General features: G+C 41.3%; 59 protein-coding genes, 1 tRNA gene and 1 other RNA gene (2 of these 61 running past the window's edge). 50 read left to right on the plus strand and 11 right to left on the minus strand.

Annotated features, from left to right (window positions below):
* The 8 genes from N4597_RS02515 to N4597_RS02550 all read left to right on the plus strand — a co-directional run.
* Positions 1-172 carry the 3' portion of a response regulator transcription factor gene (locus tag N4597_RS02515; protein ID WP_094127798.1) on the plus strand. The gene continues 542 nt to the left of window position 1, outside the view, so the window shows 172 of its 714 coding nt (coding positions 543-714); its start codon lies off the left edge, out of view; it ends in the stop codon at positions 170-172.
* On the plus strand, positions 162-1541 hold the full coding sequence (locus N4597_RS02520; protein WP_101811983.1) for a sensor histidine kinase: 1380 nt from the start codon (positions 162-164) through the stop codon (positions 1539-1541). The genes N4597_RS02515 and N4597_RS02520 overlap by 11 nt, the downstream gene beginning before the upstream one ends.
* 89 nt (positions 1542-1630) lie before the next feature.
* Positions 1631-1969 carry a PspC domain-containing protein gene (locus N4597_RS02525; protein WP_056977141.1) on the plus strand — a complete coding sequence of 113 codons (339 nt, stop codon included), beginning with the start codon at positions 1631-1633 and terminating at the stop codon, positions 1967-1969.
* Positions 1970-1986: 17 nt separating this feature from the next.
* Entirely contained in the window at positions 1987-2331 is a 345-nt protein-coding gene (locus N4597_RS02530) for a phage holin family protein (RefSeq protein WP_050611697.1), read from the plus strand.
* 141 nt (positions 2332-2472) lie between these two features.
* Positions 2473-3405: an HPr(Ser) kinase/phosphatase gene (gene hprK, locus N4597_RS02535; RefSeq protein WP_167589213.1), complete on the plus strand. Its 933-nt coding sequence runs from the start codon at positions 2473-2475 to the stop codon at positions 3403-3405.
* 23 nt (positions 3406-3428) lie between these two features.
* Complete coding sequence (gene lgt / locus N4597_RS02540; protein WP_172576229.1) at positions 3429-4265, plus strand: prolipoprotein diacylglyceryl transferase; 837 nt, start codon at positions 3429-3431, stop codon at positions 4263-4265.
* 46 nt (positions 4266-4311) lie between these two features.
* Positions 4312-5238 (plus strand): thioredoxin-disulfide reductase, encoded by a 927-nt coding sequence (gene trxB, locus N4597_RS02545; protein ID WP_050611694.1) that lies wholly within the window; start codon positions 4312-4314, stop codon positions 5236-5238.
* 323 nt (positions 5239-5561) lie between these two features.
* A complete protein-coding gene (locus N4597_RS02550) occupies positions 5562-7289 on the plus strand; it encodes a phospho-sugar mutase (protein ID WP_089144381.1) in 1728 nt (575 codons plus the stop codon).
* 58 nt (positions 7290-7347) lie between these two features.
* Here the strand turns inward: N4597_RS02550 and N4597_RS02555 are convergent, their stop codons facing one another.
* The 3 genes from N4597_RS02555 to N4597_RS02565 are packed head-to-tail and all read right to left on the minus strand — an operon-like array spanning position 7348 to position 9614.
* Positions 7348-8022: an ABC transporter ATP-binding protein gene (locus N4597_RS02555; protein WP_260904482.1), complete on the minus strand. Its 675-nt coding sequence runs from the start codon at positions 8020-8022 to the stop codon at positions 7348-7350.
* A 20-nt stretch (positions 8023-8042) separates the two neighbouring features.
* Positions 8043-9101 (minus strand): ABC transporter permease, encoded by a 1059-nt coding sequence (locus N4597_RS02560; RefSeq protein ID WP_056977153.1) that lies wholly within the window; start codon positions 9099-9101, stop codon positions 8043-8045.
* Positions 9102-9104: 3 nt separating this feature from the next.
* Positions 9105-9614, minus strand: a complete 510-nt coding sequence (locus N4597_RS02565; protein ID WP_056977155.1) for a TetR/AcrR family transcriptional regulator — start codon at positions 9612-9614, stop codon at positions 9105-9107.
* Between the two features lie 156 nt (positions 9615-9770).
* Between N4597_RS02565 and uvrB the strand changes: the two genes are divergently transcribed.
* From uvrB to clpP, 7 genes are all read left to right on the plus strand, one after another.
* Positions 9771-11771, plus strand: coding sequence for an excinuclease ABC subunit UvrB (gene uvrB, locus N4597_RS02570; RefSeq protein WP_089144385.1), 2001 nt, complete (start codon positions 9771-9773; stop codon positions 11769-11771).
* Between the two features lie 20 nt (positions 11772-11791).
* Positions 11792-14644, plus strand: coding sequence for an excinuclease ABC subunit UvrA (gene uvrA / locus N4597_RS02575; protein ID WP_260904483.1), 2853 nt, complete (start codon positions 11792-11794; stop codon positions 14642-14644).
* A gap of 61 nt (positions 14645-14705) precedes the next feature.
* Complete coding sequence (locus tag N4597_RS02580; RefSeq protein WP_050611687.1) at positions 14706-15176, plus strand: S-ribosylhomocysteine lyase; 471 nt, start codon at positions 14706-14708, stop codon at positions 15174-15176.
* Positions 15177-15318: 142 nt separating this feature from the next.
* On the plus strand, positions 15319-16203 hold the full coding sequence (gene rapZ, locus N4597_RS02585) for an RNase adapter RapZ (RefSeq protein WP_056977161.1): 885 nt from the start codon (positions 15319-15321) through the stop codon (positions 16201-16203).
* Positions 16200-17198 (plus strand): gluconeogenesis factor YvcK family protein, encoded by a 999-nt coding sequence (locus N4597_RS02590; protein WP_167589201.1) that lies wholly within the window; start codon positions 16200-16202, stop codon positions 17196-17198. The genes rapZ and N4597_RS02590 overlap by 4 nt, the downstream gene beginning before the upstream one ends.
* A 21-nt stretch (positions 17199-17219) precedes the next feature.
* On the plus strand, positions 17220-18149 hold the full coding sequence (whiA, locus tag N4597_RS02595; RefSeq protein WP_056977165.1) for a DNA-binding protein WhiA: 930 nt from the start codon (positions 17220-17222) through the stop codon (positions 18147-18149).
* Between the two features lie 114 nt (positions 18150-18263).
* Positions 18264-18854, plus strand: a complete 591-nt coding sequence (gene clpP / locus N4597_RS02600) for an ATP-dependent Clp endopeptidase proteolytic subunit ClpP (protein ID WP_050611683.1) — start codon at positions 18264-18266, stop codon at positions 18852-18854.
* Positions 18855-18985: 131 nt separating this feature from the next.
* On the opposite strand, the gene N4597_RS02605 is transcribed toward clpP, so the two are convergent.
* Positions 18986-19057, minus strand: a tRNA-Arg gene (locus N4597_RS02605).
* 73 nt (positions 19058-19130) lie between these two features.
* On the opposite strand from N4597_RS02605, the gene rpoN reads away from it, so the two are divergent.
* The 15 genes from rpoN (at position 19131) to N4597_RS02680 (ending at position 36241) form a co-directional block, all read left to right on the plus strand.
* On the plus strand, positions 19131-20444 hold the full coding sequence (rpoN, locus tag N4597_RS02610) for an RNA polymerase factor sigma-54 (RefSeq protein WP_170091325.1): 1314 nt from the start codon (positions 19131-19133) through the stop codon (positions 20442-20444).
* Between the two features lie 352 nt (positions 20445-20796).
* A complete protein-coding gene (locus N4597_RS02615) occupies positions 20797-21825 on the plus strand; it encodes a sugar-binding transcriptional regulator (RefSeq protein WP_167589197.1) in 1029 nt (342 codons plus the stop codon).
* A 61-nt stretch (positions 21826-21886) separates the two neighbouring features.
* Positions 21887-22900, plus strand: coding sequence for a type I glyceraldehyde-3-phosphate dehydrogenase (gene gap / locus N4597_RS02620; protein ID WP_050611680.1), 1014 nt, complete (start codon positions 21887-21889; stop codon positions 22898-22900).
* 106 nt (positions 22901-23006) lie between these two features.
* A complete protein-coding gene (locus N4597_RS02625; protein WP_050611679.1) occupies positions 23007-24197 on the plus strand; it encodes a phosphoglycerate kinase in 1191 nt (396 codons plus the stop codon).
* Between the two features lie 32 nt (positions 24198-24229).
* Positions 24230-24988, plus strand: coding sequence for a triose-phosphate isomerase (gene tpiA / locus N4597_RS02630; protein WP_277922868.1), 759 nt, complete (start codon positions 24230-24232; stop codon positions 24986-24988).
* 99 nt (positions 24989-25087) lie between these two features.
* Complete coding sequence (gene eno, locus N4597_RS02635) at positions 25088-26413, plus strand: phosphopyruvate hydratase (protein WP_089144389.1); 1326 nt, start codon at positions 25088-25090, stop codon at positions 26411-26413.
* A 92-nt stretch (positions 26414-26505) separates the two neighbouring features.
* Positions 26506-28062, plus strand: coding sequence for a ClC family H(+)/Cl(-) exchange transporter (locus tag N4597_RS02640; protein ID WP_371864115.1), 1557 nt, complete (start codon positions 26506-26508; stop codon positions 28060-28062).
* 77 nt (positions 28063-28139) lie between these two features.
* Positions 28140-28376 carry a preprotein translocase subunit SecG gene (secG, locus tag N4597_RS02645; RefSeq protein ID WP_050611675.1) on the plus strand — a complete coding sequence of 79 codons (237 nt, stop codon included), beginning with the start codon at positions 28140-28142 and terminating at the stop codon, positions 28374-28376.
* A gap of 77 nt (positions 28377-28453) precedes the next feature.
* A complete protein-coding gene (gene rnr / locus N4597_RS02650; protein ID WP_094127850.1) occupies positions 28454-30835 on the plus strand; it encodes a ribonuclease R in 2382 nt (793 codons plus the stop codon).
* A gap of 11 nt (positions 30836-30846) precedes the next feature.
* Complete coding sequence (gene smpB, locus N4597_RS02655; RefSeq protein WP_056977173.1) at positions 30847-31317, plus strand: SsrA-binding protein SmpB; 471 nt, start codon at positions 30847-30849, stop codon at positions 31315-31317.
* Positions 31318-31611: 294 nt separating this feature from the next.
* Positions 31612-32286, plus strand: a complete 675-nt coding sequence (locus tag N4597_RS02660; protein ID WP_172577846.1) for a response regulator transcription factor — start codon at positions 31612-31614, stop codon at positions 32284-32286.
* A complete protein-coding gene (locus N4597_RS02665) occupies positions 32276-33262 on the plus strand; it encodes a sensor histidine kinase (protein ID WP_260904492.1) in 987 nt (328 codons plus the stop codon). The genes N4597_RS02660 and N4597_RS02665 overlap by 11 nt, the downstream gene beginning before the upstream one ends.
* A 296-nt stretch (positions 33263-33558) precedes the next feature.
* Positions 33559-34299, plus strand: a complete 741-nt coding sequence (locus N4597_RS02670; RefSeq protein ID WP_260904495.1) for an ABC transporter ATP-binding protein — start codon at positions 33559-33561, stop codon at positions 34297-34299.
* 12 nt (positions 34300-34311) lie between these two features.
* Entirely contained in the window at positions 34312-35667 is a 1356-nt protein-coding gene (locus N4597_RS02675) for an FtsX-like permease family protein (RefSeq protein ID WP_260904497.1), read from the plus strand.
* Positions 35615-36241, plus strand: a complete 627-nt coding sequence (locus N4597_RS02680; protein WP_260904499.1) for a hypothetical protein — start codon at positions 35615-35617, stop codon at positions 36239-36241. The genes N4597_RS02675 and N4597_RS02680 overlap by 53 nt, the downstream gene beginning before the upstream one ends.
* 625 nt (positions 36242-36866) lie before the next feature.
* Here the strand turns inward: N4597_RS02680 and N4597_RS02685 are convergent.
* Genes N4597_RS02685 through N4597_RS02695 form a run of 3 tightly spaced genes read right to left on the minus strand, consistent with a single transcriptional unit; the run spans position 36867 to position 38887 of the window.
* A complete protein-coding gene (locus N4597_RS02685; RefSeq protein WP_260904501.1) occupies positions 36867-37439 on the minus strand; it encodes a GNAT family N-acetyltransferase in 573 nt (190 codons plus the stop codon).
* Between the two features lie 38 nt (positions 37440-37477).
* Positions 37478-38002: an LURP-one-related/scramblase family protein gene (locus N4597_RS02690; protein ID WP_094127856.1), complete on the minus strand. Its 525-nt coding sequence runs from the start codon at positions 38000-38002 to the stop codon at positions 37478-37480.
* An 18-nt stretch (positions 38003-38020) separates the two neighbouring features.
* Positions 38021-38887 carry a Cof-type HAD-IIB family hydrolase gene (locus N4597_RS02695; RefSeq protein WP_056977179.1) on the minus strand — a complete coding sequence of 289 codons (867 nt, stop codon included), beginning with the start codon at positions 38885-38887 and terminating at the stop codon, positions 38021-38023.
* A gap of 139 nt (positions 38888-39026) precedes the next feature.
* Between N4597_RS02695 and N4597_RS02700 the strand changes: the two genes are divergently transcribed.
* From N4597_RS02700 to N4597_RS02745, 10 genes are all read left to right on the plus strand, one after another.
* Positions 39027-39716, plus strand: coding sequence for a uracil-DNA glycosylase (locus N4597_RS02700; protein ID WP_167589189.1), 690 nt, complete (start codon positions 39027-39029; stop codon positions 39714-39716).
* A gap of 23 nt (positions 39717-39739) precedes the next feature.
* A complete protein-coding gene (gene pta / locus N4597_RS02705; protein WP_056977182.1) occupies positions 39740-40726 on the plus strand; it encodes a phosphate acetyltransferase in 987 nt (328 codons plus the stop codon).
* A 16-nt stretch (positions 40727-40742) separates the two neighbouring features.
* Positions 40743-41201: a tRNA (adenosine(37)-N6)-threonylcarbamoyltransferase complex ATPase subunit type 1 TsaE gene (gene tsaE, locus N4597_RS02710; RefSeq protein ID WP_167589187.1), complete on the plus strand. Its 459-nt coding sequence runs from the start codon at positions 40743-40745 to the stop codon at positions 41199-41201.
* A gap of 141 nt (positions 41202-41342) precedes the next feature.
* On the plus strand, positions 41343-43946 hold the full coding sequence (gene mprF, locus N4597_RS02715) for a bifunctional lysylphosphatidylglycerol flippase/synthetase MprF (RefSeq protein ID WP_172577853.1): 2604 nt from the start codon (positions 41343-41345) through the stop codon (positions 43944-43946).
* Positions 43947-43957: 11 nt separating this feature from the next.
* Positions 43958-44221, plus strand: coding sequence for a hypothetical protein (locus N4597_RS02720; RefSeq protein ID WP_172576219.1), 264 nt, complete (start codon positions 43958-43960; stop codon positions 44219-44221).
* A gap of 105 nt (positions 44222-44326) precedes the next feature.
* On the plus strand, positions 44327-44755 hold the full coding sequence (locus N4597_RS02725; RefSeq protein ID WP_167589180.1) for a MerR family transcriptional regulator: 429 nt from the start codon (positions 44327-44329) through the stop codon (positions 44753-44755).
* Between the two features lie 218 nt (positions 44756-44973).
* Complete coding sequence (locus N4597_RS02730) at positions 44974-45855, plus strand: ABC transporter ATP-binding protein (RefSeq protein ID WP_260904512.1); 882 nt, start codon at positions 44974-44976, stop codon at positions 45853-45855.
* Positions 45842-46579 (plus strand): ABC transporter permease, encoded by a 738-nt coding sequence (locus N4597_RS02735; RefSeq protein ID WP_172577856.1) that lies wholly within the window; start codon positions 45842-45844, stop codon positions 46577-46579. Before N4597_RS02730 ends, N4597_RS02735 begins: the two co-directional genes overlap by 14 nt.
* Before the next feature lie 6 nt (positions 46580-46585).
* Positions 46586-47674, plus strand: coding sequence for a sensor histidine kinase (locus N4597_RS02740; RefSeq protein ID WP_260904513.1), 1089 nt, complete (start codon positions 46586-46588; stop codon positions 47672-47674).
* A gap of 1 nt (position 47675) precedes the next feature.
* Positions 47676-48281, plus strand: a complete 606-nt coding sequence (locus tag N4597_RS02745) for a response regulator transcription factor (protein ID WP_167589172.1) — start codon at positions 47676-47678, stop codon at positions 48279-48281.
* 59 nt (positions 48282-48340) lie between these two features.
* Here N4597_RS02745 and nrdF read toward each other — a convergent pair whose 3' ends face one another.
* Genes nrdF through nrdH form a run of 4 tightly spaced genes read right to left on the minus strand, consistent with a single transcriptional unit; the run spans position 48341 to position 52124 of the window.
* Positions 48341-49321 (minus strand): class 1b ribonucleoside-diphosphate reductase subunit beta, encoded by a 981-nt coding sequence (nrdF, locus tag N4597_RS02750; RefSeq protein ID WP_260904514.1) that lies wholly within the window; start codon positions 49319-49321, stop codon positions 48341-48343.
* A gap of 12 nt (positions 49322-49333) precedes the next feature.
* Positions 49334-51505: a class 1b ribonucleoside-diphosphate reductase subunit alpha gene (gene nrdE / locus N4597_RS02755; RefSeq protein WP_172584517.1), complete on the minus strand. Its 2172-nt coding sequence runs from the start codon at positions 51503-51505 to the stop codon at positions 49334-49336.
* On the minus strand, positions 51486-51872 hold the full coding sequence (nrdI, locus tag N4597_RS02760) for a class Ib ribonucleoside-diphosphate reductase assembly flavoprotein NrdI (protein WP_260904515.1): 387 nt from the start codon (positions 51870-51872) through the stop codon (positions 51486-51488). Before nrdI ends, nrdE begins: the two co-directional genes overlap by 20 nt.
* 21 nt (positions 51873-51893) lie before the next feature.
* Positions 51894-52124, minus strand: a complete 231-nt coding sequence (gene nrdH / locus N4597_RS02765; protein WP_101812382.1) for a glutaredoxin-like protein NrdH — start codon at positions 52122-52124, stop codon at positions 51894-51896.
* Between the two features lie 221 nt (positions 52125-52345).
* Between nrdH and N4597_RS02770 the strand changes: the two genes are divergently transcribed.
* The 10 genes from N4597_RS02770 to holB all read left to right on the plus strand — a co-directional run.
* On the plus strand, positions 52346-52954 hold the full coding sequence (locus N4597_RS02770) for a class I SAM-dependent methyltransferase (RefSeq protein ID WP_050611659.1): 609 nt from the start codon (positions 52346-52348) through the stop codon (positions 52952-52954).
* Between the two features lies 1 nt (position 52955).
* Positions 52956-53420, plus strand: a complete 465-nt coding sequence (tadA, locus tag N4597_RS02775) for a tRNA adenosine(34) deaminase TadA (RefSeq protein WP_260904517.1) — start codon at positions 52956-52958, stop codon at positions 53418-53420.
* A gap of 65 nt (positions 53421-53485) precedes the next feature.
* Positions 53486-53572, plus strand: an RNA gene (gene ffs / locus N4597_RS02780) — signal recognition particle sRNA small type.
* Between the two features lie 84 nt (positions 53573-53656).
* Complete coding sequence (gene dnaX, locus N4597_RS02785) at positions 53657-55366, plus strand: DNA polymerase III subunit gamma/tau (protein WP_260904518.1); 1710 nt, start codon at positions 53657-53659, stop codon at positions 55364-55366.
* Between the two features lie 18 nt (positions 55367-55384).
* The gene (locus N4597_RS02790; RefSeq protein WP_089144933.1) at positions 55385-55702 is read left to right on the plus strand and encodes a YbaB/EbfC family nucleoid-associated protein; all 318 of its coding nucleotides are present in this window, start codon (positions 55385-55387) and stop codon (positions 55700-55702) included.
* A 28-nt stretch (positions 55703-55730) separates the two neighbouring features.
* Entirely contained in the window at positions 55731-56330 is a 600-nt protein-coding gene (gene recR / locus N4597_RS02795; protein ID WP_056977199.1) for a recombination mediator RecR, read from the plus strand.
* Between the two features lies 1 nt (position 56331).
* Complete coding sequence (locus tag N4597_RS02800; protein ID WP_050611655.1) at positions 56332-56586, plus strand: YaaL family protein; 255 nt, start codon at positions 56332-56334, stop codon at positions 56584-56586.
* An 81-nt stretch (positions 56587-56667) separates the two neighbouring features.
* The gene (gene tmk / locus N4597_RS02805) at positions 56668-57312 is read left to right on the plus strand and encodes a dTMP kinase (RefSeq protein WP_260904520.1); all 645 of its coding nucleotides are present in this window, start codon (positions 56668-56670) and stop codon (positions 57310-57312) included.
* 13 nt (positions 57313-57325) lie between these two features.
* Positions 57326-57655, plus strand: coding sequence for a cyclic-di-AMP receptor (locus N4597_RS02810; protein WP_050611653.1), 330 nt, complete (start codon positions 57326-57328; stop codon positions 57653-57655).
* Between the two features lie 9 nt (positions 57656-57664).
* A protein-coding gene (holB, locus tag N4597_RS02815; RefSeq protein WP_202021785.1) for a DNA polymerase III subunit delta' crosses the window boundary here: on the plus strand, positions 57665-57671 show its beginning. 989 nt of this gene lie beyond the right edge of the window; the window shows 7 of its 996 coding nt (coding positions 1-7); its start codon is at positions 57665-57667; its stop codon lies off the right edge, out of view.

The following is a 57671-nucleotide window of genomic DNA, read 5'->3' on the forward strand; positions in this document are numbered from 1 at the left end:
TAAGCTATTAAGTGGGGTTTGGGGTTATGATTACGCAGGCCAAACCCGGTTAGTCGATATGCACGTCAGCCACCTGCGTGAAAAAATTGAGCCCAACCCTAAGCAGCCTCAATACATTCAAACCATTAGGGGCTTTGGCTATCGTTTTACGGGAGAAGTAAATGAAACTTAAAAATTATGTTTTACTGTATTGCTTAACCTGTTTGGGCTTAGTTGTTAGTGTGATTGGCTACGACTGGTATGAGGGGAGCAATTTTGACAGTCAGTGGCACAGTTTAGGCCTCTATAGTTTAGTAGTCAGTTTTGTTTTAACCAGCCTTTATTTTGGCTATGATTTATGGCAGCAAAAAAGGCAGGCGGCTGAAATCAAGTTACTAAATGATAAATTAGTCGACTTGTTAAAAGAGGGCGCCTATCATCATGTTATTTTAAAGCCGAGTGATCCTTATTATCAGTTAGCTCAGTCAATTAATGCTATTCAAAGCAAACAAAAACGGTTTGTAAAAAATTTTGTCCGCCAACAAAGGGGTTACTTCAGCTTGTTAGAGTATCTAACCAGTGGGGTAATGTTAATTGACCAAGATAATTTGATTTATACGGCCAATCACGCCTTAAATGAAATTTTTGCAAAGGATTTGAATCAAAAACAATCCCCTTACTACTATGTCTTAGACAACTTTGAATTAATTCAGTTAATCGAGCAGGCCATCCGGACAAAAAGTGACCAGGCTAAAGAAATCAAGCACCACCAAGATGGAGAAAAACTGTTAGCGGTGCAAGTTCGCTATATTCCGTTAAGCAAACATCACTTTTTGATAATGTGCTTGGTGGATGATGTTACCCAAAAACGCAAGTTAGAGCAGCAACAAAAGGACTTTTTAGCTAACTTAAGTCATGAATTAAAAACCCCGATTACTTCAATTAGTGGCTTTAGCGAGACCTTGTTAGCAGGGGCGCTAAGCGATCAAACGGTTAGCCGGCAGTTTGTGGAGATTATCCACCGTGAAAGTAAGGAGTTAGCCGAACTAATCGAGGATGGCCTATCTCTAGCCAGAATTGAAGACGACCGGGCCTTAAATCTAACCAGCTTTAACCTCTATGCTTTTTGTAACGCCAGTTTAGATTCTTTCACTAAGCTAATTTTTGAAAAGCAGATTAAGGTTAAGTTAGAGGTGGAACCTGACTTAGAAATTGTCTGTGATCAGCGTAAGTTACGACACATTCTAAATAACTTACTCCAAAATGGCTTACGGTATAACCGGCCTGAGGGAAAATTAACCATTAAGGCGAACTTGTTAGCCAATGAGTGGCAATTAATTGTTAGTGACACGGGAATCGGGATTGAAAAAGCCGAACAGAAGCGGATTTTTGAACGGTTTTATCGGGTTGACCAGTCACGGACAAAGGCGATAGCAGGAACTGGCCTAGGGTTAGCGGTTGTCAAGGAGTATGTCGAGCTACTTTCGGGAGATATTAGTTTGGTAAGTAAGCCTAATGAGGGGAGTACCTTTACCGTAACCCTCCCGCGTTTTGAACTTTAAAAAACTCTAAACTTGAGTCAAAATCTTGGTAACAAGGGCTCAAAGTAGGTAGAATTAAGTTAAGAATAGTAAATGTGGGAGGAAGTTTAATGGCTAAGAAATTGTATCGGTCTCATAACCGCTTGATTGCCGGTGTTTGTGCCGGGCTAGCCGAGTATTTTAACATAAAAGTTAAGACGGTCCGGTTAAGTTTTGTAGCAGCTACGTTAATTTGTGGGATATTACCCCACCTTTCAGTAGTGCCGGTGGGAATTTATATCATCTTGGCGTTGGTGATGCCATTGAATCCGCAGCAAGAGCAGTTTTCATATTTTGATTTATTCAAATTATTTACTGGTCAGACTGCTAAACCAAACCAGACAAACTCTGAGTACACTAAGTCTGGGCGAAAAATTATTAAAGATGCACGGGAACGTGACATCCATTAACTAGAGGAGGAATTATTTTGGGATTTTGGCAAAGGGCAGCCGTTAATGCGTTAACTTTCATTGCCTTAGCAGGCTTTTTTCCGGAAATTTTTCATGTTGGGTCAATTTGGATGGCCTTTGTAGCTGCAGTAGTTTTAGGGGTTTTAAATATGTTTGTGAAGCCATTTTTGGTATTAATCTCGCTTCCAATTACCTTTCTAACCTTAGGCTTCTTTTACTGGGTAATTAATGCCTTGATGTTAGAAATGACATCGACTTTTGTTGGGAATGCCTTTGAGTTTGCCAACTTTAGTTCGGCCTTAATCGTCGCTTTGATTTTAAGCGTGGTAAACTTGATTATTACCAACTATTTGGCTCGGTAAGAACTTAGCGTTTAGATAGTTTTTCACGACTGAGGTTGCGAGAAACTATTTTTTTTATAGCGAAATCCTTTTAGTTGGTGGTAAACCGGTTACAAAATGGTAAAATAAGATTATCGTAGTTAAATACGGGGAGTGATTAATGTGAATAAAGTAAGTGTAGCTGAATTGGTAGATGCTAATGGTTTAATTGTTTATTCGGGAGGAACGTATCTAAAAGAACGGTTTATCACCACCAGTGATATTTCACGTCCGGGCCTGGAATTAACCGGCTATTTCGATTATTATCCTGAAGAACGGGTGCAATTAATGGGAATGACCGAGATTTCTTACGCCCATAAGATGGAGCCGGACGCCAGAAAGAAAATTATGGAGCGGATGTGTGGCGAAAATACCCCTTGTTTTGTGATTTCCCGCTACCTATCGGTTCCTGAAGAAATGGAACAAGCGGCTAAAGAGCACCAGATTCCGATTTTGCGGTCAAAATTGCCAACCACTAGGTTGTCATCCAAATTAACCGACTACTTAGAAAGTAAGTTGGCTGAAAGAAAATCCTTGCACGGGGTTTTAGTCGATATTTATGGACTAGGGGTCTTAATCACTGGTGACTCAGGAGTTGGTAAGTCAGAAACAGCCCTGGACTTAATTAAGCGGGGCCACCGGTTAATTGCCGATGACCGGGTAGAAGTCTATCAACAAGATGAGCAAACTATTATTGGGGAAGCACCTAAGATTTTACAGCACCTCTTAGAAATTAGGGGGGTTGGCATTATTGATGTCATGAACCTCTTTGGGGCGGGGGCTGTGCGGACTTCTACCGATATTTCTTTGATTGTTCACCTTGAAAACTGGAGCAAGGATAAGCAATTCGATCGTTTAGGTAGTGGCGAACAATCAGTCCAAATTTTTGACGTGGCAATTCCTAAGATTACCATTCCAGTTAAGGTAGGGCGGAATATGGCCATTATTATTGAGGCAGCTGCGATGAATTACCGGGCTAAGACAATGGGGTATGACGCTACCAAGGCCTTTGAACGCAACCTTAATAGTTTGATTCAAGAAAATTCACAAGACTAACAAGAAAAGAGAGAAGAGCAGCGATGTTAAGTGCTATTAATCCAATCGCACTGAAATTAGGTCCCCTGTCAGTTCACTGGTATGGGGTGATTATTGCAAGTGCGGTGATCATAGCGGTTACCTTAGCGGTGATTGAAGGTAAAAAACGGGGTTTAGTAGAAGATGATTTTTATGATTTCTTGCTTTGGGCGCTACCGGTAGCTTTGATAACCGCTAGAAGTTACTATGTTATTTTTCAGTGGCCTTATTATGCCAGCCATCCCAGTGAAATTTATCGTATTTGGGATGGAGGAATTGCCATCTACGGGGCTTTAATCGGAGCCTTAATTGTCCTAATCATTTTTTGCCGGCAAAAGCAGATTTCCGCCTGGTTATTTTTGGATGTGATTGCCCCCACGGTAATTTTGGCTCAAGGTATCGGCCGCTGGGGTAACTTTATTAACCAAGAAGCCCACGGTGGGGTAACTAGCTTAAGTTTTTTACACCAGTTACATTTGCCAGCCTTTATTATTAACCAAATGTATATTAACGGAAATTACTACCAACCAACCTTTTTATATGAGTCACTGTGGGATGTGTTAGGCTTTTTAATTTTAATTAGTCTCCGCCATCGGCAAGGACTCTTTAAGCAAGGAGAAGTGTTTTTAAGCTACGTTTTATGGTATTCCTTTGGCCGCTTCTTTATTGAAGGAATGCGGACGGATAGTTTAATGCTGGGAGGATTACGTGTTTCGCAGTGGTTATCAGTGGTTCTCTTTATAGTTGCTTTAGGAATTTGGGCTTACCGGCGCTACTATAATCCACTTAATGCGTGGTATGTAGACGGTAGTAAGCAAGATACTTTACAAAAAAATAAATAATGTTATACTAACAAAAAGTAAGTAATTAGATTTGAAAGGTGATAACATGGCAAAAGAATATGATGTAATCGTAATTGGTGCAGGCCCTGGGGGAATGACGGCTGCCCTATACGCTTCCCGAGCTAACCTTAAGGTTTTAATGCTAGATCGGGGAATTTATGGTGGGCAGATGAACAATACCGCGGAAGTTGAAAACTATCCTGGTTACAAGTCAATTCTTGGTCCTGATTTGGCGGAAAAAATGTATGAAAGTACCATTCAATTTGGGGCTGAATACGCTTATGGTAACGTTGAAAGCGTCGAATTAGTAGCTGATAATTTGAAGCTGGTTAAGACTGATAGTGATGAATACCAGGCACCGGTTGTAATTATTGCAACTGGTTCGCAGCACAGAAAATTAGGTGTTCCCGGCGAAGAAGAGTATGGTGGCCGGGGGGTATCATACTGCGCCGTTTGTGACGGGGCCTTCTTTAGGGATAAGAAAGTAGCAGTCGTTGGCGGTGGTGATTCAGCAATTGAAGAAGGAATTTACCTTACTCAATTAGCCCAAAACGTGAATGTTATCCACAGACGTGACCAACTCCGGGCGCAAGCAATCATCCAACAACGGGCTTTTGCCAACGATAAGATGACCTTTACTTGGGATACCGTTGTCAAAGAAATTAAGGGTGACGGTCAAAAGGTAACCGGCTTATTAGTTCACAACAAAAAAACTGGTGAAGATAGCGAAATCGAAGCTAGTGGGGTCTTTATTTACGTTGGGATTGAACCAATGACAGAGGCTTTCCAAAATCTAGGGATTACCGATGAAGCGGGTTGGATTGAAACCAACGACCGGATGGAAACGAAGATTCCTGGAATTTACGCTTTAGGTGACGTTAGAAAGAAAAACTTACGCCAAATTACAACTGCCGTTGGTGATGGCGGAATTGCCGGGCAAGAAGCCTTTAACTACCTGCAAACAATTAAATAATTACCAAGCCCCCAGCAAAAAAGTTTTGATTGGCCTTTTGCTGGGGGCTAATTATTTGACTGGCTGGTAACTGATGTAAGCCTAGGCTGACAATTAAGTTCGTAAGAAAAGAATGAAAACTTTAACTAATTTCATTTCCAATTTTGTTTTCAAAGCCCGCAACTAAATAAATATGCTATAATGTAAACGGATATATGATGGTTACGTTTTAGTATTTAGCTTAATCAAGCGCGGTTAGTTGATGGAGTTAAATATTGAACTGATTAGTTGTATCCAGTAGACGGATATTACTTTAGGTAATAGTTAAATTAGGGAGTGATTTCATGAGTTGGAAAGAAACTTATAACACTTGGAAAGATTATGCAGATTTAGATGCTGAGTTAAAGGATGAACTAGCTAATTTAGCTGGTAATGACGCAGCGTTAGAAGATGCCTTTTACACCCCAATGGAATTTGGGACTGCTGGAATGCGTGGCCTTCTAGGTGCCGGAATTAACCGCATGAATATTTACACTGTTCGCCAAGCAACTGCTGGGTTAGCAGCCTTCATGTTGACTTTAGATGAAGCTACTAGAAATCGTGGGGTCGCAATCAGCTATGATTCACGGCACCATTCACAAGACTTTGCCTTTGAAGCTGCTAGGGTTTTAGGGGCACAAGGGATTCCAACCTTTGTATTTGAAAGCTTACGTCCTACCCCAGAACTTTCCTTTACGGTTAGACATTTGCATACATACGCCGGGATTATGATTACTGCTAGTCATAACCCAAAGGAATATAATGGTTACAAGATTTATGGGGAAGATGGCGCCCAAATGCCACCAAAAGAATCAGACTTGATTACAAAGTACATCCGGGAAGTGGACGACTTATTTGCAATTAAGGTTGCTTCCAAGGAAGAATTAATTGACGCCGGTGTCTTGAAGGTTATCGGGGCCGAAGTTGACCAAGACTACTTAGACCAAGTCAAGACTGTAACGATTAACAAGGAATTAGTGGCTGAAGAAGGCAAGACGATGAAGTTAATCTTTAGCCCATTACACGGAACTGGGGCAATGCTAGGGGAAAAGGCTTTGCGTCAAGCAGGTTTTGAAAACTTCACGATGGTGCCTGAACAATCCAAGCCAGATCCAGACTTCACCACCGTTAAGAAACCTAACCCAGAAGACCCAGCCGCCTTTAATTTGGCAATTGAATTGGGTAAGAAAGAAGGGGCTGATCTCCTAGTAGCAGTTGACCCTGATGCCGACCGGTTAGGGGCAGCTGTTCGGCAACCAAATGGTGACTACCAACTCTTGACCGGTAACCAAATTGCAGCCGTAATGTTAAACTACATTTTAACTGCACACAAGGAAGCCGGTAGTTTACCAGCTAACGCAGCCGCTGTTAAGTCAATCGTTTCTAGTGAATTTGCAACCAAGGTGGCTGCTAGCTACGGAGTAGAAATGATTAACGTGTTAACAGGCTTCAAGTTTATCGCCGAACAAATCAAGCACTTTGAAGATACCAATGAACATACTTTCATGATGGGCTTTGAAGAAAGTTACGGTTACTTAGTACGGCCATTCGTTCGCGATAAGGATGCAATTCAATCACTAGTAATGTTGGCTGAAGTGGCTGCTTACTACAAGAAACAAGGCAAGAACCTCTACGATGGTTTGCAAGAACTATTTGAAAAGCATGGTTACTATGCTGAAAAGACCATTTCTCTAACATTTGATGGGGTTGAAGGGGCTAAAGAAATTGCTGATTTGATGACTAAGTTCAGAAACGATGCTCCTAGTGAATTTGCCGGCTACGAAGTGGCTGCCTTGGAAGACTTTGCTAAGTCAGAAAAACGTTTGGCAGACGGAACGGTTACAAAGATTGACCTGCCAACTTCAAACGTATTGAAATACATCTTAGCAGATGGAACTTGGATTGCAGTACGCCCATCAGGGACAGAACCAAAGATTAAGTTCTATATTGGGACCCAAGCAGATAGCTTGGCTAAGGCGGAAGAAAAACGAGCTGCCTTTGAAGATGCAATCACTGCCTTTGTTAAAGGTTAAGAACTGAACTAAATTAAAAGGATGCACAGATGAATCGTTCATTTGTGCATCCTTTTTGCTAGGCTTCTTTAGTTAAAATCCCATCAGTGATTTGGTAGATGGAGTCGGCATGCTTACGCAACCTAAGGTCATGTGTAACCACGATTACAGCCTTATTTTCTTTTTGAGCTAAGTCATGAAGCATTAAGCCAACTTCCTCAACCCGGTGACTATCCAAAGCGGCGGTAGGCTCATCAGCCAGGATAATTTCAGGGTTAGTGTAGAGGGCCCGGGCGATAGCCACCCGTTGGGTTTGCCCCCCTGATAGGTTAGCAGGATACTTATCCACTAAGTCGGCAATTTCTAGTTTGGCTAGCAAGGCATTGAGTTTAGCGGAAGAGAGGTTATTATTTTTCTTAATCCGGCTAACGAAGTTAAATTGATCTTTGACCTTTAAGTAAGGAACTAAGTTGTAAGCTTGAAGTACAAAACCAATTTTTTCAAGTCTAATCTTTTCTTTTTGACGTGAGGAGAGTTGGGCTAAATCAAGTCCATTCAGTTTGACTTGGCCACTGCTAGGAGTTTGCAAATTGCCAAGAATCGTCAAAAAGGTACTTTTACCAGAACCGGATGGACCCAAAATTAAAATAAGTTGCCCTTTATCTGCTTTGAAATTGACGTTTTTTAAAGCAGTGACTTGACCTAAACCAGTCCCAAAAGTTTTACTGATATTTATTAGTTCAATAGTTGCCATAACTTTTTCCTTTCTATTGTTTAACTGTTAATAACTGTGACGGGGTCGACTTTTAAGATGGTTCTAACGGGCAGTAAACTTCCAAGTAGGCTAGCAAATAAGAGGCCTGCCGCCACTAAGCCAAGCGCGACTGGGTCAAAGAAAATCGGGGCCGCCTTGGGGATGAATAGTGCACTTAACCAGGTTAAGAGTCCGCCTAAAATGGTCCCGCTTAAAGCCAGTAGCATAGCCTGGATGATGGTAGTTGCTACTAAGGTTTTAGCCGGAATTCCTTGCGCTCGTAAAACAGCGTAGTTAGGTAGCTTTTGAATGGTAATAATGTATAAGAATACTGCAATTATAATTAAAGAAATTACCAGCAAAAAGCCAATCATTAAGGCGAAGGTGAGGTTTTGGGCGCTATAACCAGGCAATTTATTGATTAGCTGGGTGACCGAGTAGGTCTTGAGATTGGTTGCCTTAAAATGCAACTTTTCTTTGCTTAAAAGGGCGCTAGCTGTGAAGTTGGGGCCAACGTTTTTAAGGTTTTGCCAAGCCGTTAACTGGCCATAAGCGACTGGGGCGACATTGTATTGATGATTTTTAACGAAACCAACAATTTTAAATTTATCCTTGAGAGAATTGAGGGTGACCGTATCGTTTAAGTGGTAGCCACTATTTTTGAAGTTTTCATCGACTACTAACTGGTGTGAGTTAGTGGGCATTTTACCGGCGGTTAATTTAAGGTTGCGGTAGATGAACTGCTGGGGCTTTAAGCCGATAAAACTAGCACCAACGTTGGCGTGGTGAGGCTTTTTTACAACAATGGAAGCCTGCCCGATTAAAGCGGTGTGGGCATTTTGCGGGAGGGTGGCAACCATTTCCTTGGTCAATAAGGATTGGTTTAAGTTAACATTGGCATCTTGATTGAGGACAATTTGCTTGAAGTGCCAGTTATTGATGGCATTAGTGTTTTGATTAGCTAAGCCAAAGGCCAGGCCAGTCAAAATGAAAATCAGGTAGCTGATGAGTAAAAACATAACGACAATCAAGCTATACCGTAGTTTTTCGTATCGAAACTCTTTGAGGGCTAAAAACATAAGCTAGACTCCTTTCAAAAAAGTGGTTAATGCTTCCTCTAGCCGCGCAAGGTATAACTCCTGGTGCTCTGGCTCAAGTAAGCAGGCAAAAATAGCTTCGTGACAGAGGGTAGCAACCGCCCAGTCCTTTGAAGCTAACTGCTTCATTGGAGAATGCAGTCTAAGAAAATAATCGTTTTGGGTAACGCTTAGACGGATGAAGTCGTAGTAAGGACTATTTTTCGTTCCGCTTAAGAAGTTTGTGATTAGTAAGATGTAGTCCTTAGCGGTCAGTGCCTTACTGAAATTAAGGTCTTGGTGAATATCTGCTAGCGCTAACTGATATAGATATTGGTAGGCATCAGTTAGGTCAGTAAAATATTTATAAAAGGCTCCGCGGGCAATTTGCGCTTGCTTAATGATTGGGGCGACTTGGGCAGTTGCCAAGGGAACGCGCGAAAATTCGTGCAATAGCGCCTGGGTGATGCGGGCCTGTTTTTCGGCGGGTAGGTTAAGAAAGGTGCTTTTTACCATGAACATAACTCCTTTGGTGACATCGTGTCACTTGATAGTTACAAGTATAACTTCAAAGTGACACGCTGTCAACTTAGAAAAGACAAATTAGCTGTGAAAATACGTTCGGTGTGGTATGATTATAAGGGATTTTAAGCTAGAAATGAGGGGTAAAGAGTGATTGAAAGACAAGCAGACCGAAAATTTGAATTAGTCTCGGATTACCAGCCAACAGGTGATCAGCCAGAAGCCATTGAAGAATTGACCGCCGGGCTTAAGGCTGGTAAAAAAGCCCAAATTTTGCTAGGGGCAACGGGAACGGGAAAAACCTTTACCATTTCAAATGTAATTAAAAATGTTAACAAACCAACCTTGGTATTAGCACATAACAAGACCTTAGCAGGGCAGTTATACGGAGAATTTAAGGAATTCTTCCCCAATAATGCGGTGGAATACTTTGTTTCCTACTACGATTACTATCAACCCGAAGCCTACGTACCTTCTAGTGATACTTACATTGAAAAGGATTCAAGTATTAATGATGAGATTGATAAGTTACGACACTCGGCTACTAGTTCCCTCTTAGAGCGAAATGACGTCATCGTGGTGGCGTCCGTTTCGTCAATTTTTGGGTTAGGGGATCCGACCGAATACCGGGAACACACCCTTTCCCTGCGAGTGGGGCAAGAATTGAGTCGGGACAAGTTGTTGCGCTCCTTGGTTGACATTCAGTTTGAGCGTAATGACATTGACTTTCAACGGGGTCGCTTTCGGGTAAGAGGCGATGTAGTGGAAATCTTCCCGGCCTCACGTGATGATAAGGCTTTGCGGGTCGAATTTTTTGGAGATGAAATTGACCGGATTCGTGAAGTCGATCCCTTAACGGGGGAAGTTTATGGTCAAAGAGAACACGTAGCTATTTTCCCTGCCACCCACTTTATGACTAATGAAGACCGGTTGAAGGTGGCAATTGATGGAATTGAAAGTGAATTAACTGAGCGAGTAGCAGAGCTAACTGCAGAAGAAAAACTTTTAGAAGCTCAGCGCTTAAAGCAAAGAACTACTTACGACATTGAAATGCTCCGGGAAATGGGATATTGCTCGGGAATTGAGAACTACTCACGGCACATGGATGGCAGACGGCCAGGTCAGCCACCCTATACCTTGTTAGACTTCTTTCCCAAAGATTTCTTAATCGTAGTAGACGAATCCCACGTGACTATGCCCCAAGTGCGTGGAATGTATAATGGGGACCGCTCACGTAAGCAAATGTTAGTCGATTATGGCTTTAGACTACCATCGGCCTTAGATAATCGGCCCTTACAGTTAAGTGAGTTTGAAAAGCACGTTAACCAAATTATTTATATGTCGGCTACTCCTGGTCCTTATGAGATGGAACAAACCGCTACGGTGGTTCAACAGATTATTCGGCCAACTGGCTTGCTTGATCCTACTATTGATGTTAGACCAAGTATGGGGCAGATGGATGATTTGGTAGCCGAAATTCAAAAGCGCATCGAAGCCGATGAGCGGGTCTTTGTAACGACCTTAACTAAAAAGATGGCAGAAGATTTAACCGACTACTTCAAGGAGTTAAGCATCAAGGTCCGCTACCTTCACTCAGACATTAAAACCTTAGAAAGAACCCGCTTAATCAGGGATTTACGCCTAGGAAAATTTGATGTCTTAGTGGGAATTAACCTTTTACGGGAAGGAATTGATGTGCCGGAGGTCTCCTTAATTGCGATTTTAGATGCGGATAAGGAAGGCTTCTTACGCAATGAACGTTCCTTAATTCAAACAATCGGGCGGGCTGCCCGCAATGCGCATGGACACGTGATTATGTACGCAGACAATATCACTGAGTCGATGCAAAAAGCGATTGCTGAAACCAAACGGCGGCGGTCAATTCAAGAGGCTTACAACGAAGCCCACCATATTGTTCCTAAGACAATTAAAAAGGAAATTCGGGCTAATATTTCTGCTTCGGAAAAGGTGGCAGCTAAGTCTAAGGAAGCTGAACTTGACCTAGACTTTGTTGATATGAACAAGAAGGATCAACAGGCATTAATCGCCAGCTTAGAGGCCCAAATGAAGCAAGCTGCCAAGCAGTTAGACTTTGAAGAGGCTGCTACTTTACGTGATACAATTTTAGAGTTAAAAGCACAACTTGATTAAGCGAAGAGAGGGAAAAGATTTTGGCGCAAAATAAAATTATTGTGCACGGTGCACGAGCTCATAACTTAAAAAACATTGACGTAGAAATTCCTAAAGATAAGTTAGTGGTTGTGACTGGTTTATCCGGTTCGGGTAAAAGTTCGCTAGCATTTGATACCCTATACGCCGAGGGGCAAAGACGGTATGTAGAGAGCTTATCGGCTTATGCCCGCCAGTTTTTAGGTCAGATGGATAAGCCGGACGTTGATTCGATTGACGGCTTATCTCCAGCTATTTCCATTGACCAAAAAACCACCTCCAAAAACCCCCGCTCAACGGTAGGAACGGTTACGGAGATTAATGACTACTTGCGTTTATTATGGGCCCGGGTTGGAAAACCGGTTTGTCCTAATGATGGGCATGAGATTACCAGTCAGTCGCCAGAACAAATGGTAAATAAGGTGTTGGCCTTGCCAGAACGGACTAAGTTAATGATTTTGGCACCGATTATTCGGGCTAAGAAGGGGCAACACAAAAAGGTCTTAGAAAAGATTAAGGCCCAAGGGTTTGTCCGGGTAATTATTGATGGGCAAATGCATGATATTGAAGAGCAGCTTGAATTAGATAAAAACCAGCAACATACGATTGACGTAGTGGTTGACCGCATTGTCATCAAAGAGGGGATTCGCTCGCGCTTATTTGATTCCTTTGAAGCGGCTCTTCATCTCTCGGATGGATATGCTAGCGTGCAAATTATTGACGGGGAGTTACTGCAATTTTCTGAAAACTTTGCCTGTGCTTACTGTGGGTTTACTATCGGTGAGCTAGAACCACGCCTTTTTTCTTTTAATGCACCGTTTGGGGCCTGCCCTGACTGTGATGGCTTGGGAATGAAGTTGGAAGTTGACGAAGATTTGGTGGTTCCGGATCGAACTAAGACTTTACGTGAGGGGGCCATGGCACCTTGGAACCCCATTTCATCTAAATACTACCCGAGCTTGTTAGAGCAGGCTTGTCAGGCGTTTGGAATTGATATGGATACGCCCTTTGAGAAGTTAGCTAAAAAAGATCAGCAGTTAGTTTTGTATGGCGACGACAGCCGGGTCTTTCATTTCACTTTTGAAAGTGACTTCGGCGGCTTGCGCGACTTAGATACTAAGTTTGAAGGCGTGATTCCTAACGTTGAGCGACGTTACCGGGAAACTAATAGTGACTTTACCAGGGACGTAATGCGTCAATATATGACCAGTTTAACTTGCCAGACCTGTCATGGTTACCGCTTAAATAAACAGGCCTTGGCAGTTAAAATTGCGGGCCAACACATTGGGCAAGTTTCTGATTATGCCATCGGTGATAGCTTGAAGTTCTTTAGCAAGTTACAATTTTCTGCGCAAGATGAACAGATTGCTAAACCGATTTTAAAAGAAATTTGTGACCGGCTGACCTTCCTGGAAAACGTCGGGCTTGACTATTTGACCTTAAGCCGGGCTTCAAGAACCTTGTCAGGGGGGGAAGCGCAAAGAATTAGGCTGGCCACTCAAATTGGCTCTAACCTTTCCGGGGTGATGTACATTTTGGATGAACCTTCCATTGGGCTCCACCAACGAGATAACGACCGGTTAATTGCTTCCCTAAAGAAAATGTGTGAACTAGGTAATACCTTGATTGTGGTGGAACACGATGAAGATACCATGAGAGCGGCTGATTATCTAATTGATATTGGTCCTGGAGCGGGGGCTAACGGGGGACAAATTATGGCTGCCGGTACCCCTAAGCAGGTGGCGCGTTCTAAAAAGTCGCTAACCGGACAGTATTTAGCTGGAAAGAAGTTTATCCCCATTCCAGACCGGCGTAGGAGTGGTAACGGTAAGTTTGTTAAAATCTACGGCGCCCAGGAAAATAACTTGAAAAAGCTTGACGTAAGCTTTCCTCTAGGTGAATTTATTGCGGTGACAGGTGTGTCAGGTTCGGGTAAATCAACCTTGGTCAACATGATTTTGGAGCGGGCCTTGGCTCAAAAGCTGAACCGCTCCTCCGAAAAGCCGGGTAAATTTACCAAAATCACTGGAACTGAAGCGCTCGAAAAGGTGATTAATATTGACCAAAGTCCGATTGGGCGGACACCACGGAGTAACCCGGCAACTTATACCGGAGTTTTTGATGACATTCGAACCCTCTTTGCTCAAACCAACCAGGCCAAGTTACGGGGCTATGGGAAAGGCCGCTTTAGTTTTAATGTTAAGGGGGGCCGTTGCGAAGCCTGCAAGGGGGACGGAATCATTAAGATTGAAATGAACTTCTTGCCGGACGTTTACGTACCGTGTGAAGTTTGTCATGGTAGTCGCTATAACTCCGAAACGCTAGAGGTTGAGTATAAGGGGAAAAATATTGCCCAAATTTTAGAGATGACCGTTGAAGAGGCCTTGGAATTTTTCGAAGCCATTCCGAAGATAAGACGCAAACTGCAGACGATTGTTGACGTAGGGTTAGGTTACGTGGCCCTGGGTCAACCAGCTACCACCCTATCTGGGGGGGAAGCTCAACGGATGAAGTTGGCTTCTGAATTACACCGTAAGTCTAATGGCAAGACCTTTTATATCTTAGACGAACCAACCACTGGTTTGCATAGTGATGATATTAAGCGCCTATTAGAGGTCTTGCAGCGCCTAGTTTCAAAGGGAAATACGGTCTTAGTGATTGAGCATAACTTAGATGTAATTAAAACGGCAGATTATCTAATTGACCTTGGTCCTGAAGGTGGTGCTGGTGGTGGCACAATCGTGGCTTGCGGTAGTCCTGAGGAAATAGTCAAGGTTAGTGCTAGTTACACCGGTAAGTATCTAAAACCAATCTTAGAAAAGGGCCACTATTTTACACCAACTGACGAGCAGTAGCCTTGCAATTTTAAGGAAAGGTGCTAGAGTAAAAAGTATCAATACTAGAGGAGTGATTTTTTTGGCTGAAGTAGAAAGTTTTACATTAGATCACACGGCGGTAAAAGCCCCCTATGTTCGTTTAATTACGGTTGAGCAAGGAAAGCATGGTGATGAAATTTCCAACTTTGATTTGCGCTTGGTTCAACCTAACGAAAATGCCATTCCTACAGCAGGGTTGCATACAATTGAACACATGTTGGCTGGTTATTTGCGTGACCACATGGAGGGTGTGATTGATTGTTCACCATTTGGTTGCCGGACAGGTTTTCACCTAATTATGTGGGGGAAGCATGATACGGTAGAGGTTGCAAAAGCTCTGAAGGCTTCCTTGAACGACATTTTAAATGCTTCTTGGGAAGATGTTCAAGGCACAGACATTAAGTCTTGTGGTAATTATCGTGACCACTCGCTTTTCTCAGCCCAAGAATGGTGCAAGAAGATTTTGGCCGAAGGGATTTCTTCTGACCCATTTGAAAGAAAAGTTATCTAGGGTCAACTGCTTAATTTAAGGGGTGCTTAGCTTTTGATTAAATTCAGAAGTTAGGCACCTTTTTTAAGATAGTTATTTTTTGAAGAAACACCCGGCTTGTATGGTATAATTCTTATATTGGCTTTGATTTGGAGTGATTAAAATGACAGAAACACAAAGTTTGGTAATTGTAACGGGAATGAGTGGTGCAGGTAAGACGGTTGCCATGCAATCATTTGAAGATTTAGGGTATTTTTGCGTGGATAATATGCCCCCTAGCTTGTTACCTAAATTTTGGGATTTAGTTAAAGAGTCCGGTAAGGTTAAAAAGGTCGCCCTAGTAATCGACCTGCGTTCGCGGGCATTTTATGATGAAATTGGAGAAATGTTGTCTGAAATGGACGAAACGGACTTTGTTCACAAGAAAATCTTGTTTTTAGATTCTTCAGACGAAGAATTGGTGGCACGGTATAAGGAAACAAGGCGGGCGCATCCCCTTGCAATGGAAGGCCGGATTTTAGATGGGGTTCACCTTGAACGTGAGTTGTTAGCAACGATTAAAGCCCAAGCCCAATTGGTGATTGATACCAGTAAATTGTCACCTCGCCAATTACGTGAAGAAATTTTCCACAATTTTGAAACTAATGACGTGAAGTCATTTCACGTTGAGGTGATGTCTTTTGGTTTTAAGTATGGGCTGCCAATTGACGCTGACATTGTGATGGACGTCCGCTTCTTGCCTAACCCTTATTATGTTGCTGAATTACGTAATAAGACCGGTTTAGACCAAGCAGTAAGTGAGTATGTCATGAACTCTGATACAACGGAAGAATTTTATCAAAGTTTTATTAAGGTGTTAGAAACAGTTTTACCAGGGTATAAACGTGAAGGAAAATCTAGTGTGACGATTGCAATCGGTTGTACGGGGGGACAACACCGGTCTGTAGCATTGGCTGAAAGGATTGGCAAGGCGTTAGCGGCTAACTATCCTGTCAGAATTTCACACCGTGATATGAATAAACGAAAGGAAAGTGTTAACCGCTCATGACAAAATTTACAAGCAAACGTAAGCGGCCTAAGATTGTGGTGATTGGTGGCGGGACAGGCTTGCCTGTGATTTTAAATAGCTTGCATAAGGAAAATGCAGATATCACCGCGGTAGTAACGGTCGCAGATGATGGAGGTTCTTCTGGAATTATCCGCGATTATATTAACGTGGTTCCGCCCGGTGACATTCGTAATGTCTTGGTCTCCCTTTCAAACTTACCCCAGGTTTACAAGGATATTTTTCAGTATCGGTTTGAGTCAAAGGATCAATTCTTTTCGGGACACGCAATTGGTAACCTGGTGATTGCCGCTTTATCCGAGATGAAACAGGGGGATATTTTTAGCTCTGTCCAAGAATTGTCAGAAATGATGAAAGTTGACGGGCATGTTTATCCCGCTGCTAATATCCCCTTGGTTTTAAACGCCCGTTTTAGTGATGGGGCGGTGATTTCTGGTGAAGCTGAGATTACCGCCGCGGGTAAGACTATCACCGATGTTTGGGTAACTACGGGGGATGATTCCCTTCCTGAGGCGCGTCCAGAAGTAATTCAAGCCATCATGGAGGCGGACCAGATTGTTTTAGGACCGGGCAGTTTATTTACCAGCATTTTGCCCAACTTAATGATTAGCAACGTGGGGCAAGCGGTTTGTGAAACCCAGGCTGAAGTGGTGTATATCTGTAATATCATGACCCAAAAGGGTGAAACAGAACGGTTTAGCGATGCAGACCATGTTAGGGTCTTAAACCAGCATTTGAATAAAAAATTTATTAACACGGTATTGGTTAATACGGAACCAGTACCAACAGATTATATGGACAGGCAAAAATATGATGAGTACCTCTACCAAGTCCGCTATGATTTTAAGGGGTTACGAGACCAGGGCTGCCGGGTGATTTCCGACAATTTCCTTTTACTACGGGACCACGGGGTATTTCATGATGGCGATAAGGTAGTAGAGGAGTTAATGCGGCTGATTGGCCAATTGCCTGTTTAGGAAGGAAGGCTAGAGCAGTAAATGTCGTATGCAAGTGAAGTAAAAAAAGAATTAACGATGCTTGAGGTCCATTTTGGAAATGCCAAGGCTGAATTGATGGCCTTAATCCGGATGAATGGCTCTTTGGGAATCTATAACCATAAATTTGTGCTCAATGTTCAAACGGAAAATCCGGCAATTGCCCGGCGAATTTATAAGTTATTGAAACAGTTCTATGATATTGATAGTGAGCTATTGGTCAGACGCAAGATGAAGTTAAAAAAGAATAATCTTTATATCGTGCGCTTAAAGACGGGGTCTGACCATGTTTTAAAGGACCTGGATATCTTGGATGGATTTCAGATTAAGGAGACAGTCCCGCTGAAATTCTTAGATGATGATGCGAAGGTCCGCTCTTATTTACGGGGAGCTTTTTTGGCAGCAGGTTCGGTTAATAATCCGGAAACAAGTCGTTATCATTTAGAAATTTATTCCTTGTACGAAGACCACAATAATACTATTTGCGAAATGATGAATCGCTATGGTTTAAACGCCAGGAAAACGGAGCGGCGTAGCGGCTATATTACCTACCTAAAGGAAGCTGAAAAAATCGCTGACTTCTTATCCTTAATCGGGGCGACTAATTCCATGTTGAAGTTCGAGGATATTAGGATTGTCCGGGATATGCGCAATTCGGTTAACCGGATTGTTAACTGTGAAACGGCTAATATGAATAAAGTTGCCGACGCGGCGCGAAAACAGATTGAAAATATTGATTATATTGAGCGGACGGTCGGGCTCAGTAAGTTGCCGGATAAGTTACAAGCGGTAGCCCAGGCAAGAAAGGCCCACCCAGAGGTGTCGTTAAAGGAATTGGGTGAGTTGGTGGCAGGAGGGCCTATCTCTAAATCCGGCGTGAACCACCGCCTACGTAAGATAAATGAATTTGCCCAAAAATTGCAGGTAAATTAATGTTCAAGCAAGTGGTCAAAAAGTTTGACGTTCTTTGACCAATGTATTAAACTAGCAGTAAAGTCATGAGAGTGCTAAAACATGACGGATAAAAATACTGGGAGGTTTCTCACTATGAATTTAGTTCCAACAGTTATTGAACAATCATCACAAGGTGAACGTGCCTATGATATTTATTCACGTTTATTAAAAGATCGAATTATTATGGTTTCTGGGGAAGTTAATGACGACATGGCTAACGCAATCATTGCGCAGCTTTTGTTCTTAGATGCCCAAGACCCTGAAAAAGACATTTACATGTACATTAATTCTCCAGGTGGCTCTGTTTCAGCTGGATTAGCTATTTACGATACCATGAACTTTGTCAATGCTGACGTGCAAACAATCGTAATGGGAATGGCTGCTTCGATGGCCTCTGTGCTTGCAACAGCCGGGACTAAGGGCAAGCGCTTTGCTTTACCTAACTCTGAAATTATGATTCACCAACCACTAGGTGGAGCCCAAGGGCAATCAACTGAAATTCAAATTGCAGCCGAACACATTTTGAAGACAAGAAAGTTGATTAACCAAATTTTAGCTGATGGTTCAGGCCAAGACATTGAAACTATCAATAAAGATACTGAACGTGATAACTTCATGACAGCTCAACAAGCGGTAGACTATGGATTGATTGACGGAATCATGAAGAACAAGAAAAAAGCTTAAGCTTTAGGTTAAAAAAGACGCGGGCTAATTTAGTCCGCGTCTTTTTTAGGCCCAACTTTTTGTTAAGCGTTTTATATGGTATAATATCTAAGTTAATAAAAAAGGCTAGCACTTACTGCTAGCCTGAGTTATGCGCCACGGGGGAGTCGAACCCTCATTTCAAGAACCGGAATCTTGCGTGCTATCCATTACACTAGCGGCGCGTACTCTTATTATATTATCGTAAGTCATGTAAAATTACAAGTATAAAAATAAATTTTTTTTGGAGGAATTTTAATGGCCCTAGAACAAGGCTTTAGTCAAGAGCAAAGACAGGTGCAAAAACTAGCGATGACGCAGCGGATGCAACAGTCAATTCAAGTATTACGCTACAATGCTGAAGATTTACAAGCTTACCTTAAGCAACAGGAATTAGATAACCCTTTTATCAGTGTCAATTTAGCTACCAACTATAATTCCTCACAGGCTGGCACTGAATCTAAGGATGATTGGCAAACTTATACCAGTGTGCGTAAGCAACAGTCACTGTTTGAGTATTTGTTGGATCAGATTCACCTAACCATGCGTGCAACGCCAATTAGGAAGTGGGTCATCTATTTGTTAGAGCATTTAGATTCTAACGGCTACCTCCGGTTAGATTTAAAGACCGTTAGCAAAGAACAAGGAGTTAGCGAAATTACCTTACTAGATGCTTTGACTTTACTGCAACGTTTAGATCCGCCGGGAGTGGGGGCGCGTAATTTACAGGAATGTTTGTTGCTTCAAATTGAAAATGATGCCCATGCTCCCAAGTTAGCCCAGCAAGTGATTAAAAACGAGTTTGAAGCCTTCGCAGACCGGAAGTGGGAACAAATTGCGAAAAAATTAGGGGTAAGGCTAGCAGAGATTCAGACGGTATTTGATTACGTTAGGACCTTGTCTCCTGCGCCAGGAGCCGCCTATGACCAAGACCAAGTGGGTTACATAATTCCTGATTTAATCTTGATTGAAACGAACCAACAGCTGGAATTAAAAACAACCAAGTATACGCAACCCCAGCTTGAATTCAAACAGTCATACTATGATCGCTTAGCCAAACAAGATGACCAGGAGGTCAAAAAGTATCTAGCCCAAAAACAAAAGGAATATGAACACCTATATAATGACTTGCTCCAAAGAGGGCAGACGCTTTTGCGGGTGGGCCAAGAAATTGTTGACTATCAAAGGGATTTCTTTATAAAAGATGAACACCCCTTAAAGCCACTCTTATTAAGGGATGTTGCCCACAAGTTACAGCTGCATGAATCAACCATCAGCCGGGCGGTTAACGGTAAATACATGCAGACTAGTTTTGGGACCTTTGAACTGAAACACTTCTTCTCACAGGCGGTCAATTATCAAACTGAAACGGGCGAGGCTGTAAGTAGCGATGATGTTCATAAGTATATTAGCGAGCTGGTTGCTAATGAGGACAAGCGCAAGCCCCTATCTGATCAAAAGCTCAGTGAATTATTGAAACAAAAAGAACTAACTGTTTCACGCAGGACGGTTGCTAAATACCGGGAGCAATTAAATATTCCTAGTTCCAGTAAGAGAAAACGGTTTGATTAGCCTTTTAATAGAATTTATTTTGAAATTCAAAGTTAGAGATTATTTGTTAATCGACTAGGAAGTAGGGAAAATGTTCGTCCTTTTAGCTTGAAAGGAAACAAGTTTAAAGTAAAATTCGGAAAAATTGGTAAATGCTTAATTACTTTAAGTATTTACCAGTTTTTTTATGAGATTAAAGCGGTCTTTGGCTTGCAAAATATTTCTTTTGTTGCTATAATTTTAATCGTAATTGAGGTGTGGTAACAATTTAACTGATAGGTAGCGATTGTTATTATACTTTGTTTTTTTAACTTACTGGGTCGCTAGACGACACTGTTGGACGTCGAATGTCCCGCGAGAAAGAGGCCATAAGATGCACCAGGAATTAGAATGGATCGAGTTAATCGCCCCTGATATGGTTGATGTTATGAGCCAGCGTTTTATAATCTTGCGTAATATCAGTTGGGCACAGCCGGTTGGTAGACGTTCGCTTGCACAGACCTTAGGAATGAGTGAGCGGGTTTTACGGACCGAGACTGATTTCTTAAAGAAGCAGGAGTTAATCTCTGTCACTAAGTCGGGCATGATTTTAACTGCTAAGGGTCAAGAAACCATTTATGGTTTGACCGGCTTGATGGACCAGCTGTTAGGGCTCCAACAGATGGAAAGAAGATTAAGCAAAGCACTTCACATTAAACGATGCTTGATTGTGTCGGGTGATAGTGATAAACAGCCTCAAGTCATTGATAATATGGGTAAATTAGTCAATGACACTTTAAAAATGTTATTACCTGAAGGACCGAATACGATTGCGGTGATGGGTGGGACAACAATGGCCCAGGTCGCTAATTGTTTGAGTCCCGACTTAAGTAACCAACGTCAGTTAACCTTCGTCCCAGCACGAGGGGGAATTGGTGAACGGGTTGAAATTCAGGCTAATAATGTTTGTGCTCAGATGGCGCTTAAGACCGGGGGTAAACACCGGACTTTGTATGTGCCAGAGCAGGTGAGCGAGGAAGCTTACCGACCTTTGTTGAAGGAACCTGCTATCCAGGAGGTTGTTTCCTTGATTAGGTCAAGCAATGTTGCAATTCATAGTATTGGCGAGGCAATCCACATGGCCAAGAGGCGGGCAATGTCTCCAGAAATAATTGCAATGTTGACTAAGCAAAAGGCGGTAGGTGAGGCCTTTGGATATTTCTTTGATGAAAACGGCAAGATTATTTACCGGATTCCAAGAATTGGGCTTCAATTAGAAGACCTCGCTTCAATGGATTGTGTATTCGCGGTTGCGGGTGGCTCATCCAAAGCTAAGGCAATTCGCGCTTACATGCAACTTGCTCCTTCAAATACATGTCTAATTACGGATGAAGGAGCTGCCAAACTGATTTTAAAAGAGTGATGTTATAGTCGCGTCACTTTTTAAAATAAATTTTTTATTTCCTAAAGGAGGAAATTTTAGTATGACTACTAAAGTAGGTATTAATGGTTTTGGCCGTATCGGTCGTTTAGCTTTCCGTCGTATTGCTGAAGTATCAAATGATTTGGAAGTTGTTGCTATCAACGACTTAACTTCTCCAGCAATGTTAGCACACTTGTTGAAGTATGATACAGCTCATGGCCAATTCGATGCTGAAATTTCAGCAACAGAAAACGCTTTGGTTGTTAACGGTAAGGAAATCCCTGTATACGCAGAAGCAGATGCACGTAACATTCCTTGGGTTAAGAACAACGGTGTTGACTTAGTTCTTGAATCAACTGGTTTCTACACATCTGAAGAAAAAGCTTCAGCTCACTTAGAAGCTGGTGCAAAGAAAGTTTTAATTTCTGCTCCTGCAGGTAAGGTTAAGACTATCGTTTACGGTGTTAACGATGACACATTGACTGCAGACGACAAGATCGTTTCTGCTGCTTCATGTACAACAAACTGCTTAGCACCATTAGCTAAGGCTGTTAACGATGCCTTCGGTATCAAAGCTGGTACTATGACAACTATCCACGCTTACACAGCTACTCAAAAATTACAAGATGGTCCTGACCGCGGTGGTAACGTACGTAACGCACGTGCAGCTGCTCAAAACACAATTCCTCACTCAACTGGTGCTGCTAAGGCTATCGGTTTAGTTGTTCCTGAATTGAACGGTAAGTTAGATGGTCACGCACAACGTGTTCCAGTTATCACAGGTTCATTAACTGAATTAGTTGCAACTCTTGACAAGACTGTTACAGCTGAAGAAGTTAACGAAGCTGTTAAGAAAGTTACTGAAGGTAACGCATCATTCGGTTACAACGCTGATGGTATCGTATCTTCAGACATTATCGGTACAGAATTTGGTTCAGTATTTGACCCAACACAAACTCAAGTTGTTGGTGAAGGTGAAGGCCAAGTTGTTAAGACTGTTGCATGGTACGACAACGAATCAGGTTTCACTGCTCAAATGATCCGTACATTAGAAAAATTTGCAAGCATGCTTTAAGATTTAGCGCTTAGCTAAGATTAAAGTTACTGCAAGTTCGAGGCGGGGGGAGGCAAAACTCCTTCCGCTTTTTGTTTTTCAATCATATATTGGAGGTTTGCTATCAATGGCTAAACTTATTGTTTCAGATTTAGATGTTAAAGACAAAAAAGTCTTAATTCGTGTTGATTTTAATGTTCCTATCAAAGACGGTGTTATCGGTAACGACAACCGGATTGTGGCAGCTTTACCAACAATCAAGTATGTTATCGAAAACGGTGGTAAGGCTATCTTATTCTCTCACTTAGGTCGGGTTAAGACTGAAGATGACAAGAAGAAGTTATCACTTCGTCCAGTTGCAGAACGCTTAGCTGACTTATTGGGCAAGCCTGTTACATTTGTACCTGTAACACGTGGCGCTCAATTAGAAGAAGCTATTGCTGAATTAAATGACGGTGATGTTTTATTAGTTGAAAACACTCGTTTTGAAGACTTAGATGGTAAGAAGGAATCTGGTAACGACCCTGAATTAGGTAAGTACTGGGCTTCATTAGGTGATGTATTCGTAAACGATGCTTTCGGGACAGCACACCGTTCACACGCATCTAACGTTGGTATTGCAAGCAACATGACTCAAGCAGCTGCTGGTTTCTTATTAGAAAAAGAAATCAAGTTCTTGGGTGAAGCAGTTGACGAACCAAAGCGTCCATTCGTTGCTATCTTGGGTGGTGCTAAGGTTTCTGACAAGATTGGTGTTATCAACCACTTATTAGGCAAGGCTGACAAAGTTATTGTTGGTGGTGGGATGACTTACACATTCTACGCAGCTAAGGGTATTAAGATTGGTAACTCTTTAGTTGAAGAAGACAAGATTGAATTAGCTAAGGAATTAATCGAAAAAGCTGGCGACAAGTTAGTTCTTCCAATCGACAACGTTGTTGCTGAAAAATTCGACAACGATGTTCCTAACCAAGTAGTTGAAGGCGACATTCCTGATGGCTACATGGCTTTAGATGTTGGTCCTAAGTCAGTTGCTTTATTCGAAGATGTTCTTAAAGACGCTAAGACAGTTGTTTGGAACGGACCTATGGGTGTCTTTGAAATGAGCAACTACGCTAAAGGTACTTTAGAAGTAGGTAAGTTCTTAGGTGAATTATCTGACGCAACTACAATCGTTGGTGGTGGGGACTCAACTGCTGCCGTTCAACAATTAGGTGTAGCTGACAAGTTAACTCACATCTCTACTGGTGGTGGTGCATCCCTTGAATACCTTGAAGGTAAGACTTTACCAGGGATTGCTGCCGTTTCTGACAAATAATTAATTTGGATTAAATTCCGAAAGGATGGATTATAGTGCGTACACCAATTATCGCAGGTAACTGGAAGATGAACATGAACCCAGTTCAAACTGCTGAATTTGTAAAGGCTGTTAAAGATCAATTACCAGCTAGCTCAGAAGTTGAATCTGTAATCGCTGCTCCTGCAGTTGACTTACCAGCTTTATTAGAAGCTGCTAAAGGTTCAGAATTAAAAGTAGCTGCTGAAAACTGCTACTTTGAAGACGAAGGTGCCTTCACTGGTGAAACTTCACCTAAAGTTTTAAAGGAAATGGGCGTTGACTACGTTGTGATTGGTCACTCCGAACGTCGTGACTACTTCCACGAAACTGACGAAGACATCAACAAGAAAGCTCACGCTATCTTCAAGAATGGTTTAACCCCAATCATTTGCTGTGGTGAATCACTTGAAACTCGTGAAGCTGGTAAGGCTGAAGAATGGGTTGAAGCTCAAGTTACAGCTGCTTTGAAAGACTTAACAGCAGACCAAGTTGCTAGCTTGGTAATTGCTTACGAACCAATTTGGGCTATCGGTACAGGTAAGACTGCTACTGCTGACCAAGCACAAGAAATTTGTGCAGTTGTTCGTCAAACTGTAGCTAAGTTATACAACCAAGAAACAGCTGACAACGTTCGCATCCAATACGGTGGTTCTGTAAAACCAGCTAATGTTAAGGAATTAATGGCTAAAGAAGACATTGACGGTGGTTTAGTTGGTGGTGCTTCATTAGTACCTGATTCATACTTAGCATTAGTTAACTACAAGAACTAATATTTTAACGAAATTAATTGAAAGTCTAAAGGAAAACCTTTAGAATAAAATTGAGAGAATGTTCTCAAGTCAATCAAAACTCAAAGGAGAGTAAAATCAATGTCTGCAATTACAGAAATTTATGCTCGCGAAGTCTTAGACTCACGTGGTAACCCAACAGTTGAAGCTGAAGTTTACACAGAAGCTGGTGCATTTGGTCGCGGTATCGTGCCATCTGGTGCTTCTACTGGTGAACACGAAGCTGTTGAATTACGTGACGGTGACAAGTCTCGTTACCAAGGTAAGGGTGTTTTAAAGGCCGTTGCTAACGTTAACGACGTTATCGCTAAGGAAATCGTTGGCTACGAAGTAACTGATCAAGTTGCTATCGATAAGGCTATGATTGCTTTAGATGGTACACCAAACAAAGGTAAGTTAGGTGCTAACGCTATCTTAGCTGTTTCTATCGCTGTTGCACGTGCTGCTGCAGATGAATTAGAAATGCCATTATACAACTACTTAGGTGGTTTCAACGCTCACGTATTACCAACACCAATGATGAACGTTATCAACGGTGGTGCACACTCAGACAACAAAGTTGACTTCCAAGAATTCATGATTATGCCTGTTGGTGCAAAGTCTGTTTCAGAAGCAATCCGTATGGGTTCAGAAACATTCCACAACTTGAAGAGTTTGTTAGGTGCTGACGGTAAGGTAACTTCTGTTGGTGACGAAGGTGGTTTCGCTCCTGACTTTGCTAACAACGAAGAACCATTACAATACTTAATCAAAGCTATCGAAGCAGCTGGTTACAAGCCAGGTAAGGACATTGCAATCGCAATCGACGTTGCTTCTTCAGAACTTTGGGACACAGAAACTGGCAAGTACAAGTTACGTTGGTCAACTGGTGAAGAATTCACAACTGAAGAATTCATCAACTACCTTGAAGGTTTGACTAACAAGTACCCAATCATCTCAATCGAAGACCCAATCGACGAAAACAACTGGGATGACTGGAAAGCTATCACAGACAAGTTGGGCAAGAAGGTTCAATTAGTTGGTGATGACTTCTTCGTTACAAACACACAATACCTACAAAAAGGTATCAAGATGGGTTGTGCAAACTCAATCTTAATCAAGGTTAACCAAATCGGTACTTTAACTGAAACAATGGAAGCTATCGAAATGGCTAAGGAAGCTGGTTACACAGCTATCGTTTCACACCGTTCAGGTGAAACAGAAGACACAACAATTGCTGACTTAGTTGTTGCTACAAACGCAGGCCAAATTAAGACTGGTTCAATGAGCCGGACAGACCGTCTTGCTAAGTACAACCAATTAATGCGGATTGAAGACCAATTGACAAGCACAGTTGCAGAATACAAGGGTATCCACTCATTCTACAACATTAGTGAAGAAGCTCGTCAAAACGTCATCAACAAGTAATTGATTGACATATAGGTGGGCAACCACCAACTTATAAGGGGGCTGGGATTATTTTCCAGCTCTCTTTTTTACATATTAATGATAGAGGTCGGATGATGGAAGAAACGCACAAGAAATTATTATTTGATGTTACGCGCTTACGTTTTATTTTAAAGGGAATTGTGGTTGGTATTTTAGTCGGAATTGTCGTGAGCTTATTTCGGTTGGCAATTGAAAAGTTAATCCTAGTCTCTAAGTGGGGTTTTGCACAAATTCATAATCAACCGTGGTTGGTATTAGTGTGGTTGTTAGTGGCTGTGCTAATTTCTTTTATCGTGGGCAAGCTCATTCAAGGTGATATTGACATTATGGGTTCAGGGATTCCCCAAGTCGAAGGCCAACTTGCCGGTGAGTTAGAAATGAATTGGTGGTCAGTCTTATGGCGAAAGTGGCTCGGGGGCGTCTTGATGATTGGCTCAGGCCTATTCTTAGGAAGAGAGGGTCCGTCCATCCAACTAGGCTCCGCCGTGGGTCAAGGCTTTGCTGAAAAGACCTGCCACGAGGGCACAGGACGAAGGGTCCTAATAGCCGGGGGGGCTGCCGCTGGCTTATCCGCCGCCTTTAACGCCCCAATTGCGGGGACACTGTTTATCCTCGAAGAAGTCTACCATAATTTTTCTCCCCTGGTGTGGACCACGTCTTTAGCTGCAGCTTTGACCGCCAACGCGGTTTCGATGGCCTTTTTTGGCTTAACACCAGTCTTACACATGACCTACCGAACTTCCCTGCCGCTAAAGTATTACCCGTGTTTATTGCTGATGGGGGTTGTTTTGGGGCTTTTAGGTTATCTCTACCAATACCTAACCCTCAATGTAAACAAGGTCTACGCCAAATTAAAGTGGCTTCCCCGGCAGTTTGATTCTCTAATTGCCTTAGCCTTGTTATTACCAATTGGGTTATTGTGGCCTAATACGCTGGGGGGCGGCAACAGTTTAATTATTAGTTTAGGTCACGCTAAGTTGAGCCTGCTAGTTTTATTCGGGTTGTTTGTGCTCAGACTAGGTTTTTCAACCATTTCTTACGGTTCAGGGGTTCCCGGTGGGATTTTCTTACCGATTTTAACCTTGGGAGCCGTGTTAGGGGCCCTGATTGGGAAAGCCTTTTGCTTACTGGGAATTTTTCCTGACTATCTAATTGTTAACTTCATAATTTATGCAATGGCCGGCTACTTTGCATGTATTAGTAAGGCCCCGTTTACTGCCATCTTGTTAATCACAGAAATGGTTGGTTCCTTGTCTCACTTGATGCCACTAGCAGTGGTTTCAATCATTGCCTACACCGTGGTTGACGTCTTACGGGGGCGGCCAATTTATGAGGCCATGCTAGCTAATTTACGTCCTAACCCAGATCAAATTCACGGCACGTATGAGGACCGGCTAGAGTTTCCTGTGTTAGCGGGCTCTAAATTGCAAGATCGGCAGGTTAGAGACATTAAGTGGCCTAAGGATTGCCTATTGATTTCGATTAGACGGGGGGAAAATGAACAGATTCCTCATGGCGACACTGTCATTAGGTCAGGCGACACCTTGATTATTTTGACTAACTATGAACAGCGGGCCAAAATTAGAAAACAGATTAATTTCATTACCCAAAATTTAAGCGCCAAGTAAATTGACTAGCATTTTTTAATATTTTATGCTAAATTAGAGTAGATGTAGATTACCTATACGGGTGAGGAGGGTATTAATTGTACAACACACTCTTAACGTTATTAATCATTGTATCAGTGTTAATCATCATTGCCGTGATGATGCAGCCAGCTAAAACAGACAATGCGTCAAGCGCACTTTCAGGTGGGGCGGCTGATTTATTTAGTAAACAGAAACCTCGAGGCTTTGAAGCATTCATGCAAAAAGTAACCGCCGTGTTAGGTGTGATCTTCTTTGTTTTAGCACTTGCTTTGGTTTACATTTCATCAAACTAGACACAATCAGACCTCCTGCATAGTTCTTTCAGGAGGTTTTTTTAACTATGACAGATTTAAGTAAAATGAGGAATTAGATGGAAAACGAAAAATTAAAACAATTATTGATGAAGCGCTTTGAAGAAGAGCCGGATAATGAATTCACCGTCAAAGAATTAGTAGAATACTTACATATGACTTCGACTGGCCAGTTTAAGTTTGTGGTCAAAGCGTTAGCAGAATTAGAACACGACAAGCTTTTAACATTAAATCAATCTGGGGCATTTACACTTGCAAGAAGTAAGCAGTTGCCAACCTACCAAGGTATTTTCCACTCAAACGACCGAGGCTTTGGCTTTGTAACCGTTGAGGAATTAGAAGATGACTTCTTCATCAATCCAACCCAAACAATGGCCGCTTTAAATGGAGACGAAGTTGAAGTGCAAATGCTAACCCCAGGGGATGCGGCCAAGGGAATGCGGCCTAATGGGAAGGTGGTCCAAATCTTGGGGCATGCTTTGACCCAAGTAGTGGGTGCATTTAATAGTGCACCTGACCAAAATCTACCTAAGGGAATTTTAGGAACCATTCACCTTAAGGATAAGAAACTAGCTAACTACACCTTCTTACTAGAAGAAAATGGCTTGCATCCGGTGGATGGGGAAGTGGTTTTATGCGATATTACTTCCTATCCTGATGCCCACCAGCCTGGAATCTTAAAAGGGGTAGCGGTTAAGGTCATTGGTAATGTTAACGATCCAGGGATGGACATCCTAGAGATTGTTTACCAACATAACATTCCAACCGAATTTCCAGAAGAAGTGATGGAACAAATTGCCCAAATTCCGGACTACGTTACCCCAGAAGAAAAAGTCGGGCGCAGGGATTTGACGGACCAACAGCTAGTTACGATTGATAGTATCGAATCTAAGGACTTAGACGATGCGGTGACCGCCTGGAAACTACCTAACGGTAACTTCCATTTAGGGGTTCATATTGCCGATGTATCCCACTACGTTCGGCCTAAAACCCCGCTGGATAAGGAAGCCTTTGAACGGGGAACTTCCGTTTATTTAACTGATCGGGTAATTCCAATGTTACCGCCTAAGTTATCCAACGGAATCTGTTCTTTAAATCCCAAGGTTGAACGGTTGGCAATGTCATGTGAAATGGAGATTACGCCTGAAGGACAAGTGGTCAAGCATGAGATTTTCCCATCAGTAATCAAGACTACGGAACGGATGACCTACGTTGCGATTAACAAGATTTTAGAGTCCCATGATGAAAAGATGATGGCCCGTTATCAAGACTTAGTGCCAATGTTTGAAACGATGCATGAACTCCACAAAATCTTAGTTAAGATGAGAAAGCGGCGGGGGGCAATTGACTTTGAGTACCCTGAAGCTAAAATTATCGTGGATGAAGCAGGCCACCCAACCGACATTCAAATCCGGGAACGGGGCATTAGTGAACGGATGGTTGAGTCCTTCATGTTAGCAGCTAATGAAACAGTTGCAGCCCACTATAACAAACTACACGTACCGTTTGTTTACCGGATTCACGAAAATCCTGAAGAAGACAAGATTAAGAATTTCTTTGAAATGTTGTCAGGCCTAGGGATTGAAGTGACTGGGAAGGCAGATGCTGTTAGTCCGAAGATGTTGCAAAATATTTTGAAGAAGGTAGCTGGTAAGCCAGAAGAACAAATGGTTCAAACCATGATGCTTCGTTCGATGCAACAAGCTAAGTATGCACCTACGCCGGTGGGACACTTTGGGTTAGGGGCCGAAGATTATACTCACTTCACCTCACCAATTCGGCGTTACCCCGACTTAATGGTACACCGGTTAATTCGTTACTATGAAGACCACGGTAAGAATAATGATTACCAAGAAAAACTGCCTGAAATTACCACCCATAGCTCAGAGATGGAACGGCGTGCAATTGATGCCGAACGCGATACTGATGCGATGAAGAAGGCCGAGTACATGGCCGACCACGTAGGTGAAGAATTTGACGCAGTTGTCAGCTCTGTAACTAAGTTTGGGATGTTTATTGCCCTTCCGAACACGGTTGAAGGCTTAATCCACATCAGTGAGCTGCAAGGGGATTTCTACGTCTTCTTAGAAAAGCAGTTAGCTTTAGTCGGACGTCGGACCAAGCGGACCTTTAGAATTGGCCAATCTGTTAGGGTTAAACTTACCAACGTCAACGTTGAGCAAAAGGAAATTGACTTTAGCCTCTTAGATGCAGACAAGGCCCCTCAGACCAATTTATTAGATGGAGTCGAACTTCCGGCCGAACCAAAACGGCGCTTTAACCGTAACCGGGATGACAAGCGCTACAATGGTAACCGCAAAAATGACCGGGGCAATAAGCGTTACGGCAATAACCGCAACGCAAACCGGTCAAATAATGGCGGAAAAAACAAGAAGCCTTTTTACAAGGGCAATAAGAAGGCTAATAAATTCCACAGATAGGAGGAATTTTAATGGCTAAAAAAAGCAGTCCAAAGGACAAGCCCTTAGCCCAAAATAAGAAAGCTAGTCATGACTACCATATTTTAGACACGATTGAAGCCGGGATTGTCTTAACTGGTACGGAAATCAAGTCGATACGGGCAGCGCGAATCAACCTTAAGGATGGCTTTGCTCAAATTAAAAATGGCGAAGCTTGGTTAATGAACGTGCACATTTCTTTGTATGATCAAGGTAACCAGTTCAACCATGACCCTTTGCGCAACCGGAAGCTGCTCTTGCATAAAAAGCAAATCAACCAGCTAGCCGGTGAAATTAGCAAGAAGGGGGTCACCTTGGTGCCTTTAAAAGTCTATATCAAAAACGGCTTTGCCAAGGTGCTCTTAGGGCTTGCTCAAGGTAAGCACGACTATGATAAGCGCGAATCAATCAAGAAACGCGACCAAGAACGAGAAATTCGGCGGACGCTTAAAAATTACCGGTAGTAGTAAATAAGCCACCACTTAAAGTAAGAATTCTTACTTTAAGAGATGGCTTATTTTTCTAAGTTTCGATTCAGAATCTTTTAAATAGTGATGTAATATTATTAGATGAAGCTTTTGCTAATGTTGATGAAAAAACTAATTTAGAAATTAGAAAAAATATTGAGGATAATCTTAGAATAAATGATAAGATTATCATAGAAGTTATACATAATGTCAACAGGATTCAACCTGGAAGCATCGTTTACCAATTGAAGGATAAAAAGTTAACGCGATTGAACTAAGGGGGAAAGCTCATTGGAAAAGATATTTATTGTTGAAGATGATAGGGAAATTGTTACACAATTGGAACATGCATTACGCAAAAGAGGGTTTGATGCTAGAGGAGTTAAGGAATTTAATAGCGTTATGTTAGAGTTTTCTGAATACAATCCTCAAATTGTGTTAATGGATCTTTATTTACCTATTTACGATGGTTATTATTGGACCAGCAAAATAAGAACAGCTTCAACTTGTCCAATAATTTTTATTTCATCAGCAGAAACTAGGACTAACGCAATTACATCGATGAACACTGGTGCTGATGATTATATTGAAAAGCCATTTGATATTGATATTTTAATTGCTAAAATTAGGGCGTTATTGCGCAGAAGTTATGATTTTACTTCGATGGCTAATACATTATCTTTTGGACTTTATAAACTAGATTTGATTAATTCGCAAATTACAATTGATGATAAGAAAGTTGATTTGACAGCTCATGAATTTGTTCTTATGAAAAAATTATTTGAGAATCAAAACCACACAGTAACTAAGAGTGAATTAATGCAGGCTTTATGGAATACAGATAATTTTGTCGATGATAATGCATTGCAAGTATCAATGGGGCGTCTTCGAAAAAAATTAGCGGAGATTTATCTTGATAGAAATATTCATACACATAGAGGAAAGGGGTACATTCTTGAAAAATGATATGAAGTTAACCTTTAAGGTAGCCATATCAATATTACGAGTTACACTTTTTATTACCTTTTTAGTAGGGGGCATTTTCTATTTAGAGGATATACCGATAAAGGTTAGTTTAGATGTACTAATAACAGCTATTCCAACAATAGTTCTATATGTTATTTTCCGAAGTTACTTTAAAATAGCGTATTATAAGCGTTTAAAGAAAATCAGAACTTTCACGTCAATTAAACAATTACCAAATACAAATGATTTAATCGAGTTGGAATATCAGCGAATTTTAAGCGATTCTTTGAAAAAAACAGCGGATCAAGTAACTAAACTTGAAGCAAGTAGGAGAGATATTCATGATCGTTATGCTATTTGGATGCATAATATTAAGGTACCAATTGCAGCCTTACAACTGATGGTTGAGAATGGTGGAAATATTGAAGGTGATAAAAGGTACAGAATGCTTGTTCAAATTAACGCAATTAAGAGTTATTTAAGTGAAATGCTTAATTTAATTTCACTAAGAAATGGGAATAACGATTTAAAAATTACTAAAGTTGATACAAATACAATTGTTAGACATATTTTGAAGCGTAATTCTTGGATGATAATATCTAAAAATCAATCCCTTCAATTTTCTGCTAATTTGCCTATTTTAATTTCAGATCGACGGTGGCTTGAAATAATGTTGGAGCAGATAATTGTTAATGCTAGTAAGTATACTCCAAATGAGAAAAAGATTTATATTAAATCAACAAGTTCTAAAAATATAATAATTCAAGATGAAGGTATAGGAATTGATGAAAATGATATAAAACGCATCTTTGAAACAGGTTTTACCGGTGAAACGGGTCGTGATCGTATAGAAGCTACAGGTTTAGGCTTGTATCTTGTTGGTGAAATTGCTAGAAAATTGGGATTTAGTATTGATGTTGCATCTGTTAAAGGACAGGGGACAAGCTTTATAATAAGACAAAAAGTCGAGGAATGATTGGCACAGTCCCAAAATTTGGGAGCATCCTAAGGATTCTAAGAAACCAACGTGGTTTCCTAGAGTCTTTTTTTCTAGGCTTTGATTTAAAAGTCTTTTACCACAATTTATTTTTTAGAAAATCTCATAAAAAATGAAAATACTCTAGATGCCGGACTGTTTACACCTAAAGTTTTGTGGATTTTTTGAAGGACTCTCGATTTTTTGTTTTCTTACAAAAATGTAAGTCAATAAATCGAAATGAAAGAGAAAAATATTTCTTGACGCATATAATAGAAAAAAAGGAGGAATTTAACATGGCATATATAGAAGTAAAACACCTAATTAAAACATATGAAACAGAAGAAGGAATTAGAAATGAGGCTTTAAAAGATATTAATTTTACCGTTGAAGAAGGAGAGTTTATTTCTATTATGGGTGAATCCGGCTCTGGGAAGTCGACTTTACTAAATATGCTAGCATGTCTAGATTTCCCAACTGGTGGAACTATTACAATTAATAAAAGGCAACTTGAAAATATTCAAGATGATGAAGCAACTGAATTTCGGCGTCGACATATTGGTTTTATTTTTCAAAACTTTAATTTATTAAATATATTTGACAATAAAGATAATATTCTTATGCCAGTTGTTATCTCGGATGAGAATGTCAAAGATTATTATAAAAGGTTGAAAGAGTTGTCAAAGATTGTGGGGATGGGTGAGGAGCTTAATAAATATCCCTACGAGCTCTCAGGAGGGCAATGTCAACGGATTGCTATTGCTAGAGCATTAATTATGAATCCAGATTTAATTTTAGCAGATGAACCTACTGGGCAATTAGATTCTAAGACTTCTAATCGTATTTTAGATTTACTAGCAACTATTAATGAAGAAAATAAAACAATTTTAATGGTAACGCATAGTCCGAATGCTGCGAGTTATGCTAATCGAGTTTTATTTATAAAAGATGGGGTTATTTTTAATCAAATATCCCGTGGAACAGACAGTAAAGATGAGTTTTTAAATAAGATAATTATGGCTCAAGCAACACTTTAAGGAGGGGAGTAGATGTTTACATCAAAAATTTCAATCAATAATTTGTCTGAATGTAAAGTTTTGACTGTCCCTTACACTTTAATTATGTCTTTTTTTGGTGGTTTCTTCTACGTATTAGTTAATTTATTGAATAATACTAGTCTTAGTAAAATACCACAAGCTACATTACTTAAGGGAATTCTTACTTTTGGAATAGTAATTATTTTTTTAGTTATTAGTTTATACGGGTGGTATGCTAATCGTTTTTTTAGTGATGAACGTAATAAAAGTATGGGTGTTTTTCTAATGTTAGGAATGAGTAGGAAGCAAGTATATAAGGTTATCTGTTTAGAGAAGTTTTATTTATTCTGTATCAACTTTCTTTTCAGTGTTATTTTTGGCCTTTGCTATAATAGTTTATCATTTTTAATGATTAGAAAACTTCTTAGCATCAAAGGTTTAGAAAATCAGTATAAACCAGTAGCTATTATTTGGTTATTATTTATTTTAATAACAGTGTATTTGTTTACTTATTTAACTGAGTATAATTTATTGAGAAAAAGTACCATAAATCAAATATTTTCATCAAAGGATAGAACTGAATCAGCACCAAAAGCAAACCTTATCTTAGGTGTTGTAGGATTTGTATTTCTAATTATCGGATATGGTTTGGCACTAACAACAAGTAATGTTACAACTAGTTTTAGAACTTTTATTTTAGCTTCTTTACTAGTTGCTATTGGAATTATTGGAACTTTTTCTTCAGGAATTATTTTGTTGATTGGGACAATGAAAAAGCATACTCGTATTTACTATAATAGAAAGCGTTATGTTTTAATTGCTGGAATGTTGCACCGTTTAAAAAACAGTGCAGTATCATTGTCCCTAATTTGTGTGCTAAGCACTATTACCCTAATAGTAATTTCAGTAATGGGGAGCCTTTATATTGAAAAACGTAATATGGTAAATATGTTGAGCCCTAAAGAAATTACTGTTATGGCAGTGGGAAGTAAATTTGAAAGTATGCTAAAAAATATTGCTAATGAGACTAAAGTTTCATTAAGTGATAAGGAAAGTTTATCAATTTCGCAATCTGTATATGGTGAATTAGCTAATAATAAATTGGATATTGATAAAAACGGAGGAGTTACTAGTGATTATCAAATTACTGTAGCAACCCTCTCATCTTACAATAAATCAAATAACACTAATTACAGATTAAATAAGAATGAAATACTTGTTTATATACAAAATAAGAAACTAGCTAAGGAATCTTTAGTCGTTAATGGACATACTTATACAGTCAAAAAGCAAATAAATCAACCAACCAAGATTTATGTTCTCACCCGGAAGATCAATTACACCAAATATTTTTATTATTACGGATGATATCCAAGATACTCAACAAATTTTGAAAAATAAATCCATCGCTATAAAAATGGAGGGCTATGATGTTAGGGGGACAACACTTGACAAGCAAAGTTTTTATAAAAGATTGAACCAAACTGATTTTAAAAAGGTTGGTGCGAATATTACAAGTCGAAGGCTAGTTCAGTCATTAATTAACACGTTATTTGGAGGATTATTTTTTATAGGAATTATCTTTAGTATTGCATTTGCGATGCTTACATCAGCTACTATTTACTACAAGCAATTATCAGAGGGTGTTCGTGATCGAAGTGACTACATTACTATGGAAAAATTGGGTATGACTCATAAGATGATTAAAGCAGGAGTTCGTAATCAAATTAACTTTACGTTTACTTTGCCCATGTTATTTTCTTTGTTTAATCTGTTAATAGCTATGCCTGTATTATATAAAATTATGGTATCTGTTGGATTTAATAGTGTGGGACTTTTTATAGAGACGGTAGTAGTGTGCTTTGTGTCATATACTTTATTTTACTGGCTCATTTGTCATTACACGTCAAGAATGTATTATCGGTTAATTTCAGACATTTAGGAGAAAGATATGAAAATAATTTCATCAATTATATCATCAATTATATCATTAATTTTATCAGTAGCTTGTATTTTTTCTGTTGCACTATATCCCATTGATGGTAATAACACTTTTAATAAACCCGCAATGTGGTTTGCAGTTGTGATGGCTCTAATAATATACGTTATCACAGTTACAACAACTCGATACTTAAAGATTTATGGAATATTGACGCTTTACCAAGTAATCATTGCGCTAATTTCATTTATGGCAAGTATTTGTGGTATTTTTTTGACTAGTGGATTTTTACATCTATATACTATCATTTTGGGGATTGTAGCATTAATAAATCTCAGTTTTTATTTTTATACGATAAAAATTAAGAATTAAAAGTAGTACTAAAAAATTTGGCTCACTAATTTTGCTATGAGCCAGATTTTTTGTTCTATTCAAAACCTTGGGTGCAATATTTTCAAAGGACTCTAAGAATGATATGCGTTTTTCTTAAAGTCCTTTTTTCTAAGCTTTGATGCAGAAGTATTTTGTCAGAATTTGTTTTTTAGAAAAACTTTCATGAGAAATGAAAAAACTCCAGGTGCGAAAATGTTCACACCCGGAGTTTTGTGGAGCCTCTTATTTTTATGGCTTAGATAGCCCGCATTAGGTGATGGTAACGGTGGCTACCAATTTGTAAAGTGTCGGTTTGCTTGAAGCCAAGCTTGCGATAAAGCTTCTTAGCCTTGGGGTTGGTGAGGTCGACATCGAGGCTGAGTTTAGTTTTGCCACAGCGAGCCGCAATTTTAGGCAAACGTTTTAAAAGGGCGGTGGCGATTCCTAGCCCCCTAAACTTAGGTTTAACGGCTAAAGAATTTAGGTACCACTCGGTTTTAGTCAGTTGACTATCATCGTTGTCATAGAGGCTCTCATAGGCGGGAAGCCCGACTTTAGGGAAGTAGTGACAGAGTAGTTCGTCAATGTCACCATCCGCTTGGCTAGGGTAACCAAAGGCCATCCCGGCCACTTCGCCATCAACTTCGGCTACAATGATTTGGCCCTTGCTTAGGCGGCACTCCTTAGTTTTAAAACTTAATTCTAAAGCTAAATTGAGGCGCTGCTGGTTGAGATTGCGCAGCTTTTTGAGTTCCATTTGCTTGAGAATAATCCTAAAGAGTGCCCGTATCTGGGGGGCGTCGTCGCTAGTAGCTGGTCTAATTAACAAAATAATTCGCTTCTTTCTGATTAAAGTTTATAACTAAATTAATGAATATAACTGAGGTTTAGAAGGGGGTCATTTTCTTTAGAGCCACCTTTTAGGCCACCTTTGGCCCAAAAATCTAAGATGGCGACAATGCACAGGCAGAGGGCCTCATCGTTTATGTCGGCAATCGTTAATTCGAGGTAGTTGCCACTTGCCAGTTCGACCTCGTGTAAACTAAGAACGCACCGGCGACCATGATAGATTTTATAGTTAAAGGTTAAGGAGTTGCCTAAGATGAGCCAATTGAGTTTTTTAACAAAGAGCATCTCGGTCCCTAAGCCGTAGTAACGCCTTAAAGATCCGACTAGCTTACGGTCGGAAAACAGCTCAAACTTAGGCCAAAAACCTAGGGAACGTTGTTTGATTTCGGCCTTTAAGTCGCCATTACTGGCGTAAACAGATAAGACAGCAGGATGCATCCCCCAGCGTCCCGTCAAAAAGTAGCAGGCCAAGCCGCGTTCATCTTTAACCGTAGTTGTTCCGGTGCCTGTTAAGTTTTCACGTTTGGTATAGAGATTACGCACAGCTAGCCCCTCACTTTCCTAGTTTTCTGCTAAGACTTCTTTAATCGCGTGGCCTACACCATTGTCAGTATTTTTCTTGGCTAGGCGCTTAGCAATTTGCTTAACTTCGGTGCTCCCATTGCCCATAGCGTATGAAACTCCGGCTACTTCCAGCATAGAAACGTCATTATTGTTATCGCCGATAGCCATGACGTTATCCATTGGAATGTTCAAACTATCAGCAAAGGCTTGGAGAGCCACCCCTTTTTGGGCGTTGATATGATTGATTTCAATGTTGGAATCGGAAGAAGAAGTGACTTTTAAGGCTGGGTTAGCTGATAATTCTGCCCGAATTGGATCTAAGACCGGCCGCCCTTCTTGACTAAAGGCAACAATCTTTAAAATTGGCATGTGGGGATCGTCAATTAAAGTAAAGTAGTCATCAATATAATTGATATTCATCAATTCTAGGCGGGCAGAAGCTAGGGTGACCGCCAGTTTATAAGGTGTGTCGGGGTTGACCCTAGTTAAAAGTTCTGCAAAGTTAGCAATGCGACTAGCCTTATTATCTGAGTAGACGCCCGTAGAGGTAACTAGCTCAAAGTACAGGCCCTTTTTCTTGAGCTTGAGGCAAATTTTCCGGGCTAGTTGGTCTGGTAAGGCAACGGTATTTAAAAGCTTGCCCGCTGCCGTGAAGGTTTGGGCCCCATTAATCGTGATTAGCGGACAGGTTAGGTCGACCTTGTCTAAGAGGGGTTTAACCTCCGCGTAAGCCCGGCCCGTAGAAACGATAAAATGCACACCTTTAGCCTGGGCTTCCTTGATTGCAGCCGCATTAAAGTCAGAAATCACCATTTCATCGTTTAGCAAAGTACCATCCATATCTGAAGCAATAATTTGAATCATAACTCTAACCTCGCTTATTTGAAGTATATACTTATATTTTAACATGAACGTGGCTTTTTTTTAACTGAAGCAATTTTGCCGCGAGCGGACACTGATTTTTAAGCAAATTTATGTTAGAATTAAAGGCGAGGTGTTCATAATGAAAACGTTTATCCACAATGATTGGCAAGAGGTATTAGGCCCACAATTTGAGTCAGCCTACTATGCTCATTTGCACAATTTTTTAAAAAGTGAATATCAGCATTATACTATTCATCCTGATATGTATCATATCTTTGAAGCGTTCGAGTGGACGCCTTTTTCCAAAGTTAAAGTGGTTATCTTGGGACAAGACCCATATCATGGTCCTAACCAAGCTCACGGCTTGAGCTTTTCGGTTTTGCCGGGGGTAAAAGTACCACCATCATTGCAAAACATTTATAAGGAATTGCAGGCAGATTTAGGTTATCCACCGGTAAATCATGGTTACTTAGAAAAATGGGCAAAGCAAGGGGTATTGTTGTTAAACTCGGTTCTGACCGTGAGGGATGGTCAGGCCTTTTCCCACCGCAATCAAGGTTGGGAACAGCTGACTGATGCAGCGATTGCAGCCTTATCAGCCCGGCCTAAACCAGTGGTCTTTATTTTATGGGGGAAAGCGGCGCAAGCTAAGCAAGCCTTGATAGATCAAAGCCAAAATATTATCATCAAGTCAGCTCACCCGAGCCCACTTTCTGCTAACCGGGGCTTTTTTGGCTCGCGTCCGTTCTCAAAAACCAATGATGCTTTGATGGCAATGGGAGAAAAGCCGATTGATTGGCAGTTGCCCGCAGAGGTAACGGCTAAATAGTCTTATTTTTTGGAGGGATTTTCATGGACTTATTCGATAGTTTAAAAGAAAAAATTCGCGGAAAAAATATTAGCTTAGTTTTTCCAGAAGGAGATGACACCCGGATTGTCACGGCTGCTGTTCGCTTAGCCAAGGAAAAATTAGTTCACCCGGTAGTTTTGGGAAATAAGGATGAGGTTAAAAAGTTGGTTGAATCCAACGGTTATACTCTAACTGATGATGTAGAAATCCTAGATCCAACCACCTATCCTGAAGCCGATTTTGAAGCCATGGTCCAAGCCTTTGTAGAAAGACGTAAGGGCAAGAACACGGCTGAACAAGCGCGCCAAATGTTACGGGACGTTAACTACTTTGGAACTATGTTAGTTTATATGAAAAAGGTGGATGGCTTAGTTTCTGGGGCTAAACATCCAACTGGAGATACGGTTCGTCCCGCCCTCCAAATTATTAAAACCCACCCAGGGGTTAGCCGGACTAGCGGGGCCTTTATCATGTCCCGCAATGATGGTAAGGAACGCTATCTATTTGCCGACTGCGCCATCAATATCAACCCAAATGCCCAAGAATTGGCTGAAATTGCGGTTGAAAGTGCTAAGACAGCCCGCTTATTTGACATTGAACCAAGGGTAGCCATGTTAAGCTTTTCAACTAAGGGTTCTGCCAAATCAGATGAAGTTACCAAGGTGGTAGAAGCTACGAAGTTAGCCCATGAACTAGCCCCTAACGAAGAAATTGATGGGGAATTACAATTTGACGCAGCCTTCGTGCCAGTTGTCGCTGCGCAAAAGGCTCCTCATTCAGAAGTAGCGGGGAAGGCTAACGTCTTTGTTTTCCCAGAACTACAATCAGGTAACATTGGCTACAAGATGGCACAACGGTTTGGGGGCTTTGATGCAGTTGGTCCTATCTTACAAGGGTTAAATGCCCCTGTGTCCGACCTTTCACGGGGTTGCAACTCCCAAGAAGTCTTTGACGTGGCCTTACTTACGGCTGCGCAAGCAACAGTTTAATTGAGGATGAGAGAGTATGAGAATAGTTGCAACTAATCCTGACCAAACCCAGGCCGTCGGTAAAAAGTTAGCTGCCTTACTCCAGCCAGGGGATTTAATCCTCTTAGCCGGGGATTTAGGGGCTGGCAAAACGACTTTTACTAAGGGCTTGGCGCTAGGTCTAGGGATTAAGCGTAATATTAAAAGCCCAACCTTTACTCTAATCAGGGAGTATAAGGAGGGGCGACTTCCCCTTTATCATATGGATGTCTACCGGTTAGAAGACGGTGGGGCCGAAGATTTAGGCTTGGAAGAATACTTCAATGGTGACGGTGTCAGTGTCGTTGAATGGGCTAGCTTTATTCCCGATGAATTGCCAGCTGAATATTTAGAGATTCGGTTAAATAAAGACGAAACTGATGACAATAAGCGTTATATAGACTTTAACGCCCAGGGTAAGCACTATGAGAAGTTAGTGGCTAAATTAGCCGAATAAAAGAAAGTGGGTCGTGGATTATGGCTAATCTACGGGCCACTTTTTTATAAATGAGATGTTTATAAAAGTTTTACAGTTACGGTTAAGATTTTTTTATATAATGGTAAGGGAAGGTTAAAATTTAAAAAAGGAGGAGAAATTTTGAAAAACTTTTTCGTAAAGGCTAAGCTGGCGCTAGAAAAACGCTTAACGCTCTTGAAAATTATTTTTGTGTTGTCGGTGTTAGTCTTTGTCATTAATGCAATTAGTCGCATTTTGAAGGGAACGGATTGGCAGTTAGTCAGTCAACAACTGATGGGGCGCTCACTAGGGCAGTTAGCCCTCCTATTATTTGGGGGCTTGCTGGCGGTCAGCCCGATGCTAATCTATGATTTTTCAATTGTTAAATTTTTACCGGGAAAATATTCCCGCGCCTATATTATTAAAAGTGGCTGGATTACAAACACGATTACAAACATTGCTGGCTTTGGTGGGGTATTAGGGGCTACCTTGCGCGCTAGTTTTTATAGTAAGGGTGCTAGTAAAAAACAAATTTTCTACGCCTTATCTAAGATTGCCCTCTTTTTATTAGCGGGCTTATCGCTGTTGTCATGGCTAGCCTTGCTGTTAATTTATGGCTTTGATTTAGGCGAACACCTGGCTAATTACGGCTTGTGGTTAATTGGGGGGGCCCTGTATTTTCCCTTGCTGTTTATTGTAACCAAGTTTAAGAACAATGGTTTTTTTGCCGATTTAAGTTTACGGCAGGAATTGACCCTCACTGTGGGATCAACTTTAGAATGGTTATTTGTGGCTGGCTTTTTCTTACTAGTTGGGCGCATTTTAGGGGTTAACCATGATTTAACTGCCATTTTTTGTCTGTATATTATCGCTTCGATTTTAGGGATTGTTTCGATGTTACCAGGGGGGTTAGGCTCTTTTGACGTCTTCATGTTAATTGGGATGGCAACCTTTGGTATTAACCGGGAGTTAGCTTTAACTTGGTTATTATACTTCCGGATTTTCTATTACATTGTGCCCGTAATGGTTGGGCTAGCCTTTTTGGTTCACAGTATGGGTGGTCGGATTAATGACTACTTTGATGGGATTCCGCAGACCTTTTTGGCGACGCTGGCCCACCGGATTTTAACAATCTTCCTGTATTTTTCAGGGATTTTTATGTTGATGGAATCGGCGGTACCAAGTCTAACCGTTTCAAACAAGGTCTTGGTTAGGTTTTATCCCTACACCTTTTTCTTCTTGCACCAACTAACCAATATCTGTTACGCCTTTATTCTCTTAGGGCTAGCACGGGGGATTCAAGCCAAGGTAAAAAAGGCCTACTGGCCGATGTTAGCCGTCTTATTGGTTGGAATTATAAATACCTTATTCCAAGATTGGAGCTTGAGTCTAACCATCTATTTGGGAATTGTGTTGGCAATCACGCTCTTTTCTAAGAAGGCCTTATACCGGCAAAAGTTCCAATACTCGTTAGGGTCATTGGCCTTTGACGGCGTTATCTTTATCGGCAGTTTCTTACTGTACGTTGTTATCGGGGTGATTAACGCGCCTGCGTACAGTAATAAGCATAAAATTCCGTCCGTGCTCTTCTTTCCCGGTCAACAGTTATGGCTGTCCGGCCTAATCGGGATTGGAATTGCGGTGATTATTTTATACTTTATCATGCAGTATCTAACTACTGGCCGCGATCCTTTTGCTGACCGTGACTTTGAAAGTGAACGGGTTAAGCAGGTGATTGCAACCTTTGGGGGAAATGAGACTAGTCACCTGGCCTTCTTGCGGGATAAGAACTTTTATTTCTACCAAGTAGACGGAGTCGACCAGCTCTTTTTCATGTACCGGCGTAAAAACGATAAGCTCATCATCATGGGTGAACCGGTTGGTAATCAGGCTTACCAAGAAGAAGCCCTGCAAAGTTTCTTACACCAAGCTGATCTTTATGGCTATGAGTTAGTCTTTTATGAAGTGGATAAGGACTACACCATGCTTTTACACGAGTACGGCTTTGACTTCCTAAAGACCGGGGAAGATGGGTTAGTAGAATTGGACAAATTTACCTTGGTCGGGAAAAAGCAGCGGGCGCAACGGGCCTTGATGAATAAGTTTGAGCGGGAAGGCTATGTCTTTTCGCTAGCACCTAACCCTTTGTCTGACGAATTATTAGCAGAAATGAAGCGCGTCTCAGATGAATGGCTTAATGGTCAAGTCGAAAAGGGCTTTTCTTTAGGTTTCTTTGATGAATACTATTTAAACCAAGCACCGGTGGCATTAGTCCGAGATGCTGAGGGGACCCTGGTTGCCTTTGCTAGCATGATGCCAACTGGGGGAAAAGAAATTCTAACGATTGACCTGATGCGGCACAGCAAGGACGCGCCCTCAGGGATTATGGACGAAATCTTCATTAGTCTCTTTAAGTATGGTCAAGAAGAGGGCTACACTTATTTTGACTTAGGGATGGCACCTTTATCAAACGTGGGTCAATCTAAGTTCTCCTTTATCGAGGAACGAGTTGCTCACCTAATTTATCAATATGGTTATAAGTTATACGGTTTCCAAGGGTTGCGGGCTTACAAGAACAAGTACGCCACTGGATGGCACCCTAAATATACGGCCTACCGTAAGAAGAGCTCACTACTATCCACAATGTGGCAAGTAATTATGGTGGTTAACCAGCGGGCTGATTATCGGACCGCTAACGGGGGGAAAAAGCAGCTGCCATTTATCCCTAAATTTTTACAACCTTAGGAGGGCTTTTCATGAAAAAGAACTGGTTACAAATCCTTAACCAAGGCTCAATTCTCTTTGTTTGCCTGGTAATCGTAGATTGCTTACGGGGTATTTTACTAATTAAGGGCAACGGGAATATTGAGACCTTGCTAGGAATTAAACTCAGCTTAATTAGAACCGCTAGCCAAAGTTCCTTTAATCTTAGTGGAACTTGGACGATTGTTATTTATTATGGCTTGTGTCTGGGGTTAGTTTGGTTAGTTACAACAATTAAGGCCTCAAAAAGAGGCTAAGAAAAATGGTAGTCAGTATCGATATTGACTACCATTTTTTTATTTGACTTGGACCTAACTCCAAGCTGTATACTAAGGATGAATTTGACAAAGAAAGTGAGTAAGATGGCTGATTTAACCATTACCCAAGTAGCCGCTAAATACAATATCAATCCCGACACAGTGAGGTACTATGAGCGGGTCGGCTTAATTCCTAAGGTGCCGCGTAAAGAAAATGGCAACCGCTACTATCCTGACAGCCTACAGCACTGGTTAGAAATGTTGGTTTGCCTGCGACACTCAGGTGTTTCCGTGGAGGTCTTGCATGATTATACCGAATTAATCTTACAGGGTGATGCGACCTTAGAGACAAGAAAAGAACTCTTACAAGAACAAGTTACGGTCCTAAAGCAGCGTCAAGCCGATATTCAACGGTCGATTGAGCGGTTGGAACACAAGATTTCTCTTTATGAAAGTGGTGAAATTAAACAAGACAAGAGTTATTTCAAAGAGTATAAGATTGCAGAACAAATTGCTAAAGAAAGAGCCAATTAAAAAACGAGCGCTATTTTCTGAGTTAATTATTCAATTAGGCTGCAAGGGCCTCTTTTTTCGTGCGTTCTTCTTGGCGTTGTTCGCTAAATGACTGACCGGCATACAGGGGCGCTTAGTTACTTTATGACAAATGTCATCTCCAAAGGTGACGTTTTATTCTAATTATTTAATGTAAATCCAGTTAAGCTTAACTTAAGAACAGCAAAGGAATGATTTACATGCAAATTTTAGAAGTGGACAAGCTAAGCAAAGCGTTTAAAAGCAAGCCCGTTTTAAAGGACGTTAGTTTCAAGGTTCAAGCAGGCGAGGTGGTAGCGTTAGTTGGTAAAAACGGGGCGGGCAAGTCAACCTTGCTCAAGCTAATTTTAGGACTACTAACCGCAGATAGTGGGCAAGTTACTTTTTTAGGGAAAAAGCAGGATTTTAAAGAACAAATGGGAGTAATGTTACAAGAGGTACCCGCTATCAGGCGGATTAAGGTTAAAGAAATTATCCAATTGTGGCGAAGTTATTACGCAAATCCCTTAGAATATGACGAACTGTTAAAGTTAGCAGATTTAACTTCCAAAGAAAATAGTTATCTAACCGAATTATCTGGCGGGCAAAAGAAGAGATTGTACTTTGCCTTAGCACTTGCCGGTAACCCCCAAATTTTATTTTTGGACGAACCAACCGTGGCGATGGACTCGCTAAGCCGGGCCAATTTTTGGAAGCAAGTTGATAGCTTAAGAAAAGAAGGAAAGACTTTTATAATCACTTCTCATTATCCCGAGGAGTTAGAACGTATCGCTAATAGGTTCTTGATTTTAGCCGAGCATAGATTAGTTTTTAACGGCAGTTTGGGGGAACTTCAGGCTAAACAAAAAGCATGTTTAGTCAGTTTTGCTAGTGATTTAAAGCAAGCAGAAATAGCTAATTGGAGCGGAGTGGTGCGTATTTCTGAACAAAATCACCACTACTTTTTACAGGTGATAGATTTACCGGCCTTCTTAACGGACTTATTACCAAAGATTAGACAGGTTACGGAGTTGACCATTAAACCTAATGGACTAGCAGAGTTATTAGATAATCTTGGGGGGAATTATGATGAAGAAATTTAGCTATCAATTGGTGCTTAACTTTAAGCGAGTCGTATTGCGTAATCCTGGTTTTTTAGTAGGGGCAGTGTTATTACCAATTGTTTTTTACCTAGTTTTTACCAAGGCATTAAACCAAAATACATCAAGTGAATGGAATCTAAATTACTTGGCTAGCATGATAGTTTATGGGATTTTATTAGGATCGGTGATGACAACTACTAGTGTAATGATTGGAGACGTTCAAGGGGGATATAATAAGTTACTTAGGCTGACGCCAATAAGCAAGTGGTCCTTTTATCTTAACATGCTAGTCACTTTTGAAGTTCTCAATTTATTATGTATACTAGGAATAAGTAGTGTTGGTGTGATGGTTAATCAAGTTCAACTGCATTTAAAAGCTTGGTTAGGATTAATGTTAGTAGTTCCACTTGCAAGTTTACCCCTAATATTAATTGGCTTTATTATCAGTCGCGGTTGCGATTATAGCTTGGGAACGACTGTTAGCAACTTGATTATTTTTCCGCTGGCGATTGTTTCTGGTTTGTGGTTACCAATTGAATTGTTGCCTAAGTGGATGCAGACGGTAGGAAAAGTAATGCCAACTTACTATCTCAGACAACTAACCTTTAATTTGATTAATGAGCAATCACTCGGCAGCAAGAATTGCCTTTGGATAGGGGGCTGGTTGTTAGTCTTGTTAGGGCTGTTAGTTAGCCTTATTAAGTTTAAACCAAAGGAAGTGTAAGTACCCTTGTTTAGGACGATATTAAAAAAATTAACGCCAATTAATTTCTACTGGCTGATTTTCTTAATGCCTATCTTGTCTGTGGGTAGCCAGTTACCACCAGGAGTGCAGATTATTTTTTGGTTGTTGATAATAGTTTGGTTAGCAACTTATTTTATAATTTATCTCAGTCGCGGGTGGCTAACTCTTAGCGCAATTTGGCTTCAGCTAGGGCTAGATGCAATTTTTAGTATATGGTTGGGTTACCCCTACCTCTTTATTTTCACCGGCTTTTTTATTGGTAGTGAGCGGTTAGAAAAAAAGAGTCGCTTAAGTTTGGTTGGTGGTTACTATTTGCTGGCGGTGGGATTATATATTGGAGCCATGTTAACCCTTAAAGGGGGGAATCTCTACGAAGCATTAATTAACGGTTTATTTATTATTTTGTCGTTACCAGTCGCCTACTATTCAAGCGAGCGGTGGCGCCGGCATATCCAGATTGTTCAGGATAATGAGCGCTTAACTTATATTGTCAAAAAAGCTGAACGTGAGCGGATTGCCCAGGAGCTTCACGATAATTTAGGGCAATCGTTTTCCGTATTAGCTCTGAAGGCTGAACTAGCCAAGAAGTTAGCGGTCAAAGATCCAGCGCTAGCAAGCCAGCAGTTAGATGATATTGCTAAAACTGCGCGGGCGGATTTAGATTTGGTTAGGGAGATTGTGGCTGGGTTGCGGAAGGATTTGTTAGTGCAAAACTTAGCCCAGGAGTCTATCAATTTAAAATTAGCTAAAATTGGTTTGAAAACAGACGGTGAAAAAACAGCCCTTAATTGGCCAGAAGACATTCAAGAATTGTTAGCGCAGGTTATTAAAGAAGTTTCAACTAACTGCATTAGGCACAGTGGTGCGCGGTACTTAACCATAATTTTTAGCCAGGATGAGACTAACTATTACTTAAAGGCTAGCGATGATGGCCAGGGGTTTAAAACCGACTTATCCAAGGAAACTTATGGATTGAGTGGAATTCAAAAACGGGTAGCTTCTTTTGGGGGCGAAGTTAGTTTTCAAAATCAAGGTGGCGCTGTAATAGAGTTAAGCTTACCAAAGAAGGGATAAAATGATTAAGCTTTATTTAGCAGAAGATCAAGAAATGTTAAATTCTGCCCTAGTAATGTTATTGAACTTAGAGGACGAATTTCATGTAGTAGGAAGTTGTCGGGATGGTAGGCAGGCCTTAGAAGAAATTACAAGGTTACAGCCTCAAGTTGTAATTTTAGACATTGAAATGCCTAGCTTAAGTGGCTTAGAGATTGCTAAAAAATTGCGAGCTACTAACCAAGACTTAAAGATTATTATCTTAACCACCTTTGCGCGTAAAAGGTATTTTCAAGAGGCACTAGCAGCTAAAGTTAACGGCTACCTTTTGAAGGATAGCCCCAGTGATTCTTTAATCAGTGCAATTTATGCGATTCTAGAAGGAAATACGGTGTTTGATTCTAAGTTAGTTAGTGGCATCTTAAATGAAGTTCCTAATCCGTTAACTAAAAGGGAGCTGGAAGTTTTGCGGGCTTTAAAAACAACGGCGACTACTAAAGAGCTAGCTGCTAGCTTGTATTTGTCCGAAGGAACGGTTCGTAACTATATTTCTGCTATCCTAAGTAAAACAGGGACTAAGTCGCGCTTAGAGGCCGTCAACCTTGCTCAAGCTAAGGGATGGTTATAGCCACAATAAAAAAGGTGTTGCTTGCACGTTTTCATGCAAACAACACCTTTTGTTAGTTATTAGTCTTCATCTTCATCATCGTCATCGAATCTGAAGAGGTAATCTTCATCTTCCATGGCTTCCACGTTACCTAACAAGTAACCATTCCCGACTTGGGAGAAGAAGTCGTGGTTAGAAGTCGAAGTGGAGATACCGTTCATGACAACGGGATTAACGTCTTCGGCTGTATCTGGGAAGAGGGGGTCTAAGCCCAGGTTCATCAAAGCCTTATTGGCATTGTAGCGTAGGAATACCAAGACATCGTCGGTCCAGCCGACTTGATCGTAGAGGCTAGCGGTATATTTTTCTTCGTTTTCGTAAAGGTCATAGAGCAAATCATAAATCCAGGCCTTTAATTCCTCTTGTTGTTCTTCGTTAAGCTCGTTAAAGCCTAGTTGGAACTTGTAGCCAATATAAGTTCCGTGAACTGATTCATCCCGTAAAATTAGCTTGATGATTTCAGCAACGTTAGGAAGCTTATTGTGGCCTAACCAGTATAAAGGAGTGTAGAAACCGGAGTAAAACAAGAAGGTTTCTAAGAAGACGGACGCTACCTTTTTTTCAAGCGGCTTACCGTGTTGGTAAAGGTCGTTAATCTTTTGGGCCTTATATTGAAGCAGTTCGTTGGAATTGGTCCAAGCAAAGATTTCATCAATTTCAGCCGGGGTATTTAGGGTTGAAAAGATGGAGGAGTAACTCTTAGCGTGAACTGATTCCATAAATTCAATGTTATTTAAGACCGCTTCTTCGTGTTGAGTCCGGACGTCTTTTTTCAAAGAGGCCATCCCGTCTTGGGATTGGAGGGTATCAAGTAAGGTTAAGCCCCCAAAAACCTTAGCCACCACATCCTTATCAGCTTCCGTTAGGGTCCGCCAATCAGCTAGGTCATTAGAGAGCGGAATTCTAGTATCTAACCAAAATTGCTCCGTTAATTTTTCCCAGGTGGCTTTGTCGATTTCATCTTCGAGTTTATTCCAGTTAATGGCTGTATAGTTTTCCAAAAAAATCACTCCTTAAATTGTGCAACTTTCGCACTCGTTAACCCCAATTTCACCGTTATTGTCAGTAAAGGTCCGGATGTAATAAATCGACTTAATCCCCTTACTGTGGGCGTAGTTTCGTAAAATTGACAGGTCACGGGTTGTCATTTTGTTATTGCCTGCTTTCTTCCAAGGGTAAAGTCCTGCTGGAATCTCAGAACGCATGAAGAGGGTTAAGCTCATCCCCTGGTCGACGTGTTGTTGAGCGGCTGCGTAAGTGTCGATGACCTTAAGCATTGAGGTGTCGTAAGCGGACTTGTAGTAAGGAATGGTCTCGTTAGACAGGTAAGGAGCAGGGTAGTAAATCTTACCAATCTTTCGTTCCTGCCGTTCTTCAATCCGGTTAATGATTGGGTGAAGGCTAGCGGTGGTGTCATTAATATAAGAAATTGACCCATTAGGAGCAACCGCTAAGCGGTTTTGGTGGTACAAGCCATCAGTCATAACTGCTTCTTTTAACTGAGCCCAGTCAGCTGCAGTTGGGATGAAGACGTGCTCAAATAAGGCTTTAACCTTAGCGGTCTTAGGGCCAAAATCGTTAGCTAAATACTTGTCAAAGTAAGTCCCGTCGGCGTACTTGCTCTTAGCAAAGTCTACAAAGGTGGTGTGCCGTTCGCGGGCAATCTTGTTAGAGGCAACTAATGTCCAGTAATTGAGGAGCATGAAGTAGACACTAGTGAAATCGAGGGCTTCTTTTGAACCGTATTCGATTTGGTTTTTAGCCAAGAAGGCGTGTAGTCCCATCGCCCCTAAACCAATAGTGTGGGCCTGGGCGTTACCTTTTTGAACAGAAGGAACCACTTGAATGTCTGAATGGTCGGTAACAAAGGTCAAAGCCCGGACCATTGTTTCAACTGACTGTCCAAAATCGGGGGCAGCCATCAGGTTAACGATGTTGGTTGAGCCGAGGTTACAACTAATATCTGTTCCCAGTTCATCAAATTCTTGGCGGTCGTTGACAATTGAGGGCTTTTGGACCTGCAAGATTTCCGAGCACAAGTTACTCATGATAATCTTACCCGCAATCGGGCTGGCTTCATTGGCAGTATCAATGTTGACCACGTAAGGGTAGCCTGATTCTTGTTGTAACTTACTGATTTCGGTTTCGAGTTCCCGGGCCTTAATCTTCTTTTTAGGGATAGCGGGGTTAGCCACCATCTTGTCGTATTCCTTAGTGATGTCGACGTAAGAGAATGGTTTACCGTAGACGCGTTCCACTCCCCAAGGGTCAAAGAGGTACATATCCTCGTTGTTAGCAACTAATTCATAATATTTGTCGGGCACGATTAGGCCTAGTGATAAGGTCTTAACCCGGATTTTTTCGTCGGCGTTTTCCTTCTTAGTTGAAAGGAAGGCTTCAATATCTGGGTGGAAGACGTTAAGGTAAACAGCTCCGGCCCCTTGGCGTTGTCCCAACTGGTTAGAGTAAGAGAAACTATCTTCTAATAGTTTCATAACGGGTACGACCCCGGAAGCAGCCCCTTGGATATCTTTAATAGGAGCCCCTGCGCCCCGGAGGTTACTCAAGGTAATCCCAACTCCGCCCCCGATTCGGGAAAGTTGGAGGGCAGAATTAATTCCCCGCCCGATTGAGTTCATGTCGTCGGTCATTTGGATTAAGAAACAAGAGACCAATTCGCCCCGGCGTTTACGGCCCGCGTTTAAGAAACTAGGGGTAGCCGGTTGGTAGCGTTGGTTGACCAATTCGTCAGCTAATTTTAACGCTAACTCTTCGTTGCCATCCGCAAAGTAAAGGGCGTTAATGGCTACCCGGTCGATAAATGATTCCAAGTAGTAAGCACCATCATTAGTCTTTAAAGCGTACTGAGCGTAAAATTTATAGGCAGCCATGAAGGTCTTAAAGGTAAAGTTGGCTGCCGTTAGTTTAGCGTATAACTTTTCGATAAAAGCAAAGTCGTATTTAGCTAAAAATTCACTTTCGAGGTAGTCGTTAGCAATTAAATAATCAAAACGTTCCTTTAGGGAGTTAAACTTCATCGTGTTGGGGATGACATTTTCCTTCAAGAAAGCAGCTAAGGCTTCCTTATCTTTGCCTAATTGGATTTGACCATTAAGGGGCAAGTTAATTTCATTATTTAAGTCGTAATAAGTAACTTGGTTAGGATCAATCGTTTTGAGACTCAAGTTTCTTCACCGCTTTCTTAAAATTAGTTACATCTTTAGGGGTGCCGTTAAATTCAAAGGCATAAATAATAGGGACCTGGTAGTCACGAGCCAAATCGCGCGCTGTAAAGATGAAGAGTTGCGCAAAGTTGCGATTGCCAGTGCCTACGATCCCCTTTAAATAAGTTGCATTTGCACCGGTGTCTAAGAAGTCACGCACCGGTTCGGTAATGTTATCTTCGTAGGTCGGAGTGATGAGCACAAAGGGTTCATCAAACTCCTTAAAAGTGCCAGTCGGGTCGATTTCGTAGACTTCATCAGCTGGAAGGGCCAACTTTTTGATGAAGCGCCGGGTTTGCCCAGTGACGCTAAAATAAGCTATTTTCATGAGTGTGGATCCTTTCCAGTTTTATTGAGCAACAATTTTTTTCAATAAATCTGGTCTAAACCCCCTGATAATTGGATTGTTGTCTTGTTCTAGGACAGGGACAGATTGAAAGCCCTTGTTCTTTAAGTAAGCGATGTATTCTGGATTTTCGTTAACGTTTCTTTCTTCAAATGCAATGTCATGTTGCATCAGGAAGTTTTTAGTCATTTTGCATTGGATGCAGTTATTTTTAGTATATAATTCTAAACTCATTTTTAAGACTTCCTTTCGTGGTAATTTGCAATTTTTAGTATACAACATTGTTGTAATTAATCAAGTAAAAACACAACATATAGACAAAATTTCATAGAAAGTAACCGACATGTTGTGGTTAAGCTTTTTTGGGGATTAGCAGGATTTTTAGGCTGAAATAGTTGCTTTTAAGCCTTATTATCCGTATCATAGAAAGTGACTTAAGAAAGTGAGCGGAGTAAATGACGAATTATTATTATACCAAAAATCCCGATGTGGAACATAATGAACAAAACTTTAATTTTACCCTCTTAGGAAATGAATTAAACTTTACCACTGATAACGGGGTCTTTTCCAAGCGCCGGGTTGATTTTGGTTCCTGTGTGCTACTAGCAGCTTTAGACCAACCGGCTTTTCAGCCACGTAAGCTACTAGATGTTGGGTGCGGCTACGGTCCGCTAGGGCTAGCGGTAGCCAAGAAGTTTCCCCAAGCCCAAGTTGATATGGTTGACGTTAATGAATTGGCTTTGAGTCTAGCTACTAAAAACGCAGCGGCTAACCAAATTAAGAACGTTAACATTTGGTCGTCTGATCAATATCAAACCGTAACGGCTAAAGATTACGATGCCATTATCACTAACCCCCCAATCCGGGCCGGTAAAGAAGTGGTCCACGGAATCTTGAGCCAGGCTAAGGACCACTTAGTAGTAGGCGGCACCTTGACGGCAGTGCTTCAAAAAAAGCAAGGCGCCCCCTCAGCTAAAAAGAAGTTAGAAGAAGTTTTTGGTAACTGTCAGGTCCTCAAAAAAGACAAGGGTTACTTTATTTTACAAAGTATTAAGGAAGTTTAACGTGGACCAAGAGCAAAAAGAATATTTTATGAATGAGGCCTTAAAAGAAGCGAAGCTGGCCTTTGATGCAGGGGAGATCCCAATCGGGTGTGTGCTAGTTTACCAAGGACAAATTATCGGCCGGGGCCATAACTTACGCCAGGCTAGCCAGCAGGCAATTGATCACGCGGAAATTTTAGCCATTAGTCAAGCTAACCGGCAGCTAGCAAGTTGGCGCTTAGCAGGCTGCCAGCTCTTTGTTACCTTAGAGCCGTGTCCGATGTGTGCCGGGGCTATTTTAAATGCGCGGATTGACGAGGTTTATTATGGGGCAGCCGACCTTAAGGCGGGAGTGGCAGGTACCTTGATGAACCTTTTGAATGATGGCCGCTTTAACCACCAAGCCTATATCGAAAAGGGCATCTTAGAGGATAAGTGCCTCGGTATCTTACAAACTTTTTTTAAGCGAGTCCGCAAAGAAAAATAATAAGAAAATTTGGGGAAAGACTGGTAATTTTTGATAATATCGTGTATTATTAATATTGCCGTTAGGCCTTGGAGCAATAATGGCCTTACGAACCGTGTCAGGTCTGGAAGGAAGCAGCACTAAGTTTGGTTCGTTATGTGCTTCAAGTTATGAAGAATGTGAACCCCGATCTATGATCGGGTTTTTTTATTGAATGAATAAGCTAAAATCTTAGATGGAAGGACTATGAGTAGTTAATGAGTTACCAAGCATTATACCGGGTTTGGCGCCCACAAAAATTTAGTGAACTTGTTGGTCAAGAAATGGTCACCAAAACCTTAAGGCATGCTTTGATGACTCACCAAACGACGCATGCTTACCTGTTTACCGGCCCTAGGGGAACGGGGAAGACCTCGGCCGCTAAGATTTTTGCCAAGGCCATAAATTGTCACCAGCAAACGGATGGGGAGCCATGCAATGAGTGTGAACTGTGTCAAGCAATCACAGCTGGCCGCTTAAACGATGTAATTGAAATCGATGCTGCCTCTAATAACGGGGTGGAAGAAATCCGTGATATTAGGGATAAGGCCAAGTATGCGCCCACGGTAGCTGATTATAAAGTCTACATTATCGACGAAGTTCATATGTTATCAACCGGGGCTTTTAACGCCTTGTTGAAGACCTTAGAAGAACCACCGGCAAATGTCGTCTTCATTTTAGCAACTACTGAGCCCCATAAGATTCCGGCAACCATTATCTCGCGGACACAGCGGTTTGATTTTCGCCGGATTACCCCCCAAGATATTTTGGGGCGGATGGAATACATTTTAAAGCAAAAAGAAGTCAGCTACGAAGATAGTGCGCTAAAGGTAATTGCCAAGGCGGCTGAAGGTGGGATGCGGGATGCTTTGAGTATCTTGGATCAGGTGATTTCTTTTGGCGAGGACGGTCAAGTTACATTCGATAACGCCTTACTAGTTACCGGGACGGTTACCAGGCAAAAGCTGACCGCCTATTTAAAGCAAGTCTTTGCTCAAGATACGTCGGCGGCCTTAGAAACTATTCACACGATTGTTAACGAAGGTAAGGATGCCAAGCGGTTAATTGAGGATTTAATTGGCTATTGTCGAGATTTATTGCTCTATAAACAGGCACCCAAGTTAGTCGAAGAAAGTGAACTAGGGTTGCTTGATGCCGACTTTAAGGAGTTTGCACAAAAGATTGATAGCCAGGTTTTATATCAAGCAATTAACATTTTAAATGAGCAACAAGAAAATATGCGCTACACCTCGCATGAGACTGTGTACCTCGAGGTCTTGACCATTAAGCTATCGCAATCGGTTAGCCAAGGTCAAGCTAAGGTGCCGGTGGTAACAGAAAATAGCGCGGACCATGAAGAAGTAGTGCGGCTGGCTAAGCAGGTGGCCCAACTTCAAGAGCAGTTACAAACCTTAAGCCAGGCTGGCCCTAAGCAGGTAAGTGCCCCTGCTAAGCGGCCAAGGCCAAGCCAGGCTAGCTCTGGGCAGTTTAAGGTAAACTTAAACCAGTTATTGCCAATTTTAAATAAAGCTAAAAAGGAAAATCTGTTACAATTAAGAGAGGTTTGGGGTGACTTGTTAAACATGCTCAACCCAGCTCAAAGGGCAATGTTGCGTTCCTTTGAACCGGCAGCGGCCAGTGACGACGGCTTAATCTTAAAGGGAGCCTACCCTTATTTGTGTCAGCGCGCTCAAAGTAGTCAAGAATTACAGGATGCAATCGGTAATGGGCTTAGTCGGCTCTTACCCCAAGCACCAAGTCTACACTTTGTGCCAAATGAAAACTGGCAGGAGATTCGCCAGGAATTTTACCGGCAAAATCAACCGCAAACAGAGGAAAAAGCCCCTAAAAAAGAGGAAGTTGCCCCAATTGTACTTACAGCCCAAAAACTTTTTGGCAAAGAAAATGTTGAAATAAAAGCAGATTAGCTCTGAAAGGATGATTTAATTATGATGCGTGGAATGGGAAATATGCAAAATATGGTGAAACAAATGCAAAAGCTACAAAAGCAGATGCAAAAGGATCAAGAAGAACTACATAGTACAGAATTTACAGGGCAAGCCCCTGATGAAGCAGTAGTGGTTAAGTTCACTGGGGACCGCAAGATGGTCGACATTGCCATCAAGGAAGAAGCAGTTGATCCAGATGACGTTGAAATGTTACAAGACTTGGTTATCGCTGCGGTTAACGATGCCATGGACCAAATTGAAACCCAAACGCAAAAGACAATGGGTAAGTACTCCCGCAATATCCCTGGCCTTTAAAATTAATAATTAGAAAGAAGTGCGTGGAATGCAATACCCAGAACCAATTGCTAAATTGATTGATAGTTATATGAAATTGCCCGGAATTGGTGCTAAGTCAGCAACGCGCATGGCCTTTTACACGATTGATATGCCGGCCGATGATGTGACTGACTTTGCTAAGGCCTTAATTTCGGCTAAGCGGGACCTGCATTATTGCAGCATTTGTGGCAATATTACTGAAAATGATCCCTGCGTAATTTGTGCTGACAAGACCCGGGACCAAAGTAAGCTGATTGTTGTCGAACAACCTAAAGATGTAATGTCACTAGAAAAGATGCGGGAATATCATGGCTTATATCATGTTTTACACGGGGTCTTATCACCAATCGAAGGTAAAGGGCCGGAGGATTTAAATATTACTAGCCTAGTTAAACGGCTCCAAGATAACGAAGCCATTCAAGAAGTTATCTTGGCTACCAATGCGACCCCAGAAGGAGAAGCAACGGCGATGTATATTTCCCGCCTATTGAAACCAGCGGGACTTAAGACAACCCGGCTAGCACACGGTTTAGCCGTTGGAAGTGATATTGAGTACGCAGACGAAATGACCTTGTTTAAAGCGATTGAAGGTAGGACGGAGATTTAAGATGTTTGGCAGAAATAAGCAAAAGTTGCGGAGAACCTATGATGACCTGTTGTTGGCAGATGTTGAGCAGGCAAAGGTGGACTGGGATAATGCTAAGTTAACGCAAAAATCAGTTTATGACGCTGACGATGAGTTAGAGGCCGAGACTAAGTTGGCCAAGGCAAAATACCAGTTGCTCTTTAGGGAAGCGCGGTTACGCAGAATTAAGGGGCATCTCCAAGCAACAATGATTAAGGTCAACGAATTTAATAATTAACCATTTGGCAGCAAGTTTAGGCAAGATACTTTTTTGCGGCTTGCTGTTTTTTAATAAAAACTTTGACGGTGGTGGAAAAAAGTGACTGGTTTTTTAGTAACATTTGAAGGAACGGATGGTTCGGGCAAGACGAGCGTTATTAACGGGCTAACAGAGCAGTTAGAGCAGTTAGGCTACCAAGACCGCTGCCTTGTAACTCGCGAACCAGGTGGAAATAAAATTTCGGAGGCAATCCGGCATATCTTATTAGACGAAGAATACGAAGGGATGGACCCTAAAACGGAGGTCTTATTATACGCTGCGGCTAGGAGGCAACATTTGGTTCAAACCGTGTTACCTGCGCTTAAAGCTGGTAAAATTGTATTATGTGATCGCTATGTTGAGAGTTCTTTGGTCTACCAAGGAGTGGGACGCAAGGTGGGAATTGAGCCTGTACTTGCAATTAACAACTTTGCGACCGATGAATTAAAAGCAGATTTGACCTTTGTATTAGATATTGATCCTGAAGTGGGGTTAAAGCGGATTGCCAATAACCGCTTAGATGAGGTTAACCGGATGGACAAGGAGCGCTTGGAATTTTATCAAGCCATCAGAAGAGCCTACCTTAAACTAGTAGCTAAAGAGCCACACCGGTTAGTAGCGATTGATGCCAACCAAGAGTTAGCCCAGGTTCAAAGTGATGTTTGGCAAGTTTTTGAAAGTAAAATTTTAGCAACCAACAATTAGTGGGGTGGTCAACATGAAATTAATTATTGCAATTGTCCAAGACAAAGACAGTAGTAAGTTAAGCAATGCTTTAGTTGAAGCGGACATTCGGGCAACTAAACTCTCGACAACCGGCGGTTTTTTACGAGCTGGGAATACCACCTTTTTAATCGGGGTGGAAGAAGATAAGATTGAAACGGTACTGGCGATTATCAAAGAATCTTCCCAAAAGCGGGAACAATACATGGCGCCACCAATTAACCTTGATTCGCCAATGGAAGCAACCCATACTTATCCAATTGAGGTGCAAGTTGGGGGCGCGACTGTGTTCGTCTTACCAGTCGATAGTTTTTATCATTTTTAAGGACGGAAGATGGAAG

This window comes from Ligilactobacillus agilis (genome assembly GCF_025311475.1).
Taxonomy (GTDB): Bacteria; Bacillota; Bacilli; order Lactobacillales; family Lactobacillaceae; genus Ligilactobacillus; species Ligilactobacillus agilis.

What these genes read in the sequence shown, in the direction of transcription:
- N4597_RS02670 (WP_260904495.1), top strand. Translation starts at nt 33,559, where the DNA reads ATGGCATATATAGAAGTAAAACACCTAATTAAAACATATGAAACAGAA.
- N4597_RS02550 (WP_089144381.1), top strand. Translation starts at nt 5,562, where the DNA reads ATGAGTTGGAAAGAAACTTATAACACTTGGAAAGATTATGCAGATTTA.
- lgt (WP_172576229.1), top strand. Translation starts at nt 3,429, where the DNA reads ATGTTAAGTGCTATTAATCCAATCGCACTGAAATTAGGTCCCCTGTCA.
- N4597_RS02695 (WP_056977179.1), bottom strand. Translation starts at nt 38,887, where the DNA reads ATGATTCAAATTATTGCTTCAGATATGGATGGTACTTTGCTAAACGAT.
- N4597_RS02520 (WP_101811983.1), top strand. Translation starts at nt 162, where the DNA reads ATGAAACTTAAAAATTATGTTTTACTGTATTGCTTAACCTGTTTGGGC.
- N4597_RS02700 (WP_167589189.1), top strand. Translation starts at nt 39,027, where the DNA reads ATGAAAACGTTTATCCACAATGATTGGCAAGAGGTATTAGGCCCACAA.
- N4597_RS02720 (WP_172576219.1), top strand. Translation starts at nt 43,958, where the DNA reads ATGAAAAAGAACTGGTTACAAATCCTTAACCAAGGCTCAATTCTCTTT.
- nrdI (WP_260904515.1), bottom strand. Translation starts at nt 51,872, where the DNA reads ATGAAAATAGCTTATTTTAGCGTCACTGGGCAAACCCGGCGCTTCATC.
- rnr (WP_094127850.1), top strand. Translation starts at nt 28,454, where the DNA reads ATGGAAAACGAAAAATTAAAACAATTATTGATGAAGCGCTTTGAAGAA.
- N4597_RS02770 (WP_050611659.1), top strand. Translation starts at nt 52,346, where the DNA reads ATGACGAATTATTATTATACCAAAAATCCCGATGTGGAACATAATGAA.
- smpB (WP_056977173.1), top strand. Translation starts at nt 30,847, where the DNA reads ATGGCTAAAAAAAGCAGTCCAAAGGACAAGCCCTTAGCCCAAAATAAG.
- N4597_RS02565 (WP_056977155.1), bottom strand. Translation starts at nt 9,614, where the DNA reads ATGGTAAAAAGCACCTTTCTTAACCTACCCGCCGAAAAACAGGCCCGC.
- pta (WP_056977182.1), top strand. Translation starts at nt 39,740, where the DNA reads ATGGACTTATTCGATAGTTTAAAAGAAAAAATTCGCGGAAAAAATATT.
- N4597_RS02800 (WP_050611655.1), top strand. Translation starts at nt 56,332, where the DNA reads ATGTTTGGCAGAAATAAGCAAAAGTTGCGGAGAACCTATGATGACCTG.
- tsaE (WP_167589187.1), top strand. Translation starts at nt 40,743, where the DNA reads ATGAGAATAGTTGCAACTAATCCTGACCAAACCCAGGCCGTCGGTAAA.
- N4597_RS02555 (WP_260904482.1), bottom strand. Translation starts at nt 8,022, where the DNA reads ATGGCAACTATTGAACTAATAAATATCAGTAAAACTTTTGGGACTGGT.
- dnaX (WP_260904518.1), top strand. Translation starts at nt 53,657, where the DNA reads ATGAGTTACCAAGCATTATACCGGGTTTGGCGCCCACAAAAATTTAGT.
- trxB (WP_050611694.1), top strand. Translation starts at nt 4,312, where the DNA reads ATGGCAAAAGAATATGATGTAATCGTAATTGGTGCAGGCCCTGGGGGA.
- eno (WP_089144389.1), top strand. Translation starts at nt 25,088, where the DNA reads ATGTCTGCAATTACAGAAATTTATGCTCGCGAAGTCTTAGACTCACGT.
- N4597_RS02525 (WP_056977141.1), top strand. Translation starts at nt 1,631, where the DNA reads ATGGCTAAGAAATTGTATCGGTCTCATAACCGCTTGATTGCCGGTGTT.
- recR (WP_056977199.1), top strand. Translation starts at nt 55,731, where the DNA reads ATGCAATACCCAGAACCAATTGCTAAATTGATTGATAGTTATATGAAA.
- N4597_RS02745 (WP_167589172.1), top strand. Translation starts at nt 47,676, where the DNA reads ATGATTAAGCTTTATTTAGCAGAAGATCAAGAAATGTTAAATTCTGCC.
- rapZ (WP_056977161.1), top strand. Translation starts at nt 15,319, where the DNA reads ATGACAGAAACACAAAGTTTGGTAATTGTAACGGGAATGAGTGGTGCA.
- N4597_RS02615 (WP_167589197.1), top strand. Translation starts at nt 20,797, where the DNA reads ATGCACCAGGAATTAGAATGGATCGAGTTAATCGCCCCTGATATGGTT.
- N4597_RS02625 (WP_050611679.1), top strand. Translation starts at nt 23,007, where the DNA reads ATGGCTAAACTTATTGTTTCAGATTTAGATGTTAAAGACAAAAAAGTC.
- N4597_RS02560 (WP_056977153.1), bottom strand. Translation starts at nt 9,101, where the DNA reads ATGTTTTTAGCCCTCAAAGAGTTTCGATACGAAAAACTACGGTATAGC.
- rpoN (WP_170091325.1), top strand. Translation starts at nt 19,131, where the DNA reads ATGGCCCTAGAACAAGGCTTTAGTCAAGAGCAAAGACAGGTGCAAAAA.
- N4597_RS02590 (WP_167589201.1), top strand. Translation starts at nt 16,200, where the DNA reads ATGACAAAATTTACAAGCAAACGTAAGCGGCCTAAGATTGTGGTGATT.
- clpP (WP_050611683.1), top strand. Translation starts at nt 18,264, where the DNA reads ATGAATTTAGTTCCAACAGTTATTGAACAATCATCACAAGGTGAACGT.
- N4597_RS02640 (WP_371864115.1), top strand. Translation starts at nt 26,506, where the DNA reads ATGATGGAAGAAACGCACAAGAAATTATTATTTGATGTTACGCGCTTA.
- N4597_RS02730 (WP_260904512.1), top strand. Translation starts at nt 44,974, where the DNA reads ATGCAAATTTTAGAAGTGGACAAGCTAAGCAAAGCGTTTAAAAGCAAG.
- gap (WP_050611680.1), top strand. Translation starts at nt 21,887, where the DNA reads ATGACTACTAAAGTAGGTATTAATGGTTTTGGCCGTATCGGTCGTTTA.
- N4597_RS02675 (WP_260904497.1), top strand. Translation starts at nt 34,312, where the DNA reads ATGTTTACATCAAAAATTTCAATCAATAATTTGTCTGAATGTAAAGTT.
- N4597_RS02725 (WP_167589180.1), top strand. Translation starts at nt 44,327, where the DNA reads ATGGCTGATTTAACCATTACCCAAGTAGCCGCTAAATACAATATCAAT.
- N4597_RS02810 (WP_050611653.1), top strand. Translation starts at nt 57,326, where the DNA reads ATGAAATTAATTATTGCAATTGTCCAAGACAAAGACAGTAGTAAGTTA.
- N4597_RS02680 (WP_260904499.1), top strand. Translation starts at nt 35,615, where the DNA reads ATGTTCTCACCCGGAAGATCAATTACACCAAATATTTTTATTATTACG.
- whiA (WP_056977165.1), top strand. Translation starts at nt 17,220, where the DNA reads ATGTCGTATGCAAGTGAAGTAAAAAAAGAATTAACGATGCTTGAGGTC.
- nrdH (WP_101812382.1), bottom strand. Translation starts at nt 52,124, where the DNA reads ATGAGTTTAGAATTATATACTAAAAATAACTGCATCCAATGCAAAATG.
- N4597_RS02735 (WP_172577856.1), top strand. Translation starts at nt 45,842, where the DNA reads ATGAAGAAATTTAGCTATCAATTGGTGCTTAACTTTAAGCGAGTCGTA.